Origin of the sequence: Nocardia sp. NPDC057440 (genome assembly GCF_042802915.1) — a bacterium.
GTDB lineage: Bacteria > Actinomycetota > Actinomycetes > Mycobacteriales > Mycobacteriaceae > Nocardia.
This window is the reverse complement of sequence record NZ_JBHVDF010000008.1, coordinates 174,888-222,545: the sequence shown is the minus strand read 5'-3', so window position 1 is coordinate 222,545 and position 47,658 is coordinate 174,888. Positions and strand designations below refer to the sequence as shown.

Below are 47,658 nucleotides of genomic sequence, written 5' to 3'. Positions count from 1 at the left end.
GTGGGCGCCCCCCCCCGCGGGGGTTTGAAACCCACCGGGGGGAGTGCCGGGGGCGGGGGGCGGGCGGCGCCCCTGGTTGGGGGGCCGCCCCCCGAGGCTGTGGCCGAAGAAGGCGAACGGCAAGTCCGTGAGCGAAACCACCTGCGCCACTGCGGCATCCATCAATTCCCCGAATCCGCGCATCGGTGTCTGCCCGAGATGCCGGTGCCTGGCGGGCAATTCGACGGCGCACAACTCCACCCAATCGGGCAACCGGGTTCGCCACGGCGTGTAGGCCGCGGCCTTCCCACCCGCGAACGGCCAGCAGAACAGGCGAAACCGCGCAGGGGTGGCCTGCCGCCGATGCAGCACCAACCCGTCCGCGGTGTCGCCCCCACCGAATCCGAGTGATACGACCGGCCGTTCGGGTGATGGCGCGGTCCGTGGACTCAGCGTGGTTTGCGGAGTCGGCGTCGTCGGCTCGCTCGCCACCGACGGCGCGGGCCGCGCGCTCGATATGCGCGCCGAGGTCGGCTCCGTGCGCGCAGTCGCCTGCGGTGGCCTGGATTGGAACATCGCGAGATCACCAACAGTCACCAGTCGCGACACCTCCACCCCGACTGCCGCGAAAAACTTCGACAGGGGCGCCGAGGGGCCGATTTCGACGATCGCCGCGCCGGTGCGACCGAGTGCGCGCATATTGTCCTGCCAGCGAACCGGCGCGCTGATCTGGCGGACGAGATGGCCGGAGAGTGTCTCGGGCCGGTGGAAATCGCCGGTGAAGTTCGAGGTCACCACCGTCGCACGGTCCGCACGCAGCCGCGGCGCACAGTCGGCGACGTACCCGGCGAAGTCCGATTCGATCGACCGCATCAACCGGGAGTGGAAGGGTGCGCTCACCCGCAGCGGGACGAACCGCAGTTCCGGCAGACGCTCGGCGAGCAGCACTCTGGCTGCCGCGACAGCCTCGGTAGCGCCGCTGATGACGAGCTGCTCCGGCGAGTTGTCGTTGGCGACCTCGGCGCCGACCCCGGCGACGAGTTCGGCTACTCCGTGCGCCGTAATGTCGGGCAGGATGAGCGCGGCCATCGCACCACGGCCCTGCGCCACCGCCCGCTGCATGAGCGCACCGCGGGCCCGGACCAGTCGGACCCCGTCGGCGAACTCGAGGACGTCGGCCGCGACCAACGCGCTGTACTCGCCGAGACTGTGTCCGCCGAAGGCGACCGGCCGCACACCGCATTCGGCCGTCAGCACCCGGTGCGCCGCGATCTCCATGGTGAGCACGCACGGCTGGGTGTATTCCGTGCGATGCAGCCGCTGATCCCGTTCGGCACAGATCCGCAGCAGATCCTCCCCTACCGCCTCGGCCGCCTCCTCGAAAACCGCACGTGCGACCGGGAATTCGGCGCAGAAGTCCGCGCCCATCCCGACCCGCTGTGCGCCTTGACCAGGAAAGACGAGCGTGCACTCGGCATTCATCGCCCTACCTCCGCTGACCTCATCGGCGAGACGAACGCTGAGCACGTGCCTCTCATCAGCCCCGTACCTCCAGACGCAACTCCCCGTTCGTCGGGGGCCGAACGGTGGACTGCTCGAGACGGGTGGACTCGGGACGGGAAATGCCCGCTCATCGCGCCGCCTCGACGGTCGATTCGGCCGCCCTCGGCGCCGGGATGTAGCCGACCTCCGCGCAGTGGGCCAGATAGACCTGAACCAGCTGCTCGGTCGGCGGACAGTCGATGCCCGCCGCGCCGAGCACCCGCCGGGTGTACGCGCAATCGGCGTAGGAGCTCTCTTCGTAGTGGATGAAGCCGAAGAGCTCGATGCCGTATTTGAACATCTCCAGGGTCTGGCTGTCGTAGACCTCGCCGGTCCCGCGGCGATAGATTTCCCGTTCGGTGGCGCGGCGATGGAATTCCTCGAGCGGCACGAGATCTACGTCGTACCCGGCCTGTTGGACGTAGCGCACCACGTCGTAGTAGCGCCGGATGTCCGGGTTGGTCAGGTGGTAGGTCTCCCGATAGGTCGGTCGGCGCAACCCGATGTGCACGATGGCCGCGCTGACATAGTCGACCGGGGTGATATCCCAGTGCACCGGCGTCAGCATCGTCTCGCCGGTCTCGATCATCGTCTTGAGGATGTCGTAGTAGGCGCCCTTGACGCTCACCTCGGAGAACGGGTATCGCCCGGCGACGCTGTCGCCCATGATGTTTCCCGGACGCACGATGTCCCACAGCAGACCGCGCTCGCTCGCCGCCCTGATGAGTTTCTCGGACTCGTATTTCGTCTGCTGATACGGCAGATGGTCGTAGCCCTGGCTCAATTCGAGGTCGCGCTCGGTGAACGGCGGGTTGTTGACGTTGAGCCGGTCACCCAGCGCACTGAAGCTGGAGACGTACACGAGGTACCTACCACGCGACTGAAGCGCGAAATCGACAGCGCGCCTTGTGCCTTCGACATTGATCGGGGCGAGCGCGTCGTAGAAGGTGACGAGGGTGGTGCGGCCCGCGGCGTGGATGGTCAGGTCGACCTCTTGTGCGGTGCTGCGCCAGGTTGCCTCGTCCAGGCCGAACCGGTCGTTCGACACGTCTCCGAGCAATGGCGTGACCCTGGCCGCGAAGGCGCTGTCGAGCGCGCCGTCCGGGTCGTAGGTGGCGAGGAAGTGCTTGATCCGTTTCTCGGCCGCGGTCAACGAGGCGCCACGCACCAGGCAGGTCACCCGAACGTCGGTGTGCGCCAGCAGATCGTGTAGCACCTTGCCGCCGAGCACGCCGGTGACGCCGGTGATGAAGACCGATTCCACCGCGATCGGCGCATCCATGGAGACGACGGGGATGTCGTCCTGCGCATCGGCCGCGCGTGCGGCGGCCGTGCTCTGCGGAGCACCGATCGGCGGGGTCGAGGAAGCGACGATCCCTGCGGCAACGAGGTAGTCGGCGAGTGAGCTGATCGTCGGGTACAGCTCGATCGACTCCGCCGGAATCTTGACCTCGTGCAGCTTCATGAGCCGGTTGAGCATCCGCACCGTGGCCACGGAGTCGAAGCCGAAGTCGACGAAATCCGCGTCCAGCTCGAGTTCCGCCGGATCCGTTTTGGTGAGATCGGCGAAGATATCTCGGATCTGCTCCTGTAGTAGGGCGCGCAGCTCTTGGCCGGATTCCGCAGGCGCTGCGGGTTCTGGGTCGGCCGCGATCGGGAAGGCGGCCACCGCAACGCCGTTGCCGTCCGCGGTATCGGTGTTCGCCTCGCCCGGCTCCGGGATACTCTGCGCGGCCACACCATGGGGCCGGTGGCCGTTACGCGGGGCGGAATCGGTCAGCTCGGGGCGCTGCGCGACAACCGACTTCGCCACCAATTGCGGCGTCCCCGTGGGCTCGGTGCGGCGGCGGTAGTCCTCGGGCACGATCCAATGCCTGCGCCGCGCGAAAGGGTAGGTGGGCAGGCTGACGATGCGGCCGAAAGGGCGCTCGTAGACCTGTTCCCACTCCACCGTCCACCCTGCGGTCCACAATTCTGCCGCCCGCGGCAGGTTGCCGGAGCGCAGCAGGCCGCGCAGCTCGGTACGGTCCGCCTCGGATTCACCGGGCAACTCGTCGAGTTCACGATGGGTGCGGGCCACGCCTCGAAACACGAGCAGCCCCGCCGCGGGGGCCCGCGCGGCGGGATCGGCCGCACTCTCCAGCAGCTCGACCAGTTCCGCCGTCGAGGTGGCCACCACGGCGAGCCGATGCTCGAACGGCGCACGGCCGACGGCCAGTGTCCAGGCCACATCGGCCAGTGGCAGCGGGTTCTCCCGCAGCCGGCGAGTCAATCGGGCTGCTGCCTCGGTCAGGCGATCGGCGTCGCGCGCCGACAGCACCACAAGCCGCGGCCGGTCATCCGCCTCGGATGGTGGTAGCCGGTCGGCGTCGGTGAGAATCACATGGGCGTTGGCCCCGCCCGCACCGAACGAGCTGACCGAGGTGATCCGCGGTGTGCCGTCATCCGGCCGTGGCCATACGGTGGGTGTGCCGATAATCCGGAACGGAGTCGCGGCGAAATCGATCGCCGGGTTGGACGGGTCGCTGTGCAGGTTCGGCGCCATCGTGTCGTGCCGCAGTTGCAGCAGCGCCTTCACCACGCCCGCCGCACCAGCGGCCGCCTCCAGGTGCCCGACACTCGATTTCGCCGAGCCGATGCCGCAGTAGCCCCGCTCGGTCGTAGACCGGCGGTAGGCCCTCGTCAACGCCGCGATCTCGATCGGATCGCCGAGTGCGGTACCGGTGCCGTGCGCCTCGACGTAGCCGATGTCGTGGGCATCCACCCCGGCCGTGGTCAGTGCGCGGCCGATGAGCTCGGCCTGCGCGGTCGGATTCGGCACCGTGAACCCGTTGGTGCGTCCGCCGTGGTTGACCGCGCTGCCGCGGATCACGCCGTAGATCCGGTCCCCGTCGGCGCGGGCATGCCGTAAGGGCTTGAGCACCAGGGTAACCACGCCCTCGCCAGGCACGTAGCCGTCGCCGCCGGCGCCGAACGAGCGGCAGCGACCATCCGTGGAGGCCCACCGTCCGTAGCCGAGCAACAGGTACTTCCCAGGGTGGATCGACACATTCACACCGCCCGCGAGGGCATATGCGGATTCACCACGGCGCAGACTCTCGCACGCGAGATGCAGGGCGGTCAGCGAGGCGGAGCACGCCGTGTCCACCGCCAAGCTCGGGCCGCTGAAACCGAGGTGATACGAAACCCGGTTGGGGATGGCGAAATAGCCGGAGATCGGCACCCCGACGAAGGCCTGGTACTCGGCATACCCGACACCGGCGAAGACGCCGGCGTCGACCAGTCCGCGGGCCCGCGCGCCGGCCCGCACCCGGTCCGGCGAGTAGCCTGCGTCTTCCAACGCAGCCCAGGATGTTTCGAGGAACAGCCGCTGCTGCGGGTCCATCTCCTCGGCATCTTTGGGGGTGATCCCGAAGAACCGTGCGTCGAACTTGTCGACATCATCGATGAAGCCGCCCCAGTGCGCATAGGTGGTGCCGGGCTCGTCGGGGTCGTCGGAGTGGAAGGCGCGATGATCCCAGCGGTCCGGCGGCACCTCGATGATGCAGTCGCGGCCGGAAACCAGGTTGGCCCAGAATTCTTCGATGTCTTGCGCCATCGGGAACCTGCCCGCCATGCCGATGACGGCGATGCCGTCGTCCACGTCGTGCGTGGGGCTGGTGGCCGCACCATCGACAGTGGCTGTGGCGACTATGCCGGTCCCGGAGTCCGCCAGCTCGGGTGACGGGGTAGCGGCTTGCTCCGAGACGGGGGCGGAGTCCGCCGATGCGGTCGCCGCGGTGGCGTCGGCCGGCGCGTCGGGCGTGACCGGTCGCACGGCCTCGGTGCGCAGCGTCGCCAACCGTTCCGGGTGCTCCTCGGCGAGATAGCCCGCCAGCTCCCGGACGGTCTGGTACTCGAAGAACAGGGTGCTCGGCAGCAGTGCGCCGAAGTCCGTCTCGAGCCGATCGTTCATCCTGCTGATGAGTACCGAGTCGATCCCATAGTCCTGCAACGGAATACGTGTGCGAATCCGGTCGGCATCCAGTCTGCAATACGCGGCGAGCAAGCCCTTCAGATATTCTTCCGCGCTCGGCAGGAGGGCAGCCTCGACGGTGGGCGATTCGGGCCGAGACGCCTCGGCGGCAAATGTCGCTCTATCGATTCGGGACGATCGAGTCTCGGGTTCCGCGACTGTTGGTGCCGCGGTAGTGATCTCGGGTGCGGCGCCGTCGTCGGGCACCCAGCACCGTTCCCGTTCGAACTGGTATCCCGGTAGGTGTACCCGCTGTACGAATTCCGCTGACCAGCCTGTGAATTCGACCCGCTCCCCCGCGACCCATCGCCGCGCGGCCTCGCGCGGATCAGCAACCACCGTCGCGGTTTGCTCCGCACTGATGGTGTCGGGAATCAGACCGGTGAAAACACTTGCCGGAGTGTCGCCTTCGATGAAGTCGGCCAAGCGGGCCGCGAGACCGTCGACGGAATACGCGACGATCGCGAGGCGGTACTCGAAGGCCGCTCGGCCGGAGGCGAAGGTACGCGCGATATCTGGGAGCGCGACCTCAGGGTGCGCGGCCAGATGCCTGCGTAGCGCCCGCGCCGCGCGACTGAGGCTGCCCGGCGAGCGAGCCGAGAGCACCACCACTTGCGGTCCATCGCTGCCGGTGTCCCGATGGGGTGCACGAACCGGCGGGGGGCCGTCCACGACGAGATGGGCGTTGGTGCCACTGAATCCGAAGGAACTGACGGCGGCCCGCCGCGGCCCGTCCGGCCACGCACGCAGGTCGGTATTGACGAAGAACGGTGAATTCGGCAGATCCAGCAGCGGGTTCACCGAATCGACGTGCAACGAGGCCGGAATCTGCCCGGCGCGCATGGCCAGCAGCACCTTGAACAGGCTCGCCATCCCCGCCGCATGCGACGCGTGCCCGATGTTCGACTTCACCGAGCCGACCGCGATGGCGCCTACCGTGTCGGTGTAGTGGCGGAACGCCGAGGTGAGCGCCGCCAGCTCGATCGGATCGCCCAAGCGTGTTCCGGTGCCGTGCGCTTCGATGTAGCCGATGCTCGACGGATCGATTCCATTCGCCCGATAGACGTCGAGTTCCAGCTCGGTCTGGGAGCGGGTGCTCGGCGCGGTGATGCCGTTGGTGCGACCGTCGTGGTTCACCCCGATACCGCGAATCACCCCATGGATCGGGTCGCCGTCGCGTTCGGCCGCGGCCAACGGCTTCAATACCACCACCCCGACGCCTTCGGCGATGACGAACCCGTCGGCGGAAGCGTCGAAGCTCGCGCAGCGGCCGTGCGGCGACAGCATCCCCATCGATGCCGCCAGCAGGTGGTACTCAGGCGTCACGAAGACCGCCACCCCACCCGCCAACGCGAGCTCGGATTCACCGGTGGCGAGGCTATGGCAGGCCTGGTGCACGGCGACCAATGCCGACGAGCAGGCGGTGTCCAGCCCGAGACACGGTCCGGTGAGATCGAGATGGTAGGCCACCCTGGCGGGCAGGATCGCCGGGCTGTTGCCGGTGAACATATGGTGCGAACCGAACCCGGCGCGGTTGCGCAGCAGCGTCGCGTAATCGGATCCGGGTGACCCGGCGAATACACCGCATCGGCTGCGCCGCAACGACTTCGGATCGATGGCGGCGTTCTCCAGCGCCAGCCAGCTGTGTTCGAGGAACAACCGCTGCTGCGGGTCCATGTAGTCGGCCTCGGCGGGCACCAGATCGAAGAACATCGGATCGAAGCGGTCGACGTCGTCGAGGAATCCGCCCCATTTCGAGTAGGTCTTGCCCAGCGTCGCCGGTCCCGGCCGGAAGTAATCGGCGATCGGCCAGCGCGACGGCGGGACCTCGGTCACCGCATCCCGTCCGGCGGCAAGGTTTCGCCAGAATTCATCGAGGTTCGCGGCGCCGGGGAACCGCCCCGACGTTCCGATGACAGCGATATCCATGGACTGCGGAGCCGTCCTTCTCGCAGGGATCGACGGTGCTATCGCGGGGCGGGTGGATGCCGGCGTGCCGGGTGTTGTGGCGACCGGTGCGACGGTGTCGAGCACCGAGGCGGCGGCAACGGCAGACGCGGCGGCGATCGCGCCGTCGCCGGCGATCCGTCGGGTCAATTGCCGGACCGACGGATGATCGAAGACCGCTGTCGGCCGCAGTGCCAACCGGTAGCGGGCATTGACCCGGTCGATGATCTTGACCGCGAGAATCGAGTCGACGCCGTACTCGGACAGCGGCAGCTCGGGGTGCACGTCCGCGCCCGACACCCCGAGCCCCTGCGCGACCATACTGGTGATCTCGGCTTCGAGGCTCGAAATGTCCACCGAGTTCACCGGATCAGCTGACGCGGCCGGTGTCGCGATGACAGCCGCATCCCGCGGTGGGAGGTCGGCCGCCAGCGCGGGCACGCCGTCGCTCACCCCCGCCAGCAGGCGGAAGCTCGGCTCCGTGTCGGCGAACAGCCCCGGACCCCAAGCCCGCACGCCGGTGAAGCCTGCGTTCGTCAGCGCGACACGCCACTGATCCTCGGAGAGCAACGGCGAGTGCGCGATCCGCAGGTCGGGATCCCGATACCCGTGCCAGCCTTCGAGCAGTCCGAATGTCAGCGCGAGTACCTCGAGATCGGTCGTCGCCTCCGTGAACGCCAGCACACCCGCGGGCGCCAGGAGACGGCGGACGTGCTGCAAGGCGGGTCCGATCGCCCGCACCGCGTGTAAGACGTTGGCGCACACCACGAGGTCGGCGCTGCCAACGGGAAACCCCTGCACCACCGGATCGACCTCGATATCGAGCACTCCGAAACGCATTCCGGCCTGGCCTGCGAAGGTACGCCTGCCGTGCGCGACAAAGCTCTGCGCCACATCGGTGTAGTGGTATTCGAACGGCACTGCGGAGGCCACCAGCGCGGCCACCACGGCGTGTGTCGAACCGCCGGTACCGGCGCCGACTTCCACCACCCGCAGCGGGGGCGCACTGTCTGTCCGATCCTGGTTGTCTGCCCGTTCCCGCGCGATCGCCGCCACCAGATCTGCGAGCAGACCGTTGGCGAAGTCATAGGCCGCGTTCCCTCGGTAGATCGCGCCGACCAGATCGAGTTCGCCGCGCGGGAACAGCACCTCGGTCGCCGCCAGCTCGCCGCGCAGCACCTGTGGGTAGGCGGTCAGGCAGGCGTCGAGCAGCCTCACATACGCTTCGGTCTCGGGGAATCGGGCGAGCAGGTCCGCGCGCATCCACGTCGTTCCCGGAGGTGGCCCGGTGACCACGATCCCCTCGCCCGCGCCCCGCACCAAGCCGTGCCGGAGCAGGATGTCGAGGCAACTGGTGAGCAGTCGCTCGAAGCGGGCAGGCACAGCGAGCCGCCCGCGCACCGATTCGACCGACCACTCCCCTGCCGCGAGTCCGAGGTCGGTCAGCACGCCGAACAGTCGCACCGCCGCGTAGCGCCCCAGCTCCGCCTGTCCGGGCTCGCCGATCCCGCCCTGGCGCGGGCTGGACTCGAATCGTGCCACGGCCGCGTCGAATCCGGACTTCGGTGGCGCGATGATCCAGTAGTCCCGTTGATCGAAGGGGTATCCCGGCAGCGGTATCCGCCGGGCTGGTTCGGTCCAGTCGACGGCGGCTCCGGCGACCCACTGCCGTGCCGTCTGCTCGAGGGACGTCGCAGGCCCGAGTTCCGCCTGCTGCCCTCCGGTGCCGGGCATTCCGGTCACCACCGGGCTCGTCTGGTCGCTGAGATACTGCTCGAGCGCGATTGCCACCGCATCGGGGCCTGCCGCGACGACCGCGAGCCGATACGCGAGCGCGGGCCTGCCGACCTGCAGCGTGCGCACCGCGTCGGCGAAATCGGCGGGATCCAGCGCGCGAAAATGCCGCGCCATCGTCTCGGCGTGGCGCCGGAGCCGGTCGGCCGACCGCGCCGAGAGGACGAAGACCTCCGGTTCGCCTGTCACCGCAGGCCGCGCACGCTGGTCGATGAACTCCGCAAGCACCACATGAGCGTTCGCACCGCCCGCACCGAAGGCGCTGAGCCCCGCGCGGCGCGGCCTCGCGACGCCGTCGACGCCGGCGCGCGGCCAGTCTTCGAGCTGCTGGGGCAGATGGAACGGCACAGCGTCGAACGCGATCGCCGGATTCACCTGTGCGGCATGCAAGGTCGGTGCGATGCGGCCGTGCCGCAACTGCAGCAGCACCTTGGTGAGGCCCGCTATACCCGCGGCCGCCTCCAGATGACCGATATTCGATTTCGCGGAGCCGAGTGCACGCCCTCGACCCTCGCCGATGCGATGTACGAATGCCATTGCCAGGCCAGCGATTTCGATCGGATCACCGAGTGCGGTGCCGGTGCCGTGCGCCTCGATGTAGTCGATCGTCCCCGGTTCGACTCCGGCCGCGCGTAGCGCCTCGGTGATCACCTCCGCCTGGGCGCCGGGATGGGGCACGCTGTATCCGGCGGTCCGCCCTCCGTGATTCACCGCGCTGCCCAGCACCAGGCCGTGGATGGTGTCGCCGTCGGCGAGGGCGGTACGCAGCGGTTTGAGGTAGACCGCACCCACTCCTTCGCCGGGCACGTAACCGTCGGCCTCCGCACCGAACGGCCTGCACCTGCCGGTGTCCGACATCATGCCCACACTGCTCAGCAGTAGAAACTTGTCCTGGTGCAGCAGCAAGTTCACACCGCCGACGATCGCCGCGTCGCACTCGCCGTCCAGCAGACTGCGCCGGGCGAGATGCAGCGCGGTCAGCGATGCCGAACACGCCGTGTCCACGGTGAGGCTCGGCCCGCGCAGGCCGAGAGTGTACGACGTCCGGTTGGCGATGGACGACGGAATCGACGCCACCGCAACAGGATCGCCGGTCCGTGTGGCCTCCACTCCGAGTAGCCGGTAGTCGCTCCAGGTCGCGCCGACGAATACGCCGACCCGCCGATCCCGGACGGCCGGATTCTCGTGGTGGTAGCCGGCGTGTTCGAGTGCCGCATACGCCTGCTGGAGGAACAGCCGCTCCTGTGGATCCATGAGTGGGGCGTGCGCGGGCGGGATACGGAAGAACTGCGGGTCGAAACCGGCCACGCCGCGCAGGAACCCACCCGTCATCGGTGGCGAGTCTGCCGGGCGATGGGTGGCGGTGAGCCACCACCGTTGGGCTGGGACCGGGCCGACCGCGTCGTGTCCGTCGCGCAGGTTGTGCCAGAACTCGTCGAGGGTGTCGGCATCCGGGTAACGGCCGCTGAAACCGACAATGGCTAGGGCTGTGTCGCTCTCGGCGCGGCTACTGTGCTGTTCGGATTCGGGTTCGGATTCGGTGGGGTGCGCGGCGGGAATCTCGGTTGGTGTAGTCGCAGGGGAGGTCGGACCCGGGCATAGTCGTGCACGCACGGCTTCCGCGTCGCCCCAGACGTAGGCCACTTGGGCGCGATCGGCCGACGCGGACGACATCAGCAGATCCAGCCCGATGTCGGTCGGCAGCAAGCCGATTCCCGCCCGCCCCAGTGCCTCGATCTGCTCGGTGGGCGGACGCATCCCGCCCTCGGCCCACAGTGGCCAATTGATGCTGATCACCCGGGGTGATCCCGCGATGTGGTCGTGCAGTTCGGCGAAGGCATCGAGATACCGGTTCGCCGCCGCGTAATCCGCTTGTCCCGGATTGCCCAAGACCGCGGAGACCGACGAGAACAGCACCATCAGGCGCGCCTCAGGGACCGCCCTGATGAGCCACTCGGAACCGCAGAGTTTCGGGGCGAGAACCGATCTCGCCGCATCGCCGGTCGTGCTGGTGAGCAGACCGTCGTGTAGCTCTCCGGCGCCGTGGTACAGCGCGTCGACACGCCCGAAGGTGGCGCGTGCGATTGTCGCGACTCGTTCGACGTCGGCGGCGACAGAGACGTCGGCCCGTACATGAACGGCTTCGCCGCCGAGGCCGGTGATCTCGGCGAGCAGCCTTGCCCCCGACTCGTCGAGCGGACCGCGGGACACCAGCAGCAGCCGAGCCCGGTATTCGCGGGCGAGCCTGCGGGCGAGCTGCTGACCGATGCCGCCGAAGCCGCCGGTCACGATCGCCACCAGGTGCTGTTCGAGCAGCGGGACGGCCGTTCTCGATGCGGCAATGGAGATTTCCTGTGGTGTCCGGACCTCGCGGCGGCCTGCGCGATAACGGATCTCGGTCGCCGCGTCGTTGTCGTCGATGGCGAGTTCGGCAGTGATCGTGGCATCGAGATCGGCGGCGGTGTCACACAGCACGGACCGGACGAGCGGCCGTGGCAGCTCGAGCCGGACGGTGCGCGCGAAGCCGCCGATCAACGCGCTGCTGAGCTTTCCAGGTGCGGACGCTGTGGAGAGGACCAGTACCCTGCGCACGGGCGCGTCCGGAGCATCCGCCGCGGCTCGCACCAACTCGCGCAACGGGAGGTACACCTGCTCCGCGATCCGATGCGGGTCCACCTCGGTTGCCGTGAGGCGCGCACTCCACAGGTACACCGCCGCGTCGAAGGTTCGGCGGCGGGTGGACAGCTCGGTGAGCAGTAACCGCAGGTGCCGCGGGTCGGCCGGATCGACCACGAATTCGGAGGTACCGGAGACAAATTCACCACCCGGCCGAACGCGGACGACCATTGCCCGCCCCTGGTGCCGATACGGCTGGTCCGCGGTGTCGAAGACGAGCAGGCTGTCGGGCTCCCGCCGCCGGTGCGGCGACTCAACCGGCTGCCAATCGAACCCGAAGGTGACCACACTGTCTCGGCGCAGCACGACCGGCGCTGCGGCCACCGGTGCCGTCGCGGCCGCACGGTACCGTGCGCCGACCGTGTCGGCCAGATACCCGGCGAGCGCATCGATGGTCTGGTACTCGAACAGCAGAGTCGGATAGAGCGGTTCACCGATCCGAGCCTCCAACTCCGCGGTCAAATGCAGGAGCCGGCTCGAATCGAGGCCGAGTTCATAGAAACCCACATCGGTCGCGATACCGGTGGCGTCGATGGCCGTCTCGGTGGCGACAAGCGCCACCAGGTCCGCGGTGATCACCGCGAGCGGATCCCGCGTATCCGCCCGGCTCGGCGCGAACCCGGTCTCGGCCGGCGCAGGTCCGATCGGACCGGTCGAAGCCGCCGTCGGCGGTGCCGCAGAGGACTCGGTCAGCAACCGATGGATATCCGCGCTGCCTCGAACGCGTTTGGAGGTCAGCCGGTATTCCGCGACCGGAACGCCCGCCTCGTCGTATAGCCGCACCTCGGCCCGCAATAGATCCTGGCCGTGGTCGCGCACCACGGCACGCACCAACACCCGCTCGGGCGTCGGGCGCCATGCCCGGACCTCGCTGAAGTGGATCGGAATGAACGCGCTGTCGTCATCGATGCCCAGTCGATGCGGATCGACGAACGGCACGATCGTCGACGCGTCCAAGAACGTCGGATGCAGCAGGAACCCGGGCAGGTGCGCCGCCCCTTCGGCGCCCAGCGTCAACTCCGCGGTCACCACATCCTCATGACGACCGAAAATGCCTGCGGCGCGCATGAAATCGCGATGCTCGATGCCACGACTGCCGCTCTGCCGATACATCTCGTCCAGGCCACGGGCCGCGACCAGCGCCGCCCGGACCGCACCCAGGTCCATGGGTTCCGCATCTGAGACTGAACCAGACTGTACGACAACACATTCGGCGACCAGTTCGATCGGCCCCGTCGGTTCGCCCGCGTCGAGCCGCTGCACATCGATCCGGATACGACCGCTGCTCGCCTCCACCCGGAACGCGATGCGCACCGCGCCGCCGGAGTCCAACACGACCGGCCGGTGAAAAAACGCCTCCCGGATCACCAGGTCCGCAGGCGCGTAGCCTGCCGCCATCGCGGCACGCAGAATCATGTCGAGATACACCACACCGGGTAGGATCCGCACCCCGTGCACCCGATGGTCCCGCACCACCGGATCGTCCGCGAGAACAGTGGTGGCAAAGCTGTCCAGCCCGATCCCGCTCATGCCAGCGCCTCGCTGACACTCAGCCCCGACATGCACGAAGCCCACAAACACACGACTCGCTCACTTCGCTCGCTCATAGCAGTGGCTCCACGCGCAGGAACGACGCGGTGGGCAGTTTCGGCGCGGGTGTGGTGGGCGCTGAGGGAAGCATGAACCGGGGCCCGGGATCGGTCGATGTGCTCGGAGCCGATTTCGGCAACATGAAGCTCCTCTTGCGGAAGACGGGTGGCGACAGCGGGTTACGCACCGAACGGTGTGCCGCGGGTGCCTCTTCGACGATCAGGTGGGCGTTGGTGCCGCCGAACCCGAACGAGCTGACGCCCGCGGCGCGGGGCCCGCCGTCGTCGGTGTGCCATGGGCGCAACTCGCGGTTGATGTACAGCGGTGACCCGGCGAACGCGAAACGCGGGTTGAGGTTCTCGCAGTGCAGCGAAGGCGGCAGCGCACCGTGGTGCACCGCGAGAATCGTTTTCACCGCACCGGCGATGCCGGCGGCCGAAAGTAGATGGCCGATATTGGTTTTCACGCTGCCGACCGCACACGGCCGCGGACCGCGTGAACGGTCGCCGAGTACGGTCGCCAAGGCCTTCAATTCGATCGGGTCGCCGATCATGGTCCCGGTACCGTGCGCTTCGACGTAGGACAGCGCGTCGGGCGACATGCCCGCCGCGTCGAGGGCGGCGGTGATGACCTCGATCTGCGCGTGCATATTGGGTGTGGTGATGCCCATCGTGTGCCCGTCGTTACCGATCGCCGAGCCGCGCAGCACCGCGTAGATCCGGTCCCCGTCACGGACCGCGTCGTCGAGACGCTTGAGCAGCAGCAGCGCCGCGCCCTCCCCCGGTACGAAACCGTCGGCGTGCTCGGAGAAGGTGGCGCAACGGCCGTTGGGCGACAGCACACCGGCTGCGGCCAGAGTCACGAACGGCGCTTCGTCCAATAGCACCTCGACGCCGCCGGCCAGCGCGGCGTCGAGCTCGCCTGCGCGCAGCGCCTGGCAGGCCAGGTGCACCGATACCAGCGACGACGAGCAGGCGCTGTCCAGTATGAGATTGCCCGCGTGCCAATCGAAGTAGTCGGAGATCCGGGCAGCGATGAAGTTCTGCCCGATGCCGATGATGGTGTGCCGGTCGGCGACCGGGATGCGGTCGAAGTAGTTGGCCGCACGACTGCCCGCGTATACCCCGATCCGGCGGCCCGCGAGCTCGGCGCGCTGATAGCCGGCATCCGCGGTCGCCAGCACCGACGCTTCCAGCAGCAACCGCTGCAGCGGGTCCATCTGCCAGGCGAGCGCGTCACTGATCCCGAAGAACCCGGGGTCGAATAGGTCGACGCCGTCGACGAAGCCGCCCCATTTGCTGTTGGTCGATCCCGGACCACCGGTCCGGTGGTAGTACCGCGCGGGATCCCAGCGCGCCGGATCGACCTCACGGATACCGGATTCACCCGACGCGAGCATGCGCCAGAACGCGTTCGGGTCGTCGCCGCCCGGCAGGCGGCAGCCGATGCCGACGACGGCGATCGGCGCGACCGAGCCACTGCGCTGCGTGCCCGATGCCGGAAGTACGCCGGTGCGATGTGGGGCCGAGCCGTTGGACGCGGCACGATCGACTGTGTTCCGTGGATCTGGATCACGGTGGGGTTCAGTCGGATTCGGATGCGACGGTGCGGCGAACAGATCCGGATGCTGGTCGGTCAGCAGGTCGGCCAGTGCGTCCAGGGTGGGGTACTCCAGCACCAGTGCGGGATCGAAGGGTTGTCCGGTCACCTTCTCGATGCGGCGTACCGCGGAAGCGATGAGCACGGAGTCGGCGCCGTACTCGTCGAAACGCATGTGCCCCTCGAAATGTGCGGGAGCGAGCTTCAGCTCATCGGAGAAGATTCGCAACAACTCCTGATAGGCGCGGCTCGAACCACCGGGTGCGGCCGCGTCGACGGCAGGCGAAGTCACGGCTGGACTGGGGACCGCGTCGGGCTTCGACCGGTGGAGCGAGAGTTGCAGTGGCGCACCGTGGTAGGGCAGGACGACGGGCGTGTCGGCCAGGCCGAGGATGCCGTCCAGGAGATCGAAGCCCTCCGCGGCCGTCAACGTCGGCAGTTCGGTCGACCGATAGGCCGACGTCGTCACCGCACCGAACCCGGTGCCACGGAAAGACGGCCACTCGATCGAACGGAACCACGTGCTGCCGTTGGCGTGCTGGGCCTCGGCGAAGCGGTCCAGGTGTGCGTTGGCCATCGCGTAGTCGGACAACCCGACCGCGAGACCGGGCAGGACAGCCGAGACCGAAGAGAACAGCACGAAGAAGTCCGGCCGATCAGCGGCGAGCACCGCGGCGAGCACCGCGGTGCCGGCGATCTTCGGCGCCAGCACGTCTGCCACCGCGGGCGCGGTCTTGCGAACGAATGCGGGACTCTCCACGGAAACAGTTCCCGCGCAGTGTAATACGCCGCCGATAGGGCCGAGGTCACGCCGGACCTCGGCGAAGAAACGGCTCAATGCCACCTCGTCGGTGAGGTCGCCGAAATAGGTGCGTATCGCGACACCTCGGTCGCGCAGCGCGGCGAGCCGCCGCACCTTGGCCGCGTACGGCCCGTCCGAGTCGGCCAGTCCGGGCCATTCGGATTCGGGCGGCAGCGCCTCCCGTCCGAGAATGGCCAGCCGGCGCGCGCCGCGCTCCACGAGCATGGCCGCGAATTCCGCACCGAGGCCGCGGGTTCCGCCGGTCACGACATAGGTGCGCGCGGGATCGACGACGAGTCCACTACGCGGTGCCACGGGTTCGAGCCCGACGGTCTCGCGCCGCCCGCCCTGGTACCGCACGCGCGGGGGATCGTCACCCACAGCCGCGCACTCCGCGCCGAGGATCTCGATCAGCGAGTGCGGATCCGCGCAGACGCCGCCGCGGTGGGCGACCAGATGCACACTGCGGGTGTGTACATCGCCGATCTCGTCGGCGAGCGCCGCGACCAGTCCGGCGAGCGGCGCGCACTCCGGCCCTTCCACGCCCGGGGTGCCCGCCGCCACATGCAGCAATATCAGGGCACCCGCCCGGTTGTCGATCACGCCCTGGTACAAGCCCATTCGGCCGAGATCAGCCGTCGGTCGGTGACCCGACGGCAGCGGGGCGAGATCGCAGAGGTCGATCACGCTGTCGGTGTCCGGGTATCGAGCCAGCAGTGCACGACCGAGCTGGGCGCCCGCTGCGAAGTCGGTGCGGTCGAGGTCACCGTCTCGTGGGGCATCGGTGACCCGGATCAGACGCTGCGGTTCCCCGAGCGTTGTCCGCAGCGCCTCGACGAAGGATGCGGGTGCCCGGGCGTCGTACAGCACCAGCGGCAGGCGGTCGCGTATCTCACCTCGGCCGGTCTCCGCGGGCCGCCACACGGGAACCAGTGCGCGCCGTTCCGCGCGCACGGCGACCGTTTCCGCCCCAGCGGCGATGGTTTCGAAGGTGGCGCTGCGGGCCTCCCGTTTCCCGGCGCACGCTCCGGCATCGACGGCGGCTCCGAGATCGGCAACGCGTGCCGCCTGCGCCGCGGAGGCGGCCGTGTCGTCCGCTGTCGGACCATCGTTTCGGTCGACGACGTCGGGAATCCAGTAGCGTTCGCGGGCGAACGGATAGGTCGGCAGCGAGATCCGGCGATGTGATTCGTTGTTACACACCGCTTCCCAATCGATCTCGCCGCCGTTGAGCCATTCCTCGATGCGGTGATCGGCGGCCGTGCGCGCTGAACCGCGTGCGCCGGGCCCGCCTTCGACCCAAGTACGAATTGCCGCCCGGAGTTCGTCGAGATCGCGGGCTATGAACACGGTTCGCGCACTGCCCGCCATCCTGCCGACCTGCATCGTGTGCGCAAGATCGGCCAGGTTCGGCCGCTGGGTGGTGAGGAAGCGATCCAGTGCGGCAACATATTCGGTGAGGCGATCCATGTCCCGCGCCGACACGGGCACGATCTGATCACCGACCCATCGGGTGACCGGGCGCTGGTCCACGTATTCTTCGAGCACGACATTCGCATTGGATCCCCCGGCGCCGAATGAGCTGATGGTCGCCCGTCGCGGGTGCCCGGGACCACCGGACAGCCACGGCATCGGTCGCTCGGGAATCCGGAACGGAGTGCTCGCGAAGTCGATGTTCGGGTTGGGTGGCGTCGCGTGCAGGGAGGGCACGATGGTCTGGTGGCGCAGTTGGAGCAGCACCTTGGTCAGTGCCGCCACACCCGCCGCGGCCTCCAGATGCCCGACGTTGGACTTCACCGACCCGATGGGCAGCTCGGTCCGGTCGGCACCGCCGAATACCTTCGACAGGCCGGCGATTTCGATGGGGTCGCCGAGTGCGGTTCCGGTGCCGTGCGCCTCGATGTAGGACACCGAATCCGGATCGACGCCGCCGGTGCGCAGCGCCGAACGGATCACCGCCGCCTGTACCGCTGGATTGGGCACGGTGAAGCCGTTCACCCGGCCGCCGTGGTTCACCGCGGTGCCCTTGATGACCGCGTGGATGGTGTCGCCGTCGGCCTCGGCGTCGGCCAGCGGCCGCAGCACCAGCGCGCCGACCCCTTCTCCGGCCACATACCCGTCGCCGCCCGCCCCGAAAGAACGGCAGCGCCCGTCGGTCGAGGCGAACTGCCCCTGGCTCAACGCCACGAACTTGTACGGGTGCAGCGACAGGTTTACCCCACCGACCACGGCCATCCGGCATTCCCCGGTCCGCAAGCTCTGGCAGGCCAGATGCAGCGCGGTCAGTGAGGACGAACACGCCGTGTCCACCGCCATGCTCGGCCCCTGGAAATCGAGCGCGTGCGACACCCGATTGGCGACACTCCAGAACGTCGAAGCGGGCAACGTGCCACGTCCCAGCCGCGACTCCTGCGCGCCGAACATCTGGTAGGTGCCCCACATGATGCCGACGAATACCCCGGCCTCTTCGGGGCGCAATCCGCGCCGCGCCAGATCGGCCCTCGTATGTCCCGCGTCTTCCACAGCGGCCCACGCTGTTTGCAGGAAGAGTCGTTCCTGCGGATCCATCACCTCCGCCTCACGTGGCGAGATCGCGAAGAACAGCGGATCGAAACAATCGACATCGTCGAGGAACCCGCCCCACTTGGTGTAGGAGGTATATGGGTTGTGGCGATCCGGGACGAAGTATCGCGAGTGGTCCCACCGCTCCCGCGGAATCTCGGTAATACAGTCGCGCCCTTCGAGCAGGACCTGCCAGTACTCGTCCAATCCGTCCGCCCCCGGATACCGACCGCTCACACCGACAATGGCGATATCCCCGGCGCTCTCCCGCGAGTTCTCCCGCCTGGACGTCGCGAGACCGGCAATCCGCAGCGCTTCCGTGTCGGCCGAGCTGGTCGCGCAGACACCGTGCTGTCGCGAAACAGCTTCGTGAGCTGACGTGTTCGCGGATCCGGGCGAAGTGCGAACGAAAACGTTCGCGGACAACTCGCCCCGCTGTGCAACCGAGGTGCTCCCTGGCTCATCACGGGCTGCGGGCGAGATATGGGCCGCACGTTCCTCGGCCACCCGATGCTGCTCCGGGAACGCATCCCGCGCCGACTCACCCACCGATGCGGGCGCATGTTCGGCAGACATCCCGTGTGGCCGCGAAAGTGGGTTCTGCACAGCGGTTCCCAGTCGCACGAGTAGACCGATGACCGCGCGCGGGGTCGGATATTCGAAAGCCAGTGTGGCGGGCAGACGGTGCCCGACGCAGCGGGACAGCTCGTCGCGGATCTCGATGGCCGCGACCGAATCCAGGCCGAGTTCGTGCAGTGGACGATCGAGGTCGGCGTCGGGAGCAAGGCCGATACAGCGCCGGACCAGTGCCGCCATCTCGGCTTCGAATCCGGTCCGATCGTGGATGACCGTGCGCTCCACCGCGACGGGAGACGAGGCGGGCGGCAGCGTGTCGCCGGCGGCGAGGCCGGCCAGCACATCGGGCACCTCGACACCGGACCGGTGCAGGGCGGACCGGTCGAGCGGCAACGCCATAAGGGCACTGCTGTCCGAATCCATGGTGTGCGAGAGGATTTCGAGCGCACGATGCTTGGAGAGCAGGTGGTAGCCGCGGCGGGCAAGACGTTGCACGACGTCGGCGCCGAGCCGGTCCATCATCCCTGTTCCGGCCCAGGGTCCCCAGGCGATCGACAGCGCGGGTAGGCCAGCGCAACGGCGTAGCTCGGCCAATCCGTCCAGGAACGCGTTGGCCGCACTGTAGCTCGACTGGCCGGGCAAGCCGACCACCGCGGACGCCGAGGAGAACAGTAGGAAAAACCGCAGTGCGCGCGGCGCGGTCAGCTCGTGCAGATGCCAGGCGCCGTGCACTTTCGGCGCGAGAACACGGCCGAGCCGGATCGCGGTCTGCTCGGCGATCACCCCGTCATCGAGCACACCCGCCAGGTGAACGACCCCGGCTAGCGGTGGGAGTTCACGGTCGATCCAGTCCAGTGTGGCCGCTACCGCGGCACGATCGGCCACGTCGAGAGTGCGGATCTCGATATGCGCGCCATGTTCTCTGAGCTCGGTGATCAGCTGGAGCGCCGTGGCGTCCGGGGCGTTGCGCCCGGCCAGTACCATGCTCCGGGTGCCGCGGTCGACGAACCAGCGGGCCAGGGTCCGGCCGATTCCGCCGAGCCCGCCGGTGATCAGCACCGTCCCCTCGGTGCTCAGCACCGTCTGCGTGATGGCCACACTGTCGAAACCGTTCCGTCCGGGCTCCCGTTCCGGCTCGGATCGCTGGACGGGAACAAGTCGCGGCAGCAACCGCCTTCCACCGCGCAGCGCCAGTTGTCGACACGGTGTGTCCGAAAGCAACTCGGCGACAACAGCTTCCGCATCTACTGCCGTGCGTTCGTCCAGATCTACGATTCGGCAACCGATTTCGTGCTGCTCGAGTTGAGCGCTGCGGGCAAAGCCCCACAGTGCGGACTGATCGGGCGCGACCCGATCGGCTGCGTCAACCTGCTGGCCGTTGCGGGTGAGCATCCACAGTGCGGGTTCGCCGCTGAAAGCCGCGGCCTGCATCAGGTGCAGCGCGCCGACGACCGCCTGCTGAGCCCGGTCCGGCGTCGTGTCATCGGCGGCCGACGGCGGCGTCGTGTAGACGATGCCGCGCAGCGGTGTTCGCCCGTCCCCCGCCGCGCCGAGCAACGCCCGCACCGCCGCCGGTATGCCGAGGTTCACTTCGAACTCGCCGGCCGCGAGGAACCCGAAGCCGGGGCCGGGCCGCGCTACCGCGCAGTGTGCGCCCGATGCCCGCAAACCGGCCGCGACCGCGTCGCCCGGTCCGCCCACGACGCCGACGACGAGCCAGCGCCCCGCCGCAGTGCCTTCGGCGACCGGCCCGGCATCCCGCCAAGCCATGCGGTAGACGTCCGGAATGACTGGCTCGCCGTGGGCTGTCGGCGACGGCCTGCCTGTGAGTCGGGTGTCAGCGCGGTCGGTGGCCGTCCGCATCACTCGCAAACCGTCGGCGATCAGCACGGGAGCACCCTCCTCGTCGAGGAGCAGAACGTCGGCGACACACAGCTGCGGTGTCTGCTCTAGAACACGCACATGGCCGTACCGGATTCGCCCGCCGACGGCCGCAACGCTCACCCGGTCGATGGCCATGGGCACCCAGGTATGCGTCCCCGCCTGCGGCGCCATCGCGGCATAGGTTGCCTGGAAGGCCGCATCGAGCAGGACTGGATGCAGCGTGTCGGCGCCGGGATCGGTGGCGGGATCCGACATCCTGACGACCGCTTCTCGATCACCGGTCCTGACCTCGACGACACGCTGGAACGCCGGACCGTAGCGCAGACCGGCGGCGGCGAGCATCCGGTAGAAGTCGTGTGCGGATTGCGTTGTGGTGCAACGATTCAATAGATCGGTGACGGTGAACTCGACAACACGTCGGATGGCGCCGATGGCCACCTGCGCACGAGCGTGAGTGTGCCAGCCGTCCCCCGCGCGGCCCGCGACCTCCACGGTGAAACCGGCGACCTGTGGCGCGAAACGTACCTGAACGGGATGGTCCGCCATCAGAACCAGACCGCTGGCGATCACGAGATCTTCGATCGTGACGACCTCGGCTCCGGTCACCTCCCGTGCCGTCGCGACGATGGTCGCGACGAACCACGCGGCGGGAACCACCACGTCGTGATCGACCACGTGATCGGACAGATAGCGTGGTGCGGCCGGCGCGAGAGTCATAGCGAAATGCGTGACGTCGCCGGGCAAGTCGAGACGGCGCGGCAGGTACGGAAGCGGCGTGTGCACCGCTGCGGCCGGTGTGGTGGCGGCCGGTCGATGAAGAGCATTTCCGAGCCGGTGCGCGGTCGCCTCCAGCGCGGGCGGGCTCGGCGCCATGGGCTTGCGGGGCTGGTCGACCCAGTAACGCTGCCGTTGGAAGGGGTAGGTCGGGGCGAGGACCCGTCGCGGCGCGTGCGGCCGGTGCACGCGCTCCCAATCGATGGAGACGCCGCCGACATACAGCTGCGCCAGCGCATCCGCTGTCGTCTCCCGGTCGTCGCGACCGCGCCGCAATGTCGCGACAAACCTCGCGGGACCCTCGATCGCACGACCGCCGAGCGCGGAAAGTGTTGGCTGCGGCCCGATTTCGAGGAAAGTCCCGATCCCGAGTTCGGTGAGGGCCCGCATCCCCTCTGCGAAGCGAACCGGCTGCCGAGCCTGTCGCGCCCAGTACTCTGCCGTGAGCTCGCCGGCCCGCACCGGGGCACCGGTGACAGTGGAGATCATCGGGACCGCGGGATCCCGCAGCACGGTGCGCCGTGCGGCTTCGGCCAGATCATCGAGAATCGGGTCCATCAGTGGTGAATGGAACGCGTGCGACACGGCTAGGGCGCTGGTGCGAATTCCTGCCGCCGCCAGGTCGTCCCGCAGCAGTCCGAGCGTGCGGCGTGGCCCGGCGACGACGACCTGAGCGGGGCTGTTGAATCCGGCGATCACCGCCGCGGGCGCGTAGCGTTCGAGCACTGGGCCGAGCGCCGCCGAATCGGCCTCGACCACCAGCATTCCGCCACCATCCGGCAGGCTTTGCATCAACCTGCCACGCGCGGCGATCAAGTGCAGCGCATCGTCTACCCGCATCGCGTCGGCCGCGCACGCCGCCACATACTCTCCGACGCTGTGGCCAAGCACTGCGGCGGGCACAATCCCGTGGTCGCGCCACATCTCCCACAGCGCCCATTCCACCGCGAACAGCGCGGGCTGGGTGAATACCGTATGGCCGAGCAGGTCCGCGGACGCACGGTCGCCGTACAAGGCATCCAGCAGCCCCATACCGTCGCCGATCGGCCCCAGCACGTCGTCGCAGTGCTGCAATGCCCGCCGGAACACCGGTTCGGTCTCGAACAATCCTCTCGCCATGCCCGGATACTGGGATCCCTGCCCGGTGAACAGCACTGCGACCTTCGGCGCGGCCGAGGCGCGCACGACCCGGCCTCGCATCACCGATCGGACATCCGCTGCCGCAGCGCGCAATCGAGCGGCGGCGACGTCCGCCGTTGCCGCGACCACTGCCAGGCGCTCCTCGAAGTGGGTGCGCCCGGTCGCGGCGGTGTAGGCGAAATCGCCGAGCTCGCCGACAGTCCCGCTCAAACGGTCCGCCCAGCCGTTCGCCGACTCGATCAGGGCGGCGTCGTCACGCGCTGAGAGCACCAGCACCTGTGGTGCCGACGCGGAGTGACGGCGAACGGGTTCCGGTGCCGCCTGCTGCAGAATGAGGTGCGCATTGGTCCCGCTCATCCCGAACGAACTGACACCGACCGTGCGACGGCGGCCGGTCTCGGGCCACGCTCGCGGCTCCCGCACAACCTCCAGCGGCAGCCCCGACCAATCGATGAGCGGATTCGGCGTGTGGAAATGCAGGCTCGGCGGAATCTCCGCGTGCTGCACCATCAAGACAGCCTTGATCACACCGGCGACGCCGGCCGCCCCTTCGGTGTGCCCGATATTCGTTTTGACGGATCCGATGAGCAGCGGCATGGTGCGGTGCTCGCCGTAGACTTCGGCAAGTGCCGCCGCCTCGATCGGATCACCCAACGGCGTGCCGGTGCCGTGAGCTTCCACGTAGTCGACTTCACCGGGCCGGATTCCCGCTTGCCCCAACGCGTCCCGGATGACCCGCTGCTGGGCCGGGCCGTTGGGTGCGGTGAGCCCGTTGGACCTGCCGTCGTGATTCACCCCGATGCCGCGAACAACCGCGAGCACCCGGTCGCCGCGCTCGTGGGCCGCGGACAGTCGGGTCAGTACCAGCACACCGCAACCATCCGCGCGGACATAGCCGTCGGCGTCGGCGTCGAACGCCCGCGACCGGCCCCCCGGCGACAGCGACGCCAGACGGCAGAACCCGATCGTGGTTTCCGGTGCCAGCTGCAGATTGACCCCACCCACCAGCGCCAGATCACAACGCCCCGCCCGCAGGCCGTCCCACGCCGACTGCACGGCGACCAGCGACGAGGAGCACGCCGTGTCGAGCGTGACCGCGGGACCCTGCAATCCGAGCGCGTAGGCCACCCGGCCTGCCGCGACGCTCGGCGCCGAACCGACAACGGAGTAAGCGCCGATCGACGCCGGATCCGTTGCCTGCGTGGGCGTTGCGGGGTACTCACTGAAACACATGCCGACGAACACTCCGGTCCGGCTGCCCGCCAAACTCCCCGGCGCCCGCCCGGACCGCTCCAGCGCCTCCCAGCTCGTTTCCAACAGCAGGCGCTGCTGCGGATCCATGGCCCTTGCCTCGGCCGCGCCGATCCCGAAGAACGCGGGATCGAATTCGTCGGCGCCGTCGACGAATCCACCCCATCGGGTGTACATCGTGCCGAGGGCGGCGGGGTCCGGGTCATAGAAGGCGTCGACGTCCCATCGCTGCGGCGGGACCTCGGTGATCGCGTCCCGGCCCGCCCACAGCAGGTCCCAGAACTCCTCCGGGGTACGCACGCCACCCGGGAACCGGCAGGCCATGCCCACGATGACGATCGGATCGTCGTCCTCGTCGTCCGCGTCGCCGATATGCGCGGCGTCATCGGCGTCTCGGTCGTGCCGGACAGCGGTCCCCACCCCCTCGATCCGGTAGTCGATCTCCGGTTGGTCGAGGTGATCTGCCCGATCCGGATGGTCGACCGGGCCCGCGCCGCCCGAGTGGCCGAGTGGAGCATCAGTTCCCTTGCGCTGCAACAATTTCGCGATATCGCGCACGGTCGGATAGTCGAAGACGAGTCCGGCGGGCAGCGGTGCACCGATCTCGGTGGCCAGTGCGGCACGCAACTCCATCCCGCTGAGCGAGTCGACGCCGATGTCGTGCAACGGCAGATCGGGATCGAGTTCGGCGGTCCGATCCAGCACGCGCATCGCGACGCGCTGTACGAGCGCTAGCCAATGGGCCGTATCTCGCTGTGTAGCCACAGTGTCCGACGGATGCCGCACCATCACCCGCTCCGTGGCCGCACCGGCGTCGAAAGGCCGCGCGTCCGGCATCGACTCCCGCTTCACCGCCGGGACCGAACCGCGGGCCGGATAGGTGCTGTACCAACGATCGGCCGAGAAATCGAAGACGCCCGCACATGGACTGTCGGCCGACAGCAACCGGTCCAGTGCCGCGGCGGCGTCCGCCACCCGCAGCGGCGGCAGCCCGCGCCGGTCCAGGCGCCGGGTGAGTTCGGGCCGCTCTGCCGCCATCCCGACATCGGCAAAGGGTCCCCACACGATGCTCAGCGCGGACAGCCCGTCGGCGCGCCGCCGCCAGGCCAAGGCGTCGAGCGCCGCATTGGCGGCGGCATAGTTCGCCTGCCCCGCAGTGCCCAGCCACCCCGCGACCGACGAGTAGGTGATGAACAGATCCAGCTCCATGCCGCGAGTCAGCTCGTTCAGATGCTGGGCCGCACGGTATTTCGGTCCGAGGACCGTCTGGAAGCGACGCCAGGACAATTCGGTGACAACGCCGTCATCGAGCACGCCCGCGCAATGGACCACACCCCGCAGCGGCGGCAGCCCCGATTCCTCGAACCCGGCGAGCAGTTCCGCCACCGCCGCCCGGTCCGCGACGTCGATCCGACGAGCCACCACGCGAAGACCGTCGGCCCGCAGCGAAGCCACGAGCCGTTCGCCCGCGTCATCCGGTGCGCGCCTGCCGACCAGCACCAAGGTGCGTGCCCCGCGTGCGGCGAGCCACTGGGCCGCCGCCGCGCCGAGTCCGCCGAATCCGCCCGTGACCAAGTAGGTGCCGGTGCTCGCGACCGTTCGGGTGCCGTCCGTTGGTGCACGAGTAGTCGTGCGTCGCAACGCGATCGGACTCGAATGATGATGCCGCCACAAAGAACGGAACGCCGCCTCCGCGTCGTCCGCCTCGTGCACCGCCGGTTGGTGCCGGACAACCAACGTACCGTTGTCGAACAGTTCCAGCACCGTGCGCAAGATCGTGCCCAGACGTTCTGGATCGGCCGAATTCGGATCGACCACTCGGTAGTCGATGCCGTGCCCGGCCTGTGCCCCGTTCTCGCGCCGGGACTGGCCCGGATCATCAATATCGATGAATCGTCCATGTGGGCCGACGATTCTCGCGGCACTCGCGGCGAACTCACCCGCGATCGCGTTGAGTACGACATCGGCTCCCCGGCCGTCGGTGAGCGCGTGGAGCTGGTCGGCCAACCCTTTCATGTGCCAGGTGTCCACCCGCGGGATATCGAGTCCGACGCCTGCCGCCCATCGGCTCAGGGCGATGGTGCCGAGTACATGTGCTCCCGCCCACCCGGCCAACTGCACGGCGGCCGTGCCGATTCCGTTCGCCGGAGCGTGCACCAGCACATGCTCACCCGCGCGCACATCCGCCACCTCGAAGAGCCCGTACCACGCGGTGACGAACGCGGCCGGGATGGTGGCGCCCTCGGTGAACGTCATCCGCTCGGGCAGCGGCGCCACCAGCCGGTGGTCCACCGTGACGTAGCGCGCGAAACTGCCACTCGCCAACGCCACCACTCGGTCACCGACGCGGAACTCGGCGACGCCCGCGCCCAGCGCGGTCACGCGACCCGAGCATTCCAGGCCGAGCGGCGCGGGAGCGTCCGGGTGAGTGCCCAACGCCAGCCATAGGTCACGCTGGTTCAGACCGGTGGCCTCGACCGCGATTTCCACTTCGCCCGGGTCCGGCGCGCGACGGGCAGTCGAATCCCAGCGCAATCGGCCGAGGTCACCGGATCGGTGGGCCACCAGGTGGACGTTGTCCGCCACATCCGGATCCAGCAGTCCGTCCGCCAAGTGAGCGGCATACCACCGGCCATCCCGGACCGCGAGTTCACGGTCGTCGATCCCGGCGGCGAAGCCGGCTATGACCAGCGCCGCGTCGATGGCGCGTCCGGCCTCCAGATCGACGAGCCGACAACCCAATTCGGGATGCTCGGTGGCGAGAGTGCGGCCCAGCCCCCACATCATGGCCTGCTCCGGGTCGGGGCGGTCGGAGTCGCAGACGCGTTGGGCACCCACACTGAGCAGCCACAGCGCGGACGGCACGCGATCGGCGCCGTCCAGTGCACGGGCGAGCCGCAGTACTGTGCCGATCCGGACCGCCGCGGAACCGGTGGTCCACGCGTAGACGACGCCACCCAACGGTGTTCCGGAGAGGAGCGCCGCGAAGTTCGCCTCGCCGGGCTCGATCGACAACTCCTCGCCCAGAACATCTTCCGGACGCACCACGCTGATCTCGATATTTCGCGCAGACAGCCCGGCCGCGACTGCGTCCCCCGTCGGCCCGTCACTGAACACCAGCCAGCGATCTGCGAAGCCCTTCCCTACGCGGAGCCGGTCACCGATTGCGAACGGTGTCCACTCCAGATGATGGAACAACCGCTCGATGCGAGCTTCCGCATGCTCGGGACCAGCGATTTCTCCGCACAGGGCTAAAGTTCGCGCGCCCCCTGCGGCTGCGGCGTCTCGCAGGGCTCCGGCATCCCCTGGGGCTCCGGCATCCCGCAGGGCTGTGCCGCCGCCCGCCGCAATGAGGCACGCTCCGCCGATCGTCGCAATGGTGCGTCCGTCGCTGTCGATCAGCGTCGCGTCACCGACGATCACTCGTGCGCTGCGATCGGTCAGGCGAACTTGGCAGATCAGCAGGTCACCGGCGGCGCATTCACTGTCGGACAAAGCAATTCGATCAATCGAAGCAGGTAGATACAGCGTGTCCGGATCTGCGGTCAGCACGATGCTGTGCAAACAGGCGTCGAGCAGAACCGGATCCAACGAACCCGGCTCACACGCAGCGGCCCGCAGCGAGGTTTCCGATTCGGTCGCGCTGATCCGCCGGAACTCGGCGGCACACCGGTAGCCCTCGCCCAACCACAGCCCCCACTCCGCCACCCGGCCGTAATACGCAGCCCACGCCGCGCCATCCCCGGCGGCCCGGTCGTCGAGTGGGACATGGTGGAGAGGTCTTCTCGCTGCTTGCCGCAGCCACGTCCCACTCGGAGCCGGTTCCCGATTGCGGGTAGCCGCACGGAGCGCCGCCCGAGCGAAAGGGTTCGGCTCGGGGTCGCCGGAGGCATTGACGAAGTGCGCGTCGTATCCGGCTGTCACGGGCTCGATTCGGATCTCGATAGTGCCGGCGGACGGGACCGTGAGCGGCGATGTCAGCCGCACATGGGTGATCTCCCAGCGATCGGCCCCGGGCAGCTCGGCCGCGATCCGGGCGAGTTGCGCGACCATCCACGCCGCAGGCACCGTGGGCGCACCGTGCAGCTGATGCCCGCTGAACATCTCCGGCTCGACCGCGAGCACACTGGGCGTCAGCTCGCCGACCAGCCGCGCACGCGCATCGTCGTCGACCGGCAGTGCCTGCGTGAGGTCGAGCCAATGGCGCTTACGCTGGAAGGGATAGGTCGGCAGTTCGATTCGTCGCCACGTTCGGTCGGAATACACTGCATGCCAGTCGATATCGGCACCCTCGACGTACCGGCGAGCTATTGTCGACAGTTCGCCGGGACCGGAGGCTCGGTTCGCAACTGTGCCCGCGACGCTGCTCCCGGTTGCCACCGACTCGAGGGCCGCACGCAGTTGTGTGGTGGTGTCGACAACGATCGCCACTCGCTCGGCGAAATGTGTGCGGCCGGTATTCGCGCAGGCACAGAGGTCGTGGAGTCTCATGTCGGGATCCGCGGTCAGGAGATCCCGGTATCGACCGGCTAATTCACGCAATCCGTCCGCGCTCTTCGCGGACAGGGCCAGCAGGTGCCCCTCGTTGTGGTCTGGGGTGTCGGTGTGTGGCGAGGCGGGGGCCTCTTCCAGGACGACATGCGCATTCGTACCGCTGATGCCGAACGCGCTTGCTCCCGCGCGACGTGGCCGTGACGAACGCGGCCACGCCCGTTCCTTCGCGACGACTCGCACATCGATGTCGTCCCAGTCGATGTGCGGATTCCCGGATCGGAAATGCAGGGACGAGGGGATCCGGTCGTGCCGCATGGACTCGACCACCTTGATGATGTTGGCGATCCCGGCAGCGGCCTGCGTGTGCCCGATATTCGATTTCACCGAGCCGATCAACAGCGGTGTGCCCTCGGGCCGTTCGCCGGTCAGTGCCGAGGCTAGTGCGTTCACTTCGATCGGATCGCCGAGCGCCGTTCCCGTCCCGTGCGTCTCGACATAGTCGATGTCGGCCGCCGTCAGCGTCGCGTCGACGAGCGCTGCCCGGATCACCCTTTCCTGTGCCGGACCGTTCGGCGCGCTCAACCCCTGGCTGCGGCCATCGGAATTGACCGCCGAACCCCGCACCAGGGCGAGCACCCGATCACCATCGCGGCGCGCGTCCGACAACCGTTTGAGCACAAGCGTTCCCGCACCATCGCTCCACACCACACCGTCGGCACGGGCGTCGAAACTCTTGCACCGACCGTCCGCCGCCAGCCCGCGCGCCCGCGCGAAATAGATGTCCAGCGAGGGCGTCAGAACCACGGTCGCACCGCAGGCGAGCGCCAGATCGGATTCCCCGCGCCGCAGGCTCTGCACCGCCAAATGCACCGTCACCAACGACGAGGAGCACGCGGTGTCAATGGTCAGGCTCGGGCCATTGACACCGAGGAAATACGACAACCGACCCGAAGCGACACTCGCCAGATTCCCCGTGCCGAACCACGCATCCGGCGCCACGCCGGCCCGGGCCATCCGCTCCGCATAGTCGGTCGACATCACACCGACGAAGACACCGGTGCGGCTCCCGGTCAGCCGGTCCGCGGAATACCCCGCGTGTTCCAAGGCCTCCCACGATGTTTCGAGCAGCAACCGCTGTTGCGGATCGAGCATCCGTGCCTCGCCGACCGAAACATCGAAGAATCCCGCATCGAACTCTTCGACACCGTCGACGAACCCGCCCCACCGGGTATACGTCTTCCCCTCGGCATCCGGATCCGCATCGAAGTACGCCTCGAGGTCCCACCGATCCACGGGAACCTCGGTCACCGCATCGGTTTCCTCCGACACCAGCCGCCATAGATCGCCGGGGCCACGGACCCCACCCGGGTACCGGCATCCCATCCCGATAATCGCGATCGCATCGTCGTACTCACCCGATCCGGCGACATCCTGATCCTGCCGACCGTCGATCTCGCGCCGCCCAGCCAGTTCCGGCCGAGCAGAGGCAGTGGGCCGTTCGGCTCCAGCGAACGTCGGGGCGGCAGTGCGGTCGGGATCATGCGCCGCAGCGAGCTCTGCTTCTCCGGTTCCGGCGAAGGGTGTCGGGTGGTCGGGTGCGCGCACCGCTGTGCGTGGCAGGGGCTGTTCGGCGGCGAGCCGGGCGATTTCGTCCGCCACGGCCGCGACGGTCGGGTGGTCGAAGAGCAGCGTGGCGGGTAGCCGGACCCCGAGTTCCGATGACAAGGAGTTCCGAAGTTCCACTGCGATCATCGAATCCAGGCCGAACTCACGAAGTGGGGTGCGGTCGGCGACCGGCGTCCTGCGGCCCAGCGCGACGGTGGCGTGGGTGCGGACCGTGGCCAGGTAGTCAGCCGTCGGAGGGTGGGCGGCGGAAGTCGGTGGTGTGGGCGCCGCTGTCCGGGTGGCAACGACAGGCGGGTACACGGCGACGACCCCATCAACGGCCAACAGCGACTTCAGGGTTCGGACTCCGTCCTCGACGTCGAGCTGTGCGACGCCGTGGCGCTCCCAGGCGCGGCGGGCGGCCGCGTTCAGTCCGCGCGCCATGCCGGTGCCTGCCCATGGTCCCCATTGGATGCTCAGGGCGGCCAGACCACTGGCAACCCGGACTCGGGCGAGTGCGTCGAGGTACGCGTTCGCGGCCGCGTAGTTTCCTTGACCTGCGACACCAGCGGTGGCGCTGGCCGAGGAGAAGAGCACGAAGAAGTCGAGCGCATGGGCAGCGGTGAGCTCGTGCAGATTCCAGGCACCGTCCGCCTTGCCCGCGAATACCCGACGCACCCGCTCAGTGGACTGCTCGATCAACAACGCGTCGTCCAGTGCTCCAGCACAGTGCACAACTCCGGCCAATCGAGGCAGCGCGCCACCGAATCGGGAGACCAAGGTAGACAACGCATTTCGATCAGCGACGTCGACCTGCACCGTCTCGACCCGAGCGCCGAGCGCCGAGATGCCCGCAATCGCCGCTGCGGCCTGCGCATTCGGACCGTGCCTGCCCGCCAGCACCACCGTTCCGGCGCCGGCCTCGGCGAGTGCGCGCGCCGCGAGCAGACCCAACGCCCCCAGCCCGCCGGTGATCAAATAGGCTGCGGCCCTGTCGAGATCCATCGCGCCGCTGAACTCCGGCAGGTGCGGCGCATAAAGCCCGTCAGAAGAGTGTGCGGTGGCAGGATCGCCCGGCCCCGCTACATCGGCGGACGGCACCACGCGTGGCGCGTAGCGATCTCGTCCCCGCAGTGCGATCGCGGAATCGGCGGCAGCGGCGAGGAGTTCCGCGACGAGCCTGCGGTCATCGGATCGAGCGCGATCCGGCAGATCGATCAGACGGCAACACAGCTCCGGAAGTTCGGTGCGCACCACCGCACCGAGTCCGCGCAGCGCGGCGGCCGCCGGACGCACTCGCTCGCCCGGCACTACGGCGACACCAGCAGTCGTGACCAGGTAAAGAGGGCCGTCGTGCGCGATGCGGGCCAGGGATTGCACGAATTCGACAGCGAGCTCGATTTCCACGCGCGCCGTGATCGCGCTGTCATCCGCCTCGGCGTCACCGAGGTAGACCACCGCCCGGCCATCCCCGGCGAGCATCCCCGCGATAGCGGTCCGGTCGGCCGTCCGGTCGATCCGGATCGCCGGGTGACCCGCCTTGCGAAGCGCCCCGGCCAACCGATCGGCCTGCTCACCGGTCCCGATGATCATCCACGAATCCGGTCCGGCCACACCGGGTTCGGCCGCAGCCCGCTTCCAGGCCGGGAGGTGAACCAGGTCCGGCAGGACGACCTGATCGTGCACCGGTCGACCGAATCCCGTCTTCGCGTACCACACATCTTCGATATCGCAGATGAGGTCGCCGTCGTCATCGAAGACCCGGATTCGATTCGTTCGGCCGGTGCGAGTCGCGAGTGCCCATGCCGTCTCGACCTCGTCCGTGCGGTGGACCCGCAATCTGCCGATACCGACCGGCAACTGGCCGGTGTTCCCCTGCTGGATCACCAACGCCAGCCCGGTTTGCACGGCGGCGTCGAGCAGACACGGCAGCAGCGCCTGCGGTTCATCGGCCAGCTCTGCGGGGCGAGACAGCTTGGCCAGCATGAAATCACCGCCGGCACGCAGCTGTCCGATCCACCGAAACCGGGGGCCCAACGTCAGGCCCGCCTCGGCGCAGTTCCGATAGAACTCGGCGACGTCGCATTCCGCCGCGTCGCTCTGCTCGGCCGCGGTGAGGTCGGTCGTGTCCCCCGGCGGCGTCAGTTCCCAGCGCACCGCGGACGCGGAAGCAATTGCCGCTCCGGCGGTTTCGACGCAGAACCGGATATCGATGCGATCCGCTGCCGCGTGGACCACCGGCGCGGCGAGCTGGTCCAGCGGAACCGGCCGTACGACAACGAAATCGACCAGCTCACGATCTGTACCGGCGGCTCGCAGTGCTGCCCATGCCAGATAGGCCGCGGGCACCACCGGCCGATCCTGCAACCGATGTTCGGCGAGGTACCCGGTGTCTACCAACGCGCCCGCACTCGACGGCGGCGCCGGCCGCTCCCGCTCGAACGGGTAGGTTGGCAGGCCGTTCCGTCGCCGGGCCGCCGTCGGCACCACCGCAGCCCAGTTGACATCCGTTCCAGCACAGTAGATCTCGCCCAGACTCGTGAGGATCGTCGTGTCGTCGGACACGGAGCGCCGCAGGCTCGGCAGCCACATCGCCTCGGGATCTACCTGTCGCCCGAAGTCCAGCAGCACCGGATGCGGACCGACTTCGAGATACGCGCCCACGCCGAAGTCGGCTACCGTCCGCACTCCCTCCGCGAAACGCACTGTCGTGCGGGCATGTTCGCGCCAGTACCCGGCATCCATCGCCCCGGACTCGAGGAACTGCCCGGTCACATTCGACACCAGCGGGATCGAGGTGATCCGAGATGGCTCTGCCACCAGCTCGGCCACCGTCGCTTCGAACTCGTCGAGAATCGGGTCCAGCAATGGCGAATGAAACGCTGTCGTGCCGGGCAACGAGACGGCACGAATGGCACGCTCGGCAGCCAAGTCCCGGACTCGCCGCACCGAGGCCTCAGTGCCGGAGACAACGAACTGCCGTGGCCCGTTGACGGCCGCCACCGCCAGGGTCGGCGCGAGTTCAGCGAGCAGATCCGCGAACTCGCCCTGCGCGCCGAACACCGCAGCCATCGCGCCCCGCCGCGGCACGACCTGCATCAGCCGTCCGCGCTCGGCCGCCAACCGCAACCCTTCCTCGGGGTCGAGCGCTCCGGCGACCGTAGCCGCCACCAGCTCGCCGAGACTGTGCCCGAGGACTACATCCGGGCGAATCCCCCACGCGGCCCATAGTTCGGCGCAGGCCCACTCGACCGCGAACAGTGCCGGCTGGGCATACTCGGTGCGCGTCAGCACCTCGTCGCTCACCTCGAACAGCAGCGAACGCAGCCGCAGACCACCGGGCAGCGCACCGAGGACGTCGTCACAGCGATCCAGTGCCGCCCGGAATACCGGGTGACGCTCGTACAGCATCGCTCCCATGCCCGCGTACTGCGCGCCCTGGCCCGTGAACAACATGGCGACCCGCGGATTTCGCCGCTCTTGCGGCAACCTCACACTCCGCTGCGACGCCGCGAGTCGGCTGGCCGCCTCGGCCGAGGTCGATGCGACGATCGCCCGCCGGTGCGCGAAGTGCGTTCGCCCGAGCGCCACGGTGGCGCCGATGTCGGCGAGCGGCAGCTTCGTGCGTGCCAATGCCGAGCCGTACCGCGCGGAGAGTGCCTCGAGGGCCGCTCCCGTCCGGGCTGAAAGCGCCAGCACCGCAGGCATTTCAGGGATCGTCGCGTTGTCGATGGATGCGGCCGCCGCCGCGAGCACCACGTGCGCGTTGGTCCCGGCGAACCCGAAAGAACTCACTCCGGCCAGCCGCGGCCGGTCCGCCTCCGGCCATTCGACATCGCGGGTCGGCACCGCCAATGCCGTTCCCGCGAGCGCGATTCGCGGATTCATCGTGTCGAATTCGTGCTGGCGCAGGATCCGTCCCCGCTGCAACAGCAGCACCGTCTTGATCAGTCCCGCGATGCCCGCGGCTGCTTCCAGATGCCCGATCTGCGACTTCACCGAGCCGAGCAGGCACACCGACCCGTCGGACCGCGCCGCACCCATAACCTCGGACAGCGCTTCGATTTCGATCGGATCTCCGAGTGGGGTTCCCGTTCCATGGGTCTCCACATAGCCGATCTGCGCCGCGTCACAACCCGCGTCGGCGAGTGCCGCGCGCAGCAACTCCCGCTGTGCCACGGGATTCGGCGCGGTCAGCCCCATCGACCGACCATCGTGGTTCACGCTCGAGCCTCGAACGAGCGCACGGATCTCGTCGCCGTCCGCGATCGCGCGCGACAGCCGTTTGAGCACGATCACGCCCGCGCCCTCGCCGCGCACATACCCGTTCGCTCGTGCGTCGAACGGTCGGCACCGGCCGTCGGCCGACAGCGCGCCCATCCGCGACAACGCCGCCGAAGTCAGCTCGGACTGCAGCAGATTCACCCCACCGGCCAGCGCGACGTCACACTCCTGCGACCGCAGGCTGCGACACGCTTGGTGCACCGCGACCAGGGACGACGAGCAGGCCGTGTCGAGAGCGACGACGGGACCGCGCAAGCCGAGCAGATAAGCCACCCGACCCGCGACGACGCTCGACATCGTTCCAGTGAGCGTGTGCGCGTCGACCGACCGCACCCAGTCCGGCGTGATGGTCCGCTGATACTCCTGCCAACTGACGCCCAAGAAAACGCCGGTTCTTGCCGAGGCGGCGCTCTCGGGCAGCAGCGCGGCGTCTTCCATTGCCTCCCAGGCAACTTCGAGCACAAGACGTTGCTGCGGATCCATCGCGGCGGCCTCCCGCGGCGCGATTCCGAAGAATTCGGTGTCGATCGCGTCGATCGGCGCGTCGAGCAAACCGGCCCGGCGCAGTCCGCTCGGCGGTGCCGAATCGGTGATCGGCCATCGGTCCGCCGGGACCTCGACGATGGCGTCGCGCCCTGAGTTCAGCAGTTCCCAGTAGCTGTCCGGATTGTCCGCGCCGCCGGGAAACCGGCAGCCGATCCCCACGACGGCGATCGGTTCGTAAGCGTGCCGCTGCGTCTCCAACTCCTGAATCCGGCGTAGTGCCCGCGTCAGCAAGACCCGTAGGCCATACCCGTCATCCACCATTTGTGCCGCCAACCACATCACGCCGGGAGTTGTGACGAGGAACATACGACGGCCCTGGTTTGGCGTCAATCACTAGGAGTGTGCACAAAAGTAGCTCAAGTTACCCGTCGGTAGCTTGTTGCTAAGCAAATGATGTTTGCTGGGATGAAAGATTCGTGTTTGAAGGATTCCATGAGAGTGGCACTGCGAACGCATCTTTCGCTGGGTCGTCGAGTCCGGCCCAGTGGCTCTCATCGCCGAGCGACTGCCGCGTGGTCGAAGTGTCAGGGACAGTGGCAATTTCAGGTCCCGCCAACGAACTCGAACCGGATCGCGTAGCCGACAGGCCGCACCGCCTGCACACATCGACGACAGTCCCGGCCTACCGGCCGGGTCGACATTTCCATGTCGGCGACGCGGGCGTAGCAGTACGTGTTGCATCGGACTTTTCGTAGTCCGTTGTGCAGCAAGGATATACGACTCGATGGCTGCCGCTTCGTCCCCGCCAAGTGCGCACGTACAGCATGGAAGCGATGGTCGTCGGCTATCCGGTCATCGATGTCGAGCTCGCCGACCAGCGCCAACCCGGCGTGCGGGCCGCGGGGCCATGGCAACAGCGACGGCATGATCGAGGGCGATCATCGGGTTGTCGACGAGGCCGAGTAACCGTTCGTAGAACAGCATGATCTGTGGCCAGCCGGTGGCCTCGTAGGCGGCCGCCCAACAGTCGCTGCGCTCGGGTTCGTGTAGTCGCCGCATCGAGCGGGCCTAGTGCGGTTCATGCCCCTCGGGCGACGGAATACTCGAATCGAGCTCGTTCAATATCCCGACAATGAGCCCGCGTGCGGCCCGCCCGTAGACGGCAGAGCCTTTGAGCACCTCGAACATTCGCGCGTACATGGTGCACTCTTGCGGTTGGGTGACCTGAATACTCGCGGTCGGCGTTTCGAGTGCGACCAGTGTGTCGTCGAAGATCCAGAATCCGGTCGAGCCGACCGCCGTGCGTTCGGTCATCAGCGGGATGATGCCCAGCGAGATATTCGGCCGTGACAGCAGTTCGAGGAGCCGACCGAGCTGCCCCGCCTGGGTTTCCGCGGTGCCGAACCACGTCCGCAGCGCCTGCTCCTCCAGCACGACGACGAATCGCTTGCCGCCGCGCCGGATGACGCGCTGCCGCTCCATGCGCACGGCCACCGCGTCCTCGATATCGTTCGGCGCGCCGAGGAATGCGGTCCAGAACGACAGCATCGCGGTCGAGTATTCCGCCGTCTGGAAGAGGCCGGGTATGACGTTGTGCTCGTATATGCGAAACACCTTGGTCTGCTCGTACTGCTGGAGGGTGTGCGCGCCGAGTACCCGCTTCATTCCGGCACGGGCCTGCCTGCGGAACTCCAGATAGGACGAATCGACCGAACGCAGGGTCGCGATCAGATCGGGTGCCTGATCGTCGGCGGCGCACGCGGCACACCATCGGCGGATGTCGTGATCGGTGGGCGCTTGCGCGCCGTTCTCGATTTTGCTCACTCGCGTGGGATGCTGGCCGGTCACGGCCGCCAACTCCCGCCCGCTCAGACCCGCGTCCTTGCGCATGTCGCGCAGCCTCCCGCCCAGTGCGCGTCGCGCCTCCTGAGCGGAACTAGACGGGTTGGTAGTCACGGTGCGGTATCGCCAGTTCCCACAGCGCATCGAAGGCGGTGCGGCACAGCCGAACGTCGTGCGGTTCGGTTGACGCCAACTTATCGACGGCGAGTCCGTTACCCGCATAGATCAGGAACACGACCAGACGATCGTCGAAGAGATAGAAGTCATTGCCGGGGATCGCGATCGAGGACGCCAATCGGCGAGGCGCCCACCGGATGTCCTCCCCGGCCTCGACCATCGGCAAGGCGATGCTGTGTGACCAGCGCTGGTAGTCGCTGAGCGGTTCGGAAACGATCCGGATCCGACGGACCGACCGCCCGGCCGAGCTGTGCAGACGCACTGTTGCGCACCATCCTCGAAGCCATGCCAGATCGTCCGGCTGACCTGCCGCCCACTTCGCCATGTGCGGAAGCTCGACCGCCGTCCCGTACGCATCGCGCACCTCGAGGTGCACGGCTTCGCGCTCGAAATGCGTTAGTAGCCGGTCGAACTCATCATCCGATATCGACGCCACGGTCTCCCTGCCCGAAGAACCGCATCATTCTGTCCGGGATTTCCACGCACGTTTCACCCGCGGGAATTTCCATCTGAGCAAGAGCCTCCGAATCGGTAACAACCCAACCCTGCACCACCCACGAATCTCGATCGGTTCGGTAGACCGTTGGCGAACCGGCGGGGTTCGAACCAGGATCCTTGCCGATGAACGTCAGCCGCATGATGCCCCCTGGCTTCGACGATTGCGAAGAATTGCGTCGCGCATTCATCCTGAACCGCGTCTCCGCCGCACGTCAAGGGACGTGGCGCCAGAGCAGCAACAATTCGCAACTGTGTTCCCTTCCAGCGCGGACGGCGCAAAGATTTTGCTCGGCACCCGGCCCGGGGTCGCAGCATCGGACACATCGACTTGCCGTGAGCCGCGTTCGGAATGTCCGATGCGCCGGGTGCCGCCGAACTCCACACTCGCACACAGGAGAGCACCGATGAGGCCGAAGGCGATCGGATTTCTGCGCCGCGACATCTCTGGTATCAGGCGAGACCGCCACGAAATGGAAATCCGTTCGCGGGCACGTGAACTCGGCTACGATCTCGCCCGCATGGTGATGCTGGGCCCGTCGGCGGATGCCATCGATCGACTGGTCGCGATGCTGAACCGACTCGATGCCGCCGCAGTGATAGCACCCAGCGCCGAGCATGTCGTCGACGCGCGGGATCAGTTGTGCGCCGTGTGCGATCTGGTCATCGTGACGCCGCAGGAAAGGTGGCCGGTCGGCCGCTAGTGATTGCCGCTCAGCGCGACGCTCGCGCCGACGCCGATGATCATGAGCCCGCCGGTGCTGCCCACTGCCTCGAGACGGCGCGGGGAGCGGACGAACCACGAACGGGCCGTGCCTGCCAGCAGCGCCCAACTGCTGTCGGAAACGACCTGGATGGCCAGGCAGACAGCGCCGAGGAGCAGAAATTGCATGGGCAGAGCGCCTGCCTCGGGGACCGCGAACTGCGGTAGCACTGCGCCGAGGAATACATATGCCTTCGGGTTGGTCGCTCCGACGACGAATCCTTGACGTACGATCCGGCCCGTGGGCGGTGTTTCCGCGGCCGATTCCAGCGCGGTGGCCATCTGTTTGCGATCGCGAATCGCCATGACGCCCAAGTAGATCAGATAGGCCGCGCCCGCGATCTTGATGACGGTGAACAGGATTGCCGATGCGGCCAGAATCGTGCCGAGGCCAAGGACAACGGCCGTCAAAGGCACCGTCGATCCCAGTGTCGCACCGAGCACCGACAGCAATGCCGGACGGCGGCCCAGTGTCAAGGCCCGTCCGATGGCGAACAGCACATTCGGGCCGGGGATCACGACGATGACCAGTGCGGCGAGAGCGAAGGCTGCGAGATGGGAAGCGGGCACCATCGGAGCAGCTTATTCCGGCGTCGGCAGGTGGTGTCGCGGAAAGACTTCGCTGTGCTGGGGAGTCTCCATCAGTGCAGGGTGCGGATCCAGCGACGGGTGTCGGCGGGATCGATGACGGCATCGAGCTCGAGCACGGTGGCGGCGGTCAGGGCTTTGCCATTGGCGTAGGCGAGTTGGACGAGGTTGTCGAAGGCTTCGCGTTGTTTGCCGGGGTCTTCGATCGCGGCCAACTCTTTGGCGAAGCCGAGGCGAACGGCGCCTTCCAGACCCATGCCACCGATCTCGCCGGTGGGCCAGGCGATGACGAAGCGTGGCGCGCGGAAGGAGCCTGCGGCCATGGCTTGCGCACCGAGGCCGTAACCCTTGCGCAGGATGACGGTGCCGAACGGGACCGACAGGGCGGCGGAGTCGATGAACAGCTTGCTGAACTTGGTGACCGTTGCTTGCTTCTCGGCCTCGGGGCCGACCATGAAACCCGGTGTGTCGCAGAGAGAGACGATCGGCAGCCCATGGGCGTCGCACAGCTGCAGAAAGGCGCTCAGCTTGTCGGCGGCCGGTGCGTCGATCGCGCCGCCCAGGTGGTGGCAGTTGTTGGCGATCAGGCCGAATGGGCGGCCCTCTACTCGAATCAGCGCCGTGACGACACCGACGCCCCAGTCGCGCCGCAGCTCCAGGACCGAGTCGAGGTCGGCGACGGATTCGATGGCGGCCCGAATATCGAAGGCGCGCAAACGGTTGTCGGGCACAACGTGCCGGGACACGCGCGGATCCGGGCCTTCCCAGACCCCCACCGCCCCTTGGAAGTACGCCAGATAACGGCGTGCGAGCGCGACCGCCTCGGCGTCATCGCGCGCGACCACATGGACAACGCCATTGCGGCGCTGCACGTCGATGGGCCCGATGTCCTCCGGCGCGTAGACGCCGAGACCGCCGCCCTCGATCATCGCGGGGCCACCCATACCGATATTCGCATCGGGCGTGGCGATGACGACATCACAGATACCGAGCAGTGCGGCGTTGCCCGCGAAACAGCGCCCGGACACGATGCCGATCAAGGGAACTCGGCCCGACAACGCGCCCATCGCACGGAATGTGGTGACATCGAGACCCGAGATGCCCGCATAATCGGTGTCGCCCGGTCGCCCGCCGCCGCCTTCGGTGAAGAACACCACCGGCAGCCGCTGCTCGTGCGCCAGCGCGAGCATCCGGTCGGTCTTGGCGTGATTTCGCATGCCCTGGGTGCCCGCCAGCACGGTGTAGTCGTAGGACATCACCAGTGCGCGAGCCGATTGCGCGCCGTAGCGGTCGGCATTGATGGTGGCGATGCCCGCGATCAAGCCGTCCGCGGGCGTATTCGCGATCAGGTCCTCCTGGCTGCGGCGCAGCCGCTGCGCGGCCACCGCGAGCGCGCCGTACTCGACGAAGCTGTCGTCGTCGACCAAGTCGGCGATGTTTTCGCGTGCTGTGCGTCGACCGAGCCGACGGCGCTTGGCCACCGCATCCGGACGTCCCTCGTCCAGCCCGAGCCGGTGCCGCTGCCGCACCTGCGCCAAATCCGCGCGCACAGCGTCCAGGTCCACTGCGGCGATGTCGGTGGCAGGACCGTCGTGGTCGGCGTCGGTCCAGGTCACCAGCAGCGCGTGCGGGTCGACGACCGCTCCTGGTTCGACGACATGGCGCAGCACGCGCAGCGGCTGTTCGGCCCGCAGCACGTGCTGCATCTTCATCGCCTCGAGCACGGCCACTTCCGCACCCGCGGGGAGGGTGGCGCCAGGCGGGGCGAGTGCGACGACGGTGCCGCCCATCGGGGATCGAAGCGCCTGCTCGTCGTCGTGCAATATCTCCTGCGGCCCGCTGGCCGAGGCCGAGTTTCGCTGGGCCGTCTCTGCGCCGACCGCCATGTACTGTCCTTCCGAGAACGGTTCGGCGGCATCGGCGTGCACCATCCATGGCGCGTAATCTGCTGCGCGACTGGAGAGTTCGCTGATGTTCTCTTCGAACCACGAGGTCGTCACAGTGACCCCGCCGACGAGCCGGTCGAGGGCTGCGCGCAGCAGACTCGTGTTGGTGTCAACGCCGACCACTACCGTCTCCGCCAAAGCATCCGAACATCGCCGCAGCGCAGCCGAATACGTCGGTCCGTGGGCGATCACCTTCGCCAGCAACGAGTCGAACTGCGCGCTCTGCCCGATGCCCGCGTGCGCGGCGGTATCGACCCGGACGCCGACCCCTGTTGGTGTGGCGAAGCGCGTAATGGAGCCCGTGCTCGGCACTATGTCCCCACCCGCGGTCACGAGTTCGGCATTGATCCGCGCCTGCACGGCGAATCCGCGCGCTGCTACCCCGGAAAGCTCGAGATCCTCGAGAGCGTATCCCTGCGCGAGATCGAATTGGATCGCCACCAGATCCAGACCGGTCACCTCCTCGGTCACCGTGTGCTCGACTTGCAGCCTCGGGTTTACCTCGAGGAACCACGCGTCATCGCCGCCGACCAGGAATTCGACGGTGATCACGCCGCGACAGCCCACCGACTCGGCGATCCGGACGGCATCGCCGTGTAGTCGTTCCCGCAGCGTCGCAGCGAGATTCGGTGCCGGAGCAATTTCGATGAGCTTCTGGTGCCTGCGCTGCACGCTGCAGTCCCGATCGCCGATCGCGATCGCCCGCGCGCCGTCCGCGACGACCTGAATCTCGATGTGCCGTGCGTGTGGCGCGAGCGCTTCGGCATAGACAGTGCCATCACCGAAGCCCGCGAGCGCCTCGGCCACACAGCGCGCGTGCACCTCGGCGATCCGAGATGCTTCGTGCACCACACGCATTCCCCGGCCGCCTCCCCCGGCCGCGGCCTTCACCATCACACCGCTCGGATGATCCGCGAGCAATGCCGCGATCTCCGTCCGGTCGGCACCGGCGGCCGTCGCGGGTAGCACCGCGACTCCCGCCCGCTGCGCGGCCTCCCGCGCGGCGAGCTTATTGCCGAATGTCCGCAACACCTCCGGCGCGGGTCCGACGAACACCAACCCCGATTCCGCGCAGGCAGCCGCGAAATCCGCACTCTCACTGAGGAATCCGTATCCCGGATGCACGAGCGCGCCGGTACCCGCCTTGCGCGCTGCGGCGACGACAGCGGCGATATCGAGATACGCCGCGGCCCCGGCGCCCGGCAGTTGGACCGCGTCCTCGGCCAGCCGCACCGGCAGCGCTCCCGCCTCGTCCGCGGTGTGCATCGCGAGGACCGAGTACGCCCGCTCGCGAGCCGTCCGGATCACCCGGACCGCGACCTCACCTCTGTTGGCCACCGCTATGCGCATGCCCGCCAGTCTGCGTTGACATTGACGTCAATGTCAACGACCATGATCTCGTGACAGAGGCAGGCTGGTCGGTGCGCGCGGCGCGGGAAAGATCGCACACCTCCCGCCATCGCGCACTACTGGACGCCGCGGCCCAGGTCTTCACCGTCCGTGGCTACGACAACACCACGGTCGCCGATATCACCGCGGCCGCCGGAGTCTCCCGAGCCACCCTGTACGTCTACTTCGCCTCCAAAGAGGAAATCTTCCTCGCCCTCGCCGCCCAAGTCCGCGACGATTTCCTCGCCGCCCAGCAACCGGACATCGACCACGCCGATCCGCGAAACATGCTGGCCGCCACTATCGAATCCTTCGCCGCCGCCGTCCTCGCCGCGGGCCCGATGCTGCGCCTCATCGACGAACGCGGCGCCGTCGACGACCGTGTTGCCGCACTAGCCGAGGAAATCGCCGAACGGCCCATCCGCCGATTCACCCGGTACCTGGAACGCCTGCACGCCGCGGGCCGGATCGCGCCCGCCGTCCCACCCCGCATCATCGCCGAAACCATCGGCTACACCCTCACCCGCGGCACCTTGGCCCGCGCCACCGCCACCTCCGACGACCGCGGCGATTACCTCGCCCACATCAACACGGTCGCCGACACCCTCCTCAACCCGACCGCGCACCCCTGAGACAGCCGACCCGACACCACCCTCACACCCGCCACCCGCTGCGGTGCCCCACAGCCGGGCCGGACCCCGAAAATAGCGCGACCACAAGGACGACTGCCGACTTGGCAGGGCGCGCGGACGGGGCGAGCTACGGCTGCACTCGGTCAGGCTGTGCGAGAGTCGGCGAGCGAGCGAGCGCCCGGGCCAGTTGCCGCCTCGGCGGCGGTGAAGGCCAGCACGCCGTCTTCGATGGGACCCTTGCGGAGCATGACTCGGTCGCGGAAGTAGTTGTTGATCACTTTCCATGGGCCGCGGGTGCCCTGGCGCGGCATCACGGCGTCGCCGCGCTGGATGTAGCCGGAGGTGAGAGCGCCGCCCATGAGCGAGTCCTCGGAGCGGTCGCCGTCCTCGGCCACGGCGACCACCTTGTCGAAGCCTTTGGTCTGCATGTGGTTGAGCAAGCGGCAGAAGTATTCCGCTGCCAGATCGGCCTTCAGAGTCCACGATGCGTTCGTGTAGCCGAGCACCACCATGGCGTTGGGGATGCCGCTGAGCAGCGCGCCCTTGTAGGCCACGCGGTCGCGGGTCACCACGGGTTCGCCGTCCACCTCGAGTGTCGCGCCGCCGAGCATCTGCACGGTCAGGCCGGTCGCGCTGATGACGATGTCGGCGGGCAGTTCTGCGCCGGACTCGAGCCGGATACCGGTCTCGGTGAAGGTCGCGATGCGGTCGGTGACGATCGAGGCGCGGCCGCTGCGCAGGACCTTGAAGAGGTCACCGTTGGGGACCACGCACAGGCGCTGATCCCACGGGTTGTAGGACGGTGTGAAGTGGCGCATGTCGATGCCCTTGCCGACCTGCATCCGGACCGCGCCGAGCAGCAGCTTCTTCGCCATCTCGGGGTTGGTGCGCGAGAGCTGGAAACTGGCGCGCTGCAAGGCGATATTGCGGGCGCGGCCCAGTGCGTAGGCCACCTTGGCGGGCACGCGGGTGAGCTTCATGCCGACGGCGACGGGATCGTCGGCGGGCAGTGCCGTGATGTAGGTCGGCGAGCGCTGCAGCATGGTGACATGTGCGGCGTCCTGACTCATGGCGGGGATCAACGTGATCGCGGTCGCGCCGCTGCCGATCACGACGACGCGCTTGCCTCGGTAGTCGAGATCCGCGGGCCAATGCTGGGGATGCACGATTACCCCGCCGAAGTCGGCTTCGCCGGGGAACTCGGGGCGGTACCCGTTGTCGTAGTCGTAGTAGCCGGTGCAACCGACGAGGAAATTGCTCGTGTAGACCTCGGTGTCGCCGGTCTGCTGGTCGATTGCCTCGACGGTCCACAGCCCGGCTTCGGTGGACCAGCGCGCGGTAGTCACCTTCCGCCCGAAACGGATGTGGTCGGTGACGCCGTACTCCGCCGCCGTGTCCTCGATGTACTGCCGGATGTGCGGTCCGTCGGCAAGCACCTTGGTGCCGATCCAGGGCCGGAAGCCGTAGCCGAAGGTATACATATCCGAATCCGAGCGAATGCCCGGGTAGCGGAAGAGATCCCAGGTGCCGCCGATCGCGGTCCTGCGCTCCAGGACCGCATAGCTGCGCCCGGTCTGCTCGCGGGTCAGATGGCAGGCCATGCCGATCCCGGACAGGCCCGCGCCGATGATCAGTACGTCGACATGCCGCGTCATTGGGGTACTCGTTTCGTCTGGTCTCGCCCGGGCGCCCTCGGCCGCGCGTTCCCCGAGATTACGTGTTATCGACAGTTACGTCTAGTCGCGGAGGTCGGCGCGGATCGCCCCTTAGAACCGCGGTGGTTGCAAAGGGTGACCCGGGGCCATAACGCGCACATCATGAACGACTGCGGCGCTCACGGCGCGCTGCGCACTGTCCCCAACCCGAGGTGTCGCATGTGTCGCGGAGCTGACCGGACTGCCCGCGGAACTCGCCCTCGTCGCGGTCCATACCGCGACCACTCCCTCGATCCGGCGACCATCATCGCCGAGCATGACAGCGCCGACGGTTTTGCCGGCGCCGGGAGCATTCCACACACGGTGTCCATCACCGACTCACCGAAACGCGCGTCAACGACCTGTTACCGTGAACTCCTGAAGGGAGATCGGCTCCGATGAGTCTGTCGTTCCACTGGTTCCTCCCCACCTACGGCGATTCCCGCAGTCTGGTCGCGGGCGGGCACGGCACCTTCATGTCCGGCGATCGCCCCGCGACACTGCGCTACCTCAACCAGATCAGCGCCGCCGCCGAGGACAACGGCTTCGAGGCCGTCCTCACCCCGACCGGCACCTGGTGCGAGGACGCCTGGCTGACCACCGCCATGCTCGTCGAGACCACCGAAACCCTGAAGTTCCTGGTGGCGTTGCGGCCCGGTCTGATCAGCCCTACCCTCGCCGCGCAGATGGGCGCGACCTTCCAGCGGCATTCGCGCGGCCGGTTGCTGCTGAATGTGGTGACCGGCGGGGAACCGCACGAGCAGCAGGCCTATGGCGACTTCCTGGACAAAGCGCAGCGCTACGCACGCACCGGCGAATTCCTGCACGTGGTGCGGGAACTGTGGAAGTCCGCCGATCCGGTGACCTTCGGCGGCGAGCACATCCACGTGCGCGGCGCCCAACTGGCCAATCGGCCCGACCCGATTCCGCCGGTGTTCTTCGGCGGTTCGTCCGCGCCGGCGGGCCCGGTGGCCGCTCGGTACGCCGACACCTATCTCACGTGGGGTGAGCCGGTACCGGCGGTGAGCAGGAAGCTCGACTGGATCCGCGGACTCGCCGTCGATCACGGCCGCGTCCTGGACTACGGCCTGCGTATCCACGTGATCACCCGCGACACCGCCGAGGAAGCGTGGGCCGAGGCCGACCGCTTGCTGAAGGACATCGACCCCGCCGATATCGAACGGGTGCAGGCCAGCCTGGCCCGCAGCGAGTCCGAGGGACAGCGCCGCATGTCCGAACTGCACGGCGGCAGCACCGACCGATTGGAGATCGCGCCGAACCTATGGGCGGGCGTCGGCCTGGTCCGCGGCGGAGCGGGCACCGCGCTGGTCGGTTCGCACGAGGAAGTGGCCGAGCGCCTGATCGAGTACTCGAAGGTCGGCGTCAGCCATTTCATCCTCTCCGGCTATCCGCATCTGGAAGAGGCCTACTGGTTCGGTGAGGGCGTACTGCCCATCCTCGGACGCAAGGGCTTGTGGCGGAATCCGGTCAACAGAGCGAGCACCCCCGGCGCCACCCCGTTCGCGACGTCCTCCCGCAGCTGACGACCGCCCTCATCACCACCGGAGGACGCCGGAATCCATGGCGCGATGGGCGCCGGCGTCCGCCGGGGCGACGAGTAATAGCAGGTAGTGCAGCTACGCACGCACTGCGCCGACGCAGTGCGTGCGGTACCCCCAGTCATGGGTACCTGTGTCCCACCGACGAGAATGGTCTGTCGAGTCGGGCCGAGCATGCGGACTCGGCAGACCATTTTTCGTCCAAAGGGAGTCGATGACAAGCGCACCAGTGCGGCGGTGGCGCCGCCGCTTCCCCGATGAAGCGGGCACGCCGGACGCCGGTACCGCCACGCTGAAGCGCAGCCTCGGCCGCGTCGATCTCACCGCGATGGGCGTCGGCACCATCGTCGGTGCGGGCATCTTCGTGATCACCGGCGTCGCGGCGGCGGAGAAGGCCGGTCCGTCGATCGTGCTGTCGTTCGTGCTCGCAGGCACTGTCTGCGCGCTGGTCGCGCTCTGCTACAGCGAGCTCGCCGCGATGGTTCCGGTCTCCGGCAGCGCCTACACCTATACGTACGCGACCCTCGGCGAAGGGCCTGCGTTCCTGGTCGGGTGGAATCTGCTGTTGGAATTCGTCATCGCCGGCGCTGCTGTCGCCATCGGCTGGTCCGGCACGGTGGTGTCCGCACTGGACTCGATGTTCGGAATCACGCTGCCGAAGGCCATCACGGCAAGCCCTACCGAGGGCGGTGTCGTCAACCTGCCCGCGGTGCTGATCATCGGGGTGATCGTCGCGGTGCTCGTCGGTGAGGTCTCGCTCACCGCGCGTATCACCAAGGCGCTTGTCGGCGTGACCATCGGCGTGCTGGTGCTGGTCGTTGCCGTCGGCGCCTCGCATATCGACGTGGGAAACTGGACGCCGTTCGCGCCCTTCGGCCTCGGCGGCGTCATCGGCGGCGCCGCGATCGCGTTCTTCGCCTTCCTCGGCTTCGATGTGGTCGCGGCTTCGGCGGAGGAAGCCCGAAACCCGCGCCGCGATGTGCCGTTCGCGATCATCGGCACCGTTCTCATCGCCACCCTGCTGTACGCACTCGTCAGCGCGGTGCTGACCGGAATCGCCCCGTTCGCGACATTGAACAACGCCTCGCCGATCGCGACCGCCTTCGGTGGACTGCACATCGGCTGGATCGGCAATGTCATCGTGATCGCCTCGATCATCGCGCTCACCAAGGGGCTGCTCCTGATCGTGTACGCACAGGTGCGCCTGATGTTCGCCATGTGTCGTGACCGGCTGCTGCCGAGCACCCTCGCCACCACCGGCAAGCGATCCACCCCTGTCCGGCTGACGCTGCTGCTCGGCACCGTCTGCGCGACGATCGCCGGACTGCTGCCTATCGATATCGTCGTCGAACTGGTGAACATCGGCGCGCTGTCGGCCTTCGCGGTGGTGTGCGTCGGGGTGCTGGTGTTGCGCAAACTGGAACCGAATCGCGAGCGTCCGTTCCGCACGCCGCTGGTTCCTGTGGTCCCGATCCTCGCGCTGGTCGGCTGCATCTTGCTGGCAACCACACTCGACGCGCTGACCTGGGTCCGTTTCGCGGTCTGGGTGGCCATCGGTATCGCCGTCTACCTG

Annotated in this window: 13 protein-coding genes (1 of these 13 cut by a window edge); 4 read left to right on the top strand and 9 right to left on the bottom strand. The window is 68.1% G+C overall.

Annotation, left to right across the window (positions count from 1 at the left end; translation table 11 throughout):
• The 6 genes from ACFU4Z_RS18975 to ACFU4Z_RS18950 all read right to left on the bottom strand — a co-directional run.
• Nucleotides 1-1,506 (bottom strand): acyltransferase domain-containing protein (locus ACFU4Z_RS18975; protein WP_379064627.1); only part of this gene is annotated, 1,506 nt, incomplete at its 3' end.
• A gap of 103 nt (nt 1,507-1,609) precedes the next feature.
• Nucleotides 1,610-13,483, bottom strand: coding sequence for an SDR family NAD(P)-dependent oxidoreductase (locus tag ACFU4Z_RS18970; protein WP_379064625.1), 11,874 nt, complete (start codon nt 13,481-13,483; stop codon nt 1,610-1,612).
• Nucleotides 13,484-13,556: 73 nt separating this feature from the next.
• The gene (locus ACFU4Z_RS18965; RefSeq protein ID WP_379064623.1) at nt 13,557-35,366 is read right to left on the bottom strand and encodes an SDR family NAD(P)-dependent oxidoreductase; all 21,810 of its coding nucleotides are present in this window, start codon (nt 35,364-35,366) and stop codon (nt 13,557-13,559) included.
• Nucleotides 35,367-35,852: 486 nt separating this feature from the next.
• On the bottom strand, nt 35,853-36,059 hold the full coding sequence (locus tag ACFU4Z_RS18960) for a hypothetical protein (protein WP_379064621.1): 207 nt from the start codon (nt 36,057-36,059) through the stop codon (nt 35,853-35,855).
• A gap of 9 nt (nt 36,060-36,068) precedes the next feature.
• Entirely contained in the window at nt 36,069-36,986 is a 918-nt protein-coding gene (locus tag ACFU4Z_RS18955) for a helix-turn-helix domain-containing protein (protein ID WP_379064619.1), read from the bottom strand.
• Nucleotides 36,937-37,455, bottom strand: coding sequence for a DUF6879 family protein (locus tag ACFU4Z_RS18950; protein ID WP_379064617.1), 519 nt, complete (start codon nt 37,453-37,455; stop codon nt 36,937-36,939). The genes ACFU4Z_RS18955 and ACFU4Z_RS18950 overlap by 50 nt, the downstream gene beginning before the upstream one ends.
• A gap of 466 nt (nt 37,456-37,921) precedes the next feature.
• Here ACFU4Z_RS18950 and ACFU4Z_RS18945 point away from each other — a divergent pair, with 466 nt between their 5' ends.
• Entirely contained in the window at nt 37,922-38,218 is a 297-nt protein-coding gene (locus tag ACFU4Z_RS18945; protein WP_379064615.1) for a hypothetical protein, read from the top strand.
• Here ACFU4Z_RS18945 and ACFU4Z_RS18940 read toward each other — a convergent pair.
• Together ACFU4Z_RS18940 and ACFU4Z_RS18935 are read right to left on the bottom strand one after the other, a co-directional pair.
• The gene (locus ACFU4Z_RS18940) at nt 38,215-38,850 is read right to left on the bottom strand and encodes a LysE family translocator (protein ID WP_379064613.1); all 636 of its coding nucleotides are present in this window, start codon (nt 38,848-38,850) and stop codon (nt 38,215-38,217) included. The genes ACFU4Z_RS18945 and ACFU4Z_RS18940 overlap by 4 nt on opposite strands.
• A 68-nt stretch (nt 38,851-38,918) precedes the next feature.
• A complete protein-coding gene (locus ACFU4Z_RS18935) occupies nt 38,919-42,161 on the bottom strand; it encodes a carboxyl transferase domain-containing protein (protein ID WP_379064611.1) in 3,243 nt (1,080 codons plus the stop codon).
• Between the two features lie 50 nt (nt 42,162-42,211).
• Here ACFU4Z_RS18935 and ACFU4Z_RS18930 point away from each other — a divergent pair, with 50 nt between their 5' ends.
• Nucleotides 42,212-42,832, top strand: a complete 621-nt coding sequence (locus tag ACFU4Z_RS18930) for a TetR/AcrR family transcriptional regulator (protein WP_379064609.1) — start codon at nt 42,212-42,214, stop codon at nt 42,830-42,832.
• Nucleotides 42,833-42,975: 143 nt separating this feature from the next.
• On the opposite strand, the gene ACFU4Z_RS18925 is transcribed toward ACFU4Z_RS18930, so the two are convergent.
• On the bottom strand, nt 42,976-44,487 hold the full coding sequence (locus tag ACFU4Z_RS18925; protein ID WP_379064607.1) for a flavin-containing monooxygenase: 1,512 nt from the start codon (nt 44,485-44,487) through the stop codon (nt 42,976-42,978).
• A 437-nt stretch (nt 44,488-44,924) separates the two neighbouring features.
• Here ACFU4Z_RS18925 and ACFU4Z_RS18920 point away from each other — a divergent pair, with 437 nt between their 5' ends.
• Nucleotides 44,925-46,070, top strand: coding sequence for an LLM class flavin-dependent oxidoreductase (locus ACFU4Z_RS18920; protein WP_379064605.1), 1,146 nt, complete (start codon nt 44,925-44,927; stop codon nt 46,068-46,070).
• A 229-nt stretch (nt 46,071-46,299) separates the two neighbouring features.
• Nucleotides 46,300-47,658: the 5' portion of an APC family permease gene (locus tag ACFU4Z_RS18915; protein WP_379064603.1), read on the top strand. It continues 72 nt past the right edge of the window; 1,359 of the gene's 1,431 nt are visible here — the first part of the coding sequence; it begins with the start codon at nt 46,300-46,302; its stop codon lies beyond the right edge, outside the window.

Coding starts and splice junctions, on each gene's coding strand:
- ACFU4Z_RS18970 (WP_379064625.1), bottom strand. CDS start 13,483: ATGAGCGGGATCGGGCTGGACAGCTTTGCCACCACTGTTCTCGCGGAC.
- ACFU4Z_RS18965 (WP_379064623.1), bottom strand. CDS start 35,366: ATGTTCCTCGTCACAACTCCCGGCGTGATGTGGTTGGCGGCACAAATG.
- ACFU4Z_RS18960 (WP_379064621.1), bottom strand. CDS start 36,059: ATGCGGCGACTACACGAACCCGAGCGCAGCGACTGTTGGGCGGCCGCC.
- ACFU4Z_RS18955 (WP_379064619.1), bottom strand. CDS start 36,986: ATGCGCTGTGGGAACTGGCGATACCGCACCGTGACTACCAACCCGTCT.
- ACFU4Z_RS18945 (WP_379064615.1), top strand. CDS start 37,922: ATGAGGCCGAAGGCGATCGGATTTCTGCGCCGCGACATCTCTGGTATC.
- ACFU4Z_RS18940 (WP_379064613.1), bottom strand. CDS start 38,850: ATGGTGCCCGCTTCCCATCTCGCAGCCTTCGCTCTCGCCGCACTGGTC.
- ACFU4Z_RS18935 (WP_379064611.1), bottom strand. CDS start 42,161: ATGCGCATAGCGGTGGCCAACAGAGGTGAGGTCGCGGTCCGGGTGATC.
- ACFU4Z_RS18925 (WP_379064607.1), bottom strand. CDS start 44,487: ATGACGCGGCATGTCGACGTACTGATCATCGGCGCGGGCCTGTCCGGG.
- ACFU4Z_RS18920 (WP_379064605.1), top strand. CDS start 44,925: ATGAGTCTGTCGTTCCACTGGTTCCTCCCCACCTACGGCGATTCCCGC.